Annotated in this window: 63 protein-coding genes, 1 tRNA gene, 1 pseudogene and 1 riboswitch (1 of these 66 running past the window's edge); of the genes and pseudogenes, 42 read left to right on the plus strand and 23 right to left on the minus strand. The window is 36.2% G+C overall.

Annotation, left to right across the window (positions count from 1 at the left end; translation table 11 throughout):
• Nucleotides 1–530 (plus strand): LPXTG cell wall anchor domain-containing protein (locus FD16_RS05150; protein WP_056938532.1); only part of this gene is annotated, 530 nt, incomplete at its 5' end.
• A gap of 186 nt (nucleotides 531–716) precedes the next feature.
• On the opposite strand, the gene FD16_RS05155 is transcribed toward FD16_RS05150, so the two are convergent.
• Nucleotides 717–1157, minus strand: coding sequence for a zinc ribbon domain-containing protein (locus FD16_RS05155; protein ID WP_010621761.1), 441 nt, complete (start codon nucleotides 1155–1157; stop codon nucleotides 717–719).
• A 219-nt stretch (nucleotides 1158–1376) separates the two neighbouring features.
• Nucleotides 1377–1616, minus strand: coding sequence for a PC4/YdbC family ssDNA-binding protein (locus FD16_RS05160; protein ID WP_010621762.1), 240 nt, complete (start codon nucleotides 1614–1616; stop codon nucleotides 1377–1379).
• A gap of 189 nt (nucleotides 1617–1805) precedes the next feature.
• On the opposite strand from FD16_RS05160, the gene FD16_RS05165 reads away from it, so the two are divergent.
• Nucleotides 1806–2447 carry a hypothetical protein gene (locus FD16_RS05165; protein WP_010621763.1) on the plus strand — a complete coding sequence of 214 codons (642 nt, stop codon included), beginning with the start codon at nucleotides 1806–1808 and terminating at the stop codon, nucleotides 2445–2447.
• 23 nt (nucleotides 2448–2470) lie between these two features.
• Here the strand turns inward: FD16_RS05165 and FD16_RS05170 are convergent, their stop codons facing one another.
• From FD16_RS05170 to FD16_RS05180, 3 genes are all read right to left on the minus strand, one after another.
• Nucleotides 2471–3127, minus strand: coding sequence for a histidine phosphatase family protein (locus FD16_RS05170; protein WP_010621764.1), 657 nt, complete (start codon nucleotides 3125–3127; stop codon nucleotides 2471–2473).
• A gap of 196 nt (nucleotides 3128–3323) precedes the next feature.
• The gene (locus FD16_RS05175; protein WP_010621765.1) at nucleotides 3324–3713 is read right to left on the minus strand and encodes a hypothetical protein; all 390 of its coding nucleotides are present in this window, start codon (nucleotides 3711–3713) and stop codon (nucleotides 3324–3326) included.
• A 237-nt stretch (nucleotides 3714–3950) separates the two neighbouring features.
• Nucleotides 3951–4157, minus strand: a complete 207-nt coding sequence (locus FD16_RS05180) for a hypothetical protein (protein WP_010621766.1) — start codon at nucleotides 4155–4157, stop codon at nucleotides 3951–3953.
• A gap of 450 nt (nucleotides 4158–4607) precedes the next feature.
• On the opposite strand from FD16_RS05180, the gene FD16_RS05185 reads away from it, so the two are divergent.
• From FD16_RS05185 to FD16_RS05200, 4 genes are all read left to right on the plus strand, one after another.
• A complete protein-coding gene (locus tag FD16_RS05185; protein WP_029508335.1) occupies nucleotides 4608–6746 on the plus strand; it encodes an LTA synthase family protein in 2139 nt (712 codons plus the stop codon).
• Between the two features lie 300 nt (nucleotides 6747–7046).
• Nucleotides 7047–7562: an acyl-CoA thioesterase gene (locus FD16_RS05190; RefSeq protein WP_010621768.1), complete on the plus strand. Its 516-nt coding sequence runs from the start codon at nucleotides 7047–7049 to the stop codon at nucleotides 7560–7562.
• Nucleotides 7563–7810: 248 nt separating this feature from the next.
• Nucleotides 7811–8473, plus strand: coding sequence for an EAL domain-containing protein (locus FD16_RS05195; protein ID WP_010621769.1), 663 nt, complete (start codon nucleotides 7811–7813; stop codon nucleotides 8471–8473).
• A gap of 117 nt (nucleotides 8474–8590) precedes the next feature.
• Nucleotides 8591–8848: a hypothetical protein gene (locus FD16_RS05200; protein ID WP_010621770.1), complete on the plus strand. Its 258-nt coding sequence runs from the start codon at nucleotides 8591–8593 to the stop codon at nucleotides 8846–8848.
• 155 nt (nucleotides 8849–9003) lie between these two features.
• Here FD16_RS05200 and FD16_RS05205 read toward each other — a convergent pair whose 3' ends face one another.
• Complete coding sequence (locus FD16_RS05205) at nucleotides 9004–9381, minus strand: hypothetical protein (protein WP_010621771.1); 378 nt, start codon at nucleotides 9379–9381, stop codon at nucleotides 9004–9006.
• A 444-nt stretch (nucleotides 9382–9825) separates the two neighbouring features.
• On the opposite strand from FD16_RS05205, the gene FD16_RS13020 reads away from it, so the two are divergent.
• Entirely contained in the window at nucleotides 9826–9972 is a 147-nt protein-coding gene (locus FD16_RS13020) for a hypothetical protein (protein WP_164478690.1), read from the plus strand.
• An 88-nt stretch (nucleotides 9973–10060) separates the two neighbouring features.
• Nucleotides 10061–10621, plus strand: coding sequence for a hypothetical protein (locus FD16_RS05210; protein WP_010621772.1), 561 nt, complete (start codon nucleotides 10061–10063; stop codon nucleotides 10619–10621).
• Nucleotides 10622–10688: 67 nt separating this feature from the next.
• Here FD16_RS05210 and FD16_RS05215 read toward each other — a convergent pair whose 3' ends face one another.
• Nucleotides 10689–11276, minus strand: a complete 588-nt coding sequence (locus FD16_RS05215; protein ID WP_010621773.1) for a hypothetical protein — start codon at nucleotides 11274–11276, stop codon at nucleotides 10689–10691.
• 179 nt (nucleotides 11277–11455) lie between these two features.
• On the opposite strand from FD16_RS05215, the gene FD16_RS05220 reads away from it, so the two are divergent.
• Nucleotides 11456–12217, plus strand: a complete 762-nt coding sequence (locus FD16_RS05220; RefSeq protein ID WP_010621774.1) for a hypothetical protein — start codon at nucleotides 11456–11458, stop codon at nucleotides 12215–12217.
• Nucleotides 12218–12338: 121 nt separating this feature from the next.
• On the opposite strand, the gene FD16_RS05225 is transcribed toward FD16_RS05220, so the two are convergent.
• The 3 genes from FD16_RS05225 to FD16_RS05235 all read right to left on the minus strand — a co-directional run bounded on the left by FD16_RS05225 (nucleotide 12339) and on the right by FD16_RS05235 (nucleotide 14070).
• The gene (locus FD16_RS05225) at nucleotides 12339–12536 is read right to left on the minus strand and encodes a hypothetical protein (RefSeq protein WP_010621775.1); all 198 of its coding nucleotides are present in this window, start codon (nucleotides 12534–12536) and stop codon (nucleotides 12339–12341) included.
• Nucleotides 12537–12706: 170 nt separating this feature from the next.
• Nucleotides 12707–13105 carry a hypothetical protein gene (locus tag FD16_RS05230; protein WP_010621776.1) on the minus strand — a complete coding sequence of 133 codons (399 nt, stop codon included), beginning with the start codon at nucleotides 13103–13105 and terminating at the stop codon, nucleotides 12707–12709.
• A 206-nt stretch (nucleotides 13106–13311) separates the two neighbouring features.
• Entirely contained in the window at nucleotides 13312–14070 is a 759-nt protein-coding gene (locus FD16_RS05235) for an NADP-dependent (R)-specific alcohol dehydrogenase (RefSeq protein WP_010621777.1), read from the minus strand.
• Nucleotides 14071–14313: 243 nt separating this feature from the next.
• On the opposite strand from FD16_RS05235, the gene FD16_RS05240 reads away from it, so the two are divergent.
• Nucleotides 14314–15018: a GTP pyrophosphokinase gene (locus FD16_RS05240; protein ID WP_010621778.1), complete on the plus strand. Its 705-nt coding sequence runs from the start codon at nucleotides 14314–14316 to the stop codon at nucleotides 15016–15018.
• 2 nt (nucleotides 15019–15020) lie between these two features.
• On the opposite strand, the gene FD16_RS05245 is transcribed toward FD16_RS05240, so the two are convergent.
• Both FD16_RS05245 and FD16_RS05250 read right to left on the minus strand, forming a co-directional pair.
• Complete coding sequence (locus tag FD16_RS05245) at nucleotides 15021–15611, minus strand: hypothetical protein (protein ID WP_010621779.1); 591 nt, start codon at nucleotides 15609–15611, stop codon at nucleotides 15021–15023.
• A gap of 596 nt (nucleotides 15612–16207) precedes the next feature.
• The gene (locus tag FD16_RS05250) at nucleotides 16208–16771 is read right to left on the minus strand and encodes a hypothetical protein (RefSeq protein ID WP_056938533.1); all 564 of its coding nucleotides are present in this window, start codon (nucleotides 16769–16771) and stop codon (nucleotides 16208–16210) included.
• Between the two features lie 301 nt (nucleotides 16772–17072).
• On the opposite strand from FD16_RS05250, the gene FD16_RS05255 reads away from it, so the two are divergent.
• Together FD16_RS05255 and FD16_RS05260 are read left to right on the plus strand one after the other, a co-directional pair.
• A complete protein-coding gene (locus tag FD16_RS05255; protein ID WP_010621782.1) occupies nucleotides 17073–18224 on the plus strand; it encodes a MalY/PatB family protein in 1152 nt (383 codons plus the stop codon).
• A gap of 301 nt (nucleotides 18225–18525) precedes the next feature.
• Nucleotides 18526–19977, plus strand: coding sequence for an oligosaccharide flippase family protein (locus tag FD16_RS05260; RefSeq protein WP_010621783.1), 1452 nt, complete (start codon nucleotides 18526–18528; stop codon nucleotides 19975–19977).
• Between the two features lie 47 nt (nucleotides 19978–20024).
• Here the strand turns inward: FD16_RS05260 and FD16_RS05265 are convergent, their stop codons facing one another.
• On the minus strand, nucleotides 20025–20645 hold the full coding sequence (locus FD16_RS05265) for a TetR/AcrR family transcriptional regulator (protein WP_010621784.1): 621 nt from the start codon (nucleotides 20643–20645) through the stop codon (nucleotides 20025–20027).
• A 144-nt stretch (nucleotides 20646–20789) separates the two neighbouring features.
• On the opposite strand from FD16_RS05265, the gene FD16_RS05270 reads away from it, so the two are divergent.
• The gene (locus FD16_RS05270; protein ID WP_010621785.1) at nucleotides 20790–21848 is read left to right on the plus strand and encodes an amidohydrolase family protein; all 1059 of its coding nucleotides are present in this window, start codon (nucleotides 20790–20792) and stop codon (nucleotides 21846–21848) included.
• A 133-nt stretch (nucleotides 21849–21981) separates the two neighbouring features.
• The gene (locus tag FD16_RS13345; RefSeq protein WP_353425015.1) at nucleotides 21982–22035 is read left to right on the plus strand and encodes a hypothetical protein; all 54 of its coding nucleotides are present in this window, start codon (nucleotides 21982–21984) and stop codon (nucleotides 22033–22035) included.
• 286 nt (nucleotides 22036–22321) lie between these two features.
• On the opposite strand, the gene FD16_RS05275 is transcribed toward FD16_RS13345, so the two are convergent.
• Nucleotides 22322–22873 carry a hypothetical protein gene (locus tag FD16_RS05275; protein ID WP_010621786.1) on the minus strand — a complete coding sequence of 184 codons (552 nt, stop codon included), beginning with the start codon at nucleotides 22871–22873 and terminating at the stop codon, nucleotides 22322–22324.
• Between the two features lie 83 nt (nucleotides 22874–22956).
• Here FD16_RS05275 and FD16_RS05280 point away from each other — a divergent pair, with 83 nt between their 5' ends.
• From FD16_RS05280 to FD16_RS05305, 6 genes are all read left to right on the plus strand, one after another.
• Nucleotides 22957–23490, plus strand: coding sequence for a YbhB/YbcL family Raf kinase inhibitor-like protein (locus tag FD16_RS05280; RefSeq protein WP_010621787.1), 534 nt, complete (start codon nucleotides 22957–22959; stop codon nucleotides 23488–23490).
• A gap of 2 nt (nucleotides 23491–23492) precedes the next feature.
• Nucleotides 23493–24227: a sulfite exporter TauE/SafE family protein gene (locus tag FD16_RS05285; RefSeq protein WP_056938534.1), complete on the plus strand. Its 735-nt coding sequence runs from the start codon at nucleotides 23493–23495 to the stop codon at nucleotides 24225–24227.
• A gap of 46 nt (nucleotides 24228–24273) precedes the next feature.
• Nucleotides 24274–24762, plus strand: coding sequence for a GNAT family N-acetyltransferase (locus tag FD16_RS05290; RefSeq protein ID WP_010621790.1), 489 nt, complete (start codon nucleotides 24274–24276; stop codon nucleotides 24760–24762).
• Between the two features lie 57 nt (nucleotides 24763–24819).
• Nucleotides 24820–25110: a hypothetical protein gene (locus tag FD16_RS05295; protein ID WP_010621791.1), complete on the plus strand. Its 291-nt coding sequence runs from the start codon at nucleotides 24820–24822 to the stop codon at nucleotides 25108–25110.
• Between the two features lie 194 nt (nucleotides 25111–25304).
• Nucleotides 25305–25631, plus strand: a complete 327-nt coding sequence (locus FD16_RS05300) for an ArsR/SmtB family transcription factor (protein ID WP_010621792.1) — start codon at nucleotides 25305–25307, stop codon at nucleotides 25629–25631.
• A 21-nt stretch (nucleotides 25632–25652) separates the two neighbouring features.
• Nucleotides 25653–26015 carry a DUF1304 domain-containing protein gene (locus FD16_RS05305; protein WP_010621793.1) on the plus strand — a complete coding sequence of 121 codons (363 nt, stop codon included), beginning with the start codon at nucleotides 25653–25655 and terminating at the stop codon, nucleotides 26013–26015.
• Between the two features lie 181 nt (nucleotides 26016–26196).
• Here the strand turns inward: FD16_RS05305 and FD16_RS05310 are convergent, their stop codons facing one another.
• Nucleotides 26197–27093 (minus strand): helix-turn-helix domain-containing protein, encoded by an 897-nt coding sequence (locus FD16_RS05310; protein ID WP_010621794.1) that lies wholly within the window; start codon nucleotides 27091–27093, stop codon nucleotides 26197–26199.
• Between the two features lie 255 nt (nucleotides 27094–27348).
• Between FD16_RS05310 and FD16_RS13125 the strand changes: the two are divergent.
• The 9 genes and pseudogenes from FD16_RS13125 to FD16_RS05350 all read left to right on the plus strand — a co-directional run.
• Nucleotides 27349–28241 (plus strand): annotated as a pseudogene (locus tag FD16_RS13125) (DUF5107 domain-containing protein); the annotation flags it as partial.
• 111 nt (nucleotides 28242–28352) lie between these two features.
• Nucleotides 28353–30563: a tetratricopeptide repeat protein gene (locus tag FD16_RS13295; RefSeq protein ID WP_338048825.1), complete on the plus strand. Its 2211-nt coding sequence runs from the start codon at nucleotides 28353–28355 to the stop codon at nucleotides 30561–30563.
• 73 nt (nucleotides 30564–30636) lie between these two features.
• Nucleotides 30637–31086, plus strand: a complete 450-nt coding sequence (locus FD16_RS05320; RefSeq protein ID WP_010621795.1) for an NUDIX hydrolase — start codon at nucleotides 30637–30639, stop codon at nucleotides 31084–31086.
• 1 nt (nucleotide 31087) lies between these two features.
• Nucleotides 31088–32104, plus strand: a complete 1017-nt coding sequence (locus FD16_RS05325) for an aldose epimerase family protein (RefSeq protein ID WP_010621796.1) — start codon at nucleotides 31088–31090, stop codon at nucleotides 32102–32104.
• Between the two features lie 236 nt (nucleotides 32105–32340).
• On the plus strand, nucleotides 32341–33666 hold the full coding sequence (locus FD16_RS05330; protein WP_010621797.1) for a sugar porter family MFS transporter: 1326 nt from the start codon (nucleotides 32341–32343) through the stop codon (nucleotides 33664–33666).
• A gap of 80 nt (nucleotides 33667–33746) precedes the next feature.
• Nucleotides 33747–34679, plus strand: a complete 933-nt coding sequence (locus FD16_RS05335; protein WP_010621798.1) for a LacI family DNA-binding transcriptional regulator — start codon at nucleotides 33747–33749, stop codon at nucleotides 34677–34679.
• Nucleotides 34680–34740: 61 nt separating this feature from the next.
• A tRNA-Arg gene (locus FD16_RS05340) sits at nucleotides 34741–34812 on the plus strand.
• Between the two features lie 170 nt (nucleotides 34813–34982).
• Nucleotides 34983–35213: a hypothetical protein gene (locus tag FD16_RS05345; protein ID WP_010621799.1), complete on the plus strand. Its 231-nt coding sequence runs from the start codon at nucleotides 34983–34985 to the stop codon at nucleotides 35211–35213.
• 398 nt (nucleotides 35214–35611) lie between these two features.
• Entirely contained in the window at nucleotides 35612–35878 is a 267-nt protein-coding gene (locus tag FD16_RS05350) for a hypothetical protein (protein ID WP_010621800.1), read from the plus strand.
• 91 nt (nucleotides 35879–35969) lie between these two features.
• Here the strand turns inward: FD16_RS05350 and FD16_RS05355 are convergent, their stop codons facing one another.
• The 6 genes from FD16_RS05355 to FD16_RS05385 form a co-directional block, all read right to left on the minus strand.
• Nucleotides 35970–36863, minus strand: a complete 894-nt coding sequence (locus FD16_RS05355; protein WP_010621801.1) for a polysaccharide deacetylase family protein — start codon at nucleotides 36861–36863, stop codon at nucleotides 35970–35972.
• Between the two features lie 289 nt (nucleotides 36864–37152).
• Entirely contained in the window at nucleotides 37153–38364 is a 1212-nt protein-coding gene (locus FD16_RS05365; RefSeq protein WP_010621803.1) for a glycosyltransferase, read from the minus strand.
• 16 nt (nucleotides 38365–38380) lie between these two features.
• Nucleotides 38381–39526: a family 20 glycosylhydrolase gene (locus FD16_RS05370; RefSeq protein ID WP_010621804.1), complete on the minus strand. Its 1146-nt coding sequence runs from the start codon at nucleotides 39524–39526 to the stop codon at nucleotides 38381–38383.
• Nucleotides 39527–39879: 353 nt separating this feature from the next.
• Nucleotides 39880–41007, minus strand: a complete 1128-nt coding sequence (locus FD16_RS05375) for a GGDEF domain-containing protein (RefSeq protein WP_010621805.1) — start codon at nucleotides 41005–41007, stop codon at nucleotides 39880–39882.
• Between the two features lie 24 nt (nucleotides 41008–41031).
• Nucleotides 41032–41694: an EAL domain-containing protein gene (locus FD16_RS05380; protein ID WP_010621806.1), complete on the minus strand. Its 663-nt coding sequence runs from the start codon at nucleotides 41692–41694 to the stop codon at nucleotides 41032–41034.
• A 310-nt stretch (nucleotides 41695–42004) separates the two neighbouring features.
• Nucleotides 42005–42238 (minus strand): DUF454 family protein, encoded by a 234-nt coding sequence (locus FD16_RS05385; protein WP_010621807.1) that lies wholly within the window; start codon nucleotides 42236–42238, stop codon nucleotides 42005–42007.
• Between the two features lie 329 nt (nucleotides 42239–42567).
• Nucleotides 42568–42700, plus strand: a riboswitch (FMN riboswitch).
• Between the two features lie 121 nt (nucleotides 42701–42821).
• On the opposite strand from FD16_RS05385, the gene ribD reads away from it, so the two are divergent.
• From ribD to FD16_RS05425, 8 genes are all read left to right on the plus strand, one after another.
• Complete coding sequence (gene ribD, locus FD16_RS05390) at nucleotides 42822–43880, plus strand: bifunctional diaminohydroxyphosphoribosylaminopyrimidine deaminase/5-amino-6-(5-phosphoribosylamino)uracil reductase RibD (RefSeq protein ID WP_010621808.1); 1059 nt, start codon at nucleotides 42822–42824, stop codon at nucleotides 43878–43880.
• Nucleotides 43881–43882: 2 nt separating this feature from the next.
• Nucleotides 43883–44482 (plus strand): riboflavin synthase, encoded by a 600-nt coding sequence (locus tag FD16_RS05395; RefSeq protein WP_010621809.1) that lies wholly within the window; start codon nucleotides 43883–43885, stop codon nucleotides 44480–44482.
• Nucleotides 44479–45696: a bifunctional 3,4-dihydroxy-2-butanone-4-phosphate synthase/GTP cyclohydrolase II gene (locus FD16_RS05400; RefSeq protein ID WP_010621810.1), complete on the plus strand. Its 1218-nt coding sequence runs from the start codon at nucleotides 44479–44481 to the stop codon at nucleotides 45694–45696. Before FD16_RS05395 ends, FD16_RS05400 begins: the two co-directional genes overlap by 4 nt.
• The gene (ribH, locus tag FD16_RS05405; protein WP_010621811.1) at nucleotides 45697–46173 is read left to right on the plus strand and encodes a 6,7-dimethyl-8-ribityllumazine synthase; all 477 of its coding nucleotides are present in this window, start codon (nucleotides 45697–45699) and stop codon (nucleotides 46171–46173) included.
• Nucleotides 46174–46336: 163 nt separating this feature from the next.
• Nucleotides 46337–47422 carry a hypothetical protein gene (locus FD16_RS05410; protein ID WP_010621812.1) on the plus strand — a complete coding sequence of 362 codons (1086 nt, stop codon included), beginning with the start codon at nucleotides 46337–46339 and terminating at the stop codon, nucleotides 47420–47422.
• A gap of 198 nt (nucleotides 47423–47620) precedes the next feature.
• Nucleotides 47621–48859 carry an MFS transporter gene (locus tag FD16_RS05415; RefSeq protein ID WP_010621813.1) on the plus strand — a complete coding sequence of 413 codons (1239 nt, stop codon included), beginning with the start codon at nucleotides 47621–47623 and terminating at the stop codon, nucleotides 48857–48859.
• A gap of 642 nt (nucleotides 48860–49501) precedes the next feature.
• Complete coding sequence (locus FD16_RS05420; protein ID WP_010621814.1) at nucleotides 49502–50875, plus strand: FAD-dependent oxidoreductase; 1374 nt, start codon at nucleotides 49502–49504, stop codon at nucleotides 50873–50875.
• 71 nt (nucleotides 50876–50946) lie between these two features.
• Complete coding sequence (locus FD16_RS05425; protein ID WP_010621815.1) at nucleotides 50947–51180, plus strand: cytochrome b5 domain-containing protein; 234 nt, start codon at nucleotides 50947–50949, stop codon at nucleotides 51178–51180.
• A 168-nt stretch (nucleotides 51181–51348) separates the two neighbouring features.
• On the opposite strand, the gene FD16_RS05430 is transcribed toward FD16_RS05425, so the two are convergent.
• Both FD16_RS05430 and FD16_RS05435 read right to left on the minus strand, forming a co-directional pair.
• Entirely contained in the window at nucleotides 51349–51831 is a 483-nt protein-coding gene (locus FD16_RS05430; protein WP_010621816.1) for a helix-turn-helix domain-containing protein, read from the minus strand.
• Nucleotides 51832–51874: 43 nt separating this feature from the next.
• Complete coding sequence (locus FD16_RS05435) at nucleotides 51875–52510, minus strand: FMN-dependent NADH-azoreductase (RefSeq protein ID WP_010621817.1); 636 nt, start codon at nucleotides 52508–52510, stop codon at nucleotides 51875–51877.
• Nucleotides 52511–52756: 246 nt separating this feature from the next.
• Between FD16_RS05435 and FD16_RS05440 the strand changes: the two genes are divergently transcribed.
• The 5 genes from FD16_RS05440 to dltB all read left to right on the plus strand — a co-directional run.
• A complete protein-coding gene (locus tag FD16_RS05440) occupies nucleotides 52757–53440 on the plus strand; it encodes a response regulator transcription factor (RefSeq protein WP_010621818.1) in 684 nt (227 codons plus the stop codon).
• A 1-nt stretch (nucleotide 53441) separates the two neighbouring features.
• Nucleotides 53442–54842, plus strand: a complete 1401-nt coding sequence (locus FD16_RS05445) for a HAMP domain-containing sensor histidine kinase (RefSeq protein ID WP_056938535.1) — start codon at nucleotides 53442–53444, stop codon at nucleotides 54840–54842.
• Between the two features lie 164 nt (nucleotides 54843–55006).
• Nucleotides 55007–55141, plus strand: coding sequence for a teichoic acid D-Ala incorporation-associated protein DltX (locus FD16_RS05450; RefSeq protein WP_010621821.1), 135 nt, complete (start codon nucleotides 55007–55009; stop codon nucleotides 55139–55141).
• A 24-nt stretch (nucleotides 55142–55165) separates the two neighbouring features.
• Nucleotides 55166–56686 (plus strand): D-alanine--poly(phosphoribitol) ligase subunit DltA, encoded by a 1521-nt coding sequence (gene dltA, locus FD16_RS05455; protein WP_010621822.1) that lies wholly within the window; start codon nucleotides 55166–55168, stop codon nucleotides 56684–56686.
• A protein-coding gene (gene dltB / locus FD16_RS05460) for a D-alanyl-lipoteichoic acid biosynthesis protein DltB (RefSeq protein WP_010621823.1) crosses the window boundary here: on the plus strand, nucleotides 56679–57671 show its 5' portion. 219 nt of this gene lie beyond the right edge of the window; the window shows 993 of its 1212 coding nt (coding positions 1–993); it begins with the start codon at nucleotides 56679–56681; the stop codon falls past the right edge of the window. Before dltA ends, dltB begins: the two co-directional genes overlap by 8 nt.

The raw sequence follows: 57671 nt of genomic DNA on the forward strand, positions 1-57671 counted from the left end.
ATCCAAGTACCGGCACGGATGGTGAAAGTGTGACTGGTGATGGCACCTTGAGTTACACGAAGGCTGCCAGTGCCAATCCAATCAGTGCTTCTGATTTGAGTAAGGCCGATTCACCAGCTGCAATCAGTGTTGAACCAGATGATTACTATGAGACCACAACAACTGATGATCCAGACGTTGGAATTACCACGACCACCACAAATGTTGAATCTAAGAAAGATAATCCAGTTTCATTAGAAAATGATAGTGGTCAAGGCAATGCAGTACCAAATTCTGATACGGATGGAACGGTAGAGTCAACTCAACAAGCTAGTGTTACTACAGGCATTAAAGTAGGTATGACGCCATCGGGAGTTACAACTCATGATAAGGCTAACGCTGGTAGTGATAGTAATTCTACGAAATCCGGTAAGTTACCACAAACATCAGATGCTAAAGAAACCACTGGTATATTAGGTATCTTGGGAGCTACACTTGGCCTTATCAGTCTTGCAGGTATTCGTCGTCGCCGTGAAGAGGACGATAAATAAATCGTTAAAATAATATAATTCTAAAGGAGGTTAATCCGTAATAATTCAAATTAAATAAGCTAAAAAGGCGAGAAACTTCATGTTTCTTGCCTTTTTAGGTATCAACCATTTTATATTTATAGTAACCAAAAAGCCTCAATCATGTGTGATTGAGGCTTTTTTAACTATTCTTTTGTAAAAATAAATCTAATAACGATTAAGACCATCCATAAATCCAGATCTGAATCCTGTCATTCCTAGATAGAAGAAGATGACGGCAACAACAATGAGAATAATTCCTGCTGCTTTATGATTTCGTTGAATAGTAAATGCACCGAGAATAACGGATGCTACGGCAGTTATTGGGAAGAACAAAGAAACGACACAAGTAATCCATCCCCAAATCATAAATTGCGTTATTTTACCAGCGGCCGGCCGTTGAACCGGTTGGTTGCCATACTGTGAATATGATGGCTGACTACTATTGAATTGTTGATTGCCATTTTGTGACTGCATATTATTCTGGTTGGGATTGTTCTGTCCCTGTGAAGCGTCAGCTGATTGCTTCGCCCCACAATTTGGACAAAATTCCGAGTTTAATGGAATCTTTGCTCCGCATTTATAACAAAACTTTGTTTTCTCTTCCATGATTAGTTGCTCCTCCACGTAATAACCAGCTTTGTACTCAGAATCCCCAGAGACTAACAGCTTGTTATTTTCAATAAAATTATTTTAAACATAGTGGATGTTCTAAAACTTCAGTTCACTATGTTTTGTAGTTTGTCTGATACTTAATGATACATCATTTGTAATTTATAGATACGACAACGAAGAAAAATTTATTGGCAAAGTTAATTAAAACATTCCTCAATCCAAATAGTCATCCAGCAGGTCCCTTAATTTACGAGCTTCCTCAATTGTCATGGAGACGCCTTTAGCCATTTTATGGTCACCATTTTTGTCATCGTACCATTTGCGTAAATCAATTCGATCTTCGTCAATTTTTGCATAGTGAATATTGTTCAGTTCAATCGGGCTTTTCTCTGAATTACGGATGACGCCAATTTTTTCGATAATTTCATAATCTGTACCTTCAACAAATGCCATATTATTTACTCCCTTTATGATCTATTTTGATACTTATTATAACGTAAATAGCATGATCAGTGATAATACGCACCTAAATTAGAAAATATTCCAATTTTGTATGTGTAAATAAACAATTTCCACAAATTATTAATAAATTCAAATTTATCTGATATGCTGAAATAAAAATAACTATGAAGAGGAATCAACATGTCGACTTTCAATGATTTGCGGATTGCTTACTTAAATTCAAATAACAATCATAACGAACTTAGCCAAGCTGAACTAAATCACTATGAACAACTGATCTTTAAAAGTAGGGTTGAAAATGAACAAGACGCTCACGCTTTTTCACGATCGCAACTTCAAGAAATCTATTTAACTGGTGCCAAGGCAGGCTTATATGCAGCGTATACGACTTATGCTTCAAGTACTAAAAAAGAACGCGAGCAATTAAATTACAATGTGATTATTTCTCTTGCAGATCGCTGGGCCACAATTACAACAGGAGTTATGATCGATGCTCTTAGTAATGTTAAATCGAAAGAGTTCACTCAGATGAACGAGCAGATTGAAGTTATTATTGAAAATGCAGGGAACCTTAGAAAGTTGTTGATGATTGACCTGATGTGTGTCTATTTTTCCGGCTGGCAAGTTGGGTTTGACGTCTCCTTAGAAATGTTAAAGGCGGCCGATTTGAATGAGGTCGATGAAGCTATCCAAATGACTAAAAAGGTTAAACAAAGAGCTGAAATTGAAGCATTTTCTCAGTTTAAATACACATTAGACCACGATGATGCTATGTTAATTGTGTATCGAGATATTAATGCTGGTTTACAATCAAAAAAATAGAATCCCGAACGGATTCTATTTTTTTAATCTAATTTGTCATAGTACAAAATTTCTGGTTTTTTATCATCGGACAAGATAAGCTTGCTAATACTGCCATTTCTAGTTGGAATGCCTGTATCTAACTGTGGTGCATACCGTGAGATGATTGAGCGAATAGTGTTGCCATGCGAGACGACTACAATATTATCGCCATCGTTAGAATTTTCGATTAGCTTGTCAAAGCCACGGTCAAGCCTGGTCCAAAACATTTGGTTATCTTCGGCGTCACCATACAAATCAGCTTTATGAATTAAGTCGCGGGCCTTTTCCAAACCGAAATGACTCATTATGCCTGATTCAGTGGTTGTTTGTACTTGTTCACCGACAAATTGCCACATCTGACTGAGATCATTTCCTTCAAAGTATCCGTGACACTGTTCACGAAGTTCGGGAAACTGGTATGAAATCAAATGAATGTTGTCAGGATTTTGTTTTAATAATAATCGTAGGGTCTCAATAGCACGTCCAGAATCGCTGCTAAAGCCAGCCGAAAATTTGACGTCAGCAAGCCGTTTGCCGGCACTAATTGCATCGTTAATTCCTTTGTCTGTTAGGGGTGAATCAATCCATCCTTGGACTTTATTGTAACGGTTTAACATCGTTTGACCATGACGCACAAAATATGCAGTAATCGTTTTCATTGCTATCCCTCCATTTTTTTTCTGTCTTCATTGTATCATTTTAGCTGGTATTATATCTTGCAACAGCTTTTTTAGTTTACTTTGAATAAAATAAATACGGATCCATGAAAAGTGGCCGACTGGTAAGAATTTTTTGTAATAAAAAAAGACCAAATTTTAACCTTTGATCTACAAATTTAATATTTTTTATATCAATCTAAACACTATAACTGGTAAATCTGACAGGGGCCCCCAGGTTATGCCAATCAGGATGTAGGCGTTGCAGTTCAGCGATTTGATTAGTTGCCTCTTCTGAAATGTGGAATGTTTGGCTGATGTCTTCATGATTTGCACCAGCGACAATTAGGCGAGCAGATTGGTCCGTTGTTAGTGGCTGATTCCAGCCATTAACGCTCCATAACTCCTGTCCAATAATGTTCCAAATGATAATATTGACCTTTGAAAACATTATATAGCTGTTATTGCTGGCATTTTGGGCAAATTCGTTAGTATTATCACCGTATTCGTTAGCAATTTGTTCACTTCGATTTAAAAACTGTGTAACCTGATTAATATCCGTGAGATCAATGTTAATATCTGGCTTCATTATTATCACCTCTTGAATGGGATTATATCAGCTAATCAGTAATTGAAGCGGCTTTTTATTCTGTGTTACAACAAACTTAATGGATTGTATGGAATTATTATGTAAGTATTAACCTTTTATCTGAAATTGATCCAAAAACTATGAGTTGTGACTTTTTCTAGATACGATCACGAATTTTACTTTTGGTATTGATACGGTTCAAACTGTCAAAATATGTTCGCTAATTACATTTGTTATCTAATGTGCTTTTGGATCAGAGTCTTGGTCATCCACAAGCCCCTTAAGTACAATTAAATCATTTTGATCATGGACTGATATAAGGGGCTCAACGCCCAAATCAGTGACTGTATACTCGCGTTGCTTTGATTTAACGTAAACATCAATCGCTAGTTCACTTTCACCATCAAAGTGTTCTAAAAGACTAATTAGGTTCCTAACTTCCATCCTATCGTCTCCTTTGTTGCTAAAATATTGCTTTAGGGTTATATACATCTATATGTATTAACATATAATACGTTTTCACTTCAAGTATACACTGATTAAACAATATTAAATGCTATTTTTTTAAATTGTCGTTGAATCTTTTGACTTAATTTGTTCAATTCACATCCAACTGTTATTAGTTAGAGTACTTTTTAGAGAAAACAAAATACGTGGTCACATTTAATATTTTTAGCTAATTGATTAATCTAGAAAGTAAGCTTTAATACGATACTTTTTGTAACGAAAATATGACTATTTAAAGTAAATACAGATGATTACTCTAAAATAATTCACATTTTAGACCTAACATGTAATATGGAATTGTATTGATCTTTACGTTTGGATGCGGTTATACTGCAATAAACGGTATTATGAATTATATTTTACTAGAAACTGTGAGGATTGTTCCACATGCATAAATTAAATGCGATGAAGAACACGAGAATGGGCTTTTTTACAATTCTGGTGGTCTTATTTTGGTTAAAAACGATGCTTGCCTACTTTGTGGATTTTAATTTAGGGGTGGAGGGAATATTTCAATATTTCATCCTTTTAATAAATCCGTTGGCGACAACAATTTTTTTATTTGGGATTGCTTTTTATTTTAAACGATCACGATTCTTTTACCCAATTTTGATGGGTCTCTATATTGCAAATACGGTTTTATTGTATTTAAACATTGTTTATTATCGTGAATTTACGGATTTTATGACCATCACTGCAATGACTGGCTACTCGAAAGTTAATCAAGGTTTGAGTGCCAGTTCGTGGTCATTGACTAATTTTCATGATGTATTTTATTGGATTGACATCGTCATTATCCTGTTACTGATGCTGTTTAGGAAAATTAAGTTTGATCCAAGGGGGATGAATCATCGTCCGGCCTTTGCACTTAGTTCACTGGCGATTGTGCTGTTTGGTGTTAATCTGTCCCTGGCAGAAATGGATCGGCCACAATTGTTGACACGGACATTTGATCGTACCTATGTTGTTAAGTATCTTGGTATTGATGCGTTCACTGCATACGATGCAGTGACCACAGAACAGACGAGCCATGTCCGAAAGTCCGCGACAAAGTCGGAATTAAAAGCCGTCAAGAAATTTACGGATGCGCATTACGCTAAACCAAATAAGAGTATGTATGGCATTGCCAAAGGGCGTAACGTCTTTATCATTCACTTGGAGAGTTTCCAGCAGTTTTTGATTGATAAAAAGATTAACGGTAAGGAAGTTACACCGTTCTTAAATTCAATTTATCACGGCAGTAATACCTACTCATTTGATAATTTCTTTAATCAAGTTGGGCAGGGTAAGACTAGCGATGCCGAAAACATGCTTGAGACTAGTACTTATGGACTAGCACAGGGATCGTTATTTACTTCAATTGGTAGTGATAATACGTTCCAAGCAGCGCCGGCAATTTTAAAGCAACGAGCAGGCTATACAAGTGCAGTATTCCACGGGAACGTTGCTAGTTTCTGGAATCGAAATAATGTATACAAAAACATGGGATACCAGTACTTCTTTGATGCCAGTTATTATGATACTTCTGGTGATAAATCAACTGGATATGGATTGAAGGACAAACTGTTGTTCAAGGATTCAGTTAAGTATTTGGAACAGTTGCAGCAGCCGTTTTATGCTAAATATATTACTGTTACTAACCATCTGCCGTATACGCTTGATTCAGAAGATCAGGATCCTAACTTTAAGACGGTTGATACTGGAGATAGTACCGTTGATAATTACTTTGTAACTGCACACTATCTTGATCAATCATTAAAAGAGTTCTTTACGTATCTTAAGAAGGCTGGATTATATAAAAACTCAATCTTCGTCATTTATGGTGACCATTATGGGATTTCTGATTCTGAGAATCCTAAATTGGCACCGGTATTGGGTAAAAGTGCAAGTAGCTGGGATAGTTTTGATAATGCTCAATTACAACGTGTACCATTAATGTTCTTAATTCCTGATTCTGGAGGCCATGGGCGAATCATTCATACCTATGGCGGTGAAATTGATGTGCTACCAACCTTGATGCATTTATTAGGGGTCAGCTCGAAACGATATATTCAGTTTGGTACCGACTTATTCTCAAGCCAACATGATACAACGGTTGCGTTCAGAAATAAGGACTTTGTCACACCAAAATATACCAGCATTTCTGGAGTCATTTATAACAACAGTAATGGTAAAAAAGCTAAGTTAACCAAGGCCCAAAAGAAGAGTCTGGAGAAGGATCAAGATAAGGTTGATAAGGAATTAGATTTGTCCGATTCATTGAATGAAAAGAACTTATTACGCTTCTACCATCCTAAGGGCTTCAAGAAAGTTAAAGCCTCTGATTACAACTATTCAGATGGTCTGGATAAAGAAATCAAGATTGAGGATCAATTAAAGGGTAAATCAACTAGTTTGTATTCCAAAAACGGTGACAAGAGTACAGTTGATGAGTATGTTACTGACGCTCCTGAAGTTAGTCATGCAAAGACTGATTCTAACCGAATCAAGATTACGAATGAGGATGGCAACTCAGCAAGCAATTAAAAATAGTTAATTTATGGTCCTCAAGGCGTTGTTAGAAGATACAATGCAAAGTTATAATTAAGACTGTATTCAACTACTCCTGAGTACAGAAATATCCATATTTTTTGTAGTGTGTGAGTCCCTCGTTACTGCTGACGAGGGACTCTTTTATTATAGATTGTCAAAGCTTTTAGATTTGGTGGTAAATATTGAAGTTTTAGTTGAGATCGATGTAAAATTTTAAAATAAATAAAGGAAGTTTCGTTAAATATTCGAAACTTCTTTTTATGATAAGAACTATTATATAAACGGGGTGGACTAATGGACAATAATAATGTAATAACGTGTGGGCAAACGTTAACAGTTGTGGCTCACAGAATCATGCCTGAAGACTTGAATGAGCATGGAACCTTATTTGGTGGAGGAACATTAAGCTTGGTTGACCGCGAAGCATCATTAGCAGCATTACGAGTGTCTAAAGCGCCAATTGTCACTGCTAAAATTGATCATATCAACTTCATTAGGCCGATGGATCTGAGCGTCTCGTTGAATTTAGAATCCTATGTTTCCGGATTCGGGCACCGTTCAATTGAAGTATTCACAAAAATCATTGGTGAAGATTTAAGGACAGGTAAAAGATTTTTGGCGTTCACATGTTTTGTGACATTTGTGGTGGAGAATCCCACTGGGAAAATAGGATTTGATCATCTGATACCTGAAAATGACGAACAAAATTCAATTTGTGATGGCTATCAAAAACGCGTTATTAGACGAAAACAAGATCGTCAGGATTTAAATAATTTATCAAACCATATCAATATAAATCGTGCGTATTAAGTGTTTGAATATAGGCTGCAGATTGAGATACAGCCAATTCTTTTGTCGTTAAAATAACACAGCACTTATTGTGATATTTGTTTTGTAACTATTTATAATACAATTATGTTACAGAGTAATCGCTTGATCAGAGTTATAGACATAGTAGGGGTAAAATATAATTATTAATACTGAAATACGTAATAATGTATAAATGCTATTATAAATAAACATCAAATTAGTGATATTTAAATTGTGAGGTAACCATTGTGTATAAATTCTTTGTGCAACAATTAGTGGACAAGTTTCAGCATTCACTGGTTGGTTATGAACTACTAATGCGTAGGCGTGATGGTGATCAGTGGGTATTACCCGTGGATTTTGCAACTATACCAGTAGAGGATGTTGTTAATGCACTTCTAGAAGCGTCTGAGCTTCTTAAAGGTAAAGTACCCATCATTGCCTTAAATCTAAATCGTGACCAACTACTTAATATTGATTTACTGAATGCAATTGTCGATTGTAAGGATAAAATTGTACCGCTGAAGTTAGTGATTGAGATTACTGAGGAAGAGAGCTCTCAAAAAATAGATGACGAATTAATATTGGACAGGGTGAAATTCTTTTGGAATAACGACATTCAAATCGCATTGGATGATGTTAGTAACGGAGAAAATCATTTTGATGGAATTGTTAATTTGATTCCATTTGCTTCCGAGATAAAATTTGCGTTACAAAATGATCACTTAGATTTTAGTGCGCCGGAAGTCCAAAGATTGATTAGTAATTGGCAAGATATTGCCAATCAACACCATATCAGATTTGTGTTAGAAGGAATCGAAACGTCTACAGATGATGTGACCGCTGACAGATTAGGGATTGCTTATCGTCAGGGATATTACTATGGTAAGCCTTATTTGGTGGATTCATAGATTGCGACCGCATATTTTTTCTAGTATCAGATAAAATTGAGAGTATACTGGGTTTATAAATATTTGCGAGATGGTAACTAGATTTTTAATGATCTAATTTTAGGATGGTTGATGTTAATGAACAATAATTCATTTAGTAAGCATGCCAATCAGTCAGTGAACTTTGAATTCACGACTCGTTTAAAACCACAAGTAAGATATATAAGAACGCGTCGATTGAACAAACGAAGATCAGGCGTTTCGTATGATGAATACAGTCATCGTTGGAAGGCAAAATTAAGGTTTCAAGGTTACTTAGTATATAATCAGAGTTTCTATACGCGTGCAGATGCAGAACGTGCGCGACGAGAGATGATTGCTAAATTTTTTAGTTAATTAGGATAAATCGGAACGTTCAGCAAACGGTTAAAGCCCACAAAACCAAAATCCAAATTTGAGGATTTCAGTTTTGTGGGCTTTATGTTACGGGTGCAAAACTGATTTACTATCATAAAAAATCAGGAAATTGCCCTGGTTGAAGAATTATATTATTAGCCAAATAAACGCGACAATTTTTCAGATGTTTTAAGCTTTCTTTCAAAAGAAAAATAACGACCATTATCATTAGTTAATGTAATTGAACTAACGGATGAATTCTTCATAATGCATTGTGCGATTTCATTCAGAAAGATTAGTTGATCATTAATTGTGGGTTTTGCTGTATCAATATTCCAAGTATCATCAACTGATTTTCCTTCAACGGTAACTTCGTTAAATGGATCACTGGTGGTCATCGCATCATTTTTAAGTAACTCAACCACGTCGACAAGTTCCTGGTGGTTTCTTACTTGGTAACAAATATCTGTGTGTTCAATATTTTCAATAACTTGCTTAATTTGAGATAGTGAGGCTGGACGGATTTCTGACATGCTGATCTTCCTTTGTAATATTATTATTTATGTAAAAATATTGGGACATTGCCGTTGCAGCCAATAGTTCCCTGGATTGCACAGAACAATTATCTGACCGCAATCCTAATTGATAAAACTTCTGTGACTTCTTTCATATCATGGATGGTGATTGTTATATTCTCGCGGTAGTTACGTAATGAAAGGATTAAAAACGTAACTAATGAATACATTATACCGTAATAATATGTATATATGGTGTTAAAAATTATCTTTTTCTTAAAAAATATAATAAATCAATAGATAATATTGACATTTTTACATAAATTTCACTGAAATCCTTTCTAAGGACGATAAATCGGTCGTTGTTATTTACTTGTCGGCTCCATGCATACTAAAATATACATATAGATGGTGTATTTCTTTCTGTATATATCTGGTAATGGTTGGTTAGGAGTGGGAAAAATGACAAAAAGAAAATTTACGACAACGATGGATCCTGAATTGATTAAACAGTTGAAATTAGCTGCTGTTGAAGAAGACGTGAGCGTTGCTAATATATTGGACCGATTAATCAAAAAATTTTTAGATGAGCATCCTAATGCTGAGTGATTGTTAGTTATATAAGTCAATTTTGTTGCGTTATGAATGGTGATCCGATAGACTTGTGGCAATCATAATCAGGAGGGGACTGATTGGAATGATTCGTGAAATAAAAAGGACACCTGTTGAGTTACAAGAGGTGATGCAACACATTTTTCCGGATAATTTACCTAATGAATTGGCACAAGAACAGGAGCTAGATTTGTTTGCTAAATTTGTTAGTGATTATCATATTGTTCAAGCTGATGATAGCCAAAGCGTTAAAAAGCACCTGTTGTTAGACCAGGTCATGCAACAAATTCTTGATTTCTATCATTTTACCCGTGCAAATTCACTTGATCGTTCCCGTGTTTTTAAAGATCAAAATGGAGTGTCATGGCTATTTGTATCACCCAACGTTGTTTCAAGAGTGACTGGTTATGCTGAAAATGTAAAAGATAACTATGATGATTCTAATTCTTCGTATCTTGGCAAACATCAGTTACCAGTCACACCGAGTGATGACAGCGATAGGAACTTTTCATTAGATACTATTATTTTAGGATTGGATAGTTTTAGATTTCCTGGGCGATCGTTTGATATAATGTTTAGGTTAGATCAATTAGAGTTTTTAATTGAAAATGTCTCAGATCAGGGATTTTTAACTGAATTTAAGTGATACTAATCGATAGCTAGTACTAAAAATATGGCTGAAGGATACACTCCTTTCAGCCATATTTTTGAGTTTATTCAATTTTAAATATATGTTTTAGCAATTTCATTCTTCTTAAACCACTATGCCAAATTAACGACCAGAAATCATCGTTCAGATCTAACGAATTCATTTCAATATCGTGTAACTTTTCTGGAGAGAAATTAATGTTTTTATCCTCCATATATTCTTCGGTTACGTGCGACATCATTTGAATGAAGCCATATTCGTAGCCATTTGCATATGCTTCAAGGATTGGAGTATATCCCATTGGTAAATGCTGTTCATCACCAAGTTTAGCGTTAAATTCTTCTTGACTGACTCTCTCATCATATTTGATTGATGTGGTCATGTCGTTAATAAATTGTTCGTAGAAAAGAGACTTATAATCTTCGTAGTCTTGAGATACGTAGTAATTAATGGATGATTGTAACTGAATAGTCACTTCGTATTCATCGATTTTATCTGGTCCTGTCATTCTGATGAATGCTGTATAGACATCAGTTTCAGAATCAATTAGACCAAGCATGAAGTGGTTCATTAACATAATAGGCCATTCGGTATAGTTTTTCAGCGGAAATGAAGCATCGATCGCACTGTTAAGGGAGTCTATTTTTCGCATACGTTACTCCAATTTAATTAATTTATATAATTATAGCTTAAATTGTTAATTTTGATAATACTAATACAGTATTTACATAAAAAGTGTATATTTATGGTTTTATTTTCAAAAAATGAGATAATGGTATATACAATATACCGAGAGGAAGTAATCAAATCACCGATTTCAAACCAAAGTGGATGCTACTGAGCTTTAATGATCGGTATGCAATTAACGTTTCCCAAATATTGATGACGCATTTAGCGCAGCACGGAATTGAAAATGCAGATCATAAACTAACGATCGATTACGACCAATTAATGCAGGATGTTATTAATAACACAACATTTGTCATTTTTAACTGGACAGATGCAGTTAAAAACGAGTTGGTAAATTTTGCTTTTACAAATAAAGTTGATAATCCAGCTAACATCGTTGGTACTGGCAATTTTGTATATACCAAACGCCTTAGTGATGGGTCTATTGATGCGTCTGCTGGAGAAGATTGGGCAAATCAGATTAAAGAAAATGATTCACTGCGACGCCAAAACCATATTATTACCATGGACAGTAGTGCTGATGAAATAATGAGATCCTTGATATTTGCGCCTGATCAAGATATGCAGCAAAGAATTGATGTTAATAGCATCTCCACGTGGATTAAGTATATCCAAGAACAGATTTATCGAGAATTTGCCCACCATAGTGCATCGATTGCTGCTAATTTTGATAATGAATCTAAATTTGGATTGGCAATGAGCGCATACTCGCAGTTACCGGCTGAACAACAACAGGATAATTTAATGAATTTAAAGCAAAAAATCGCTGAAAATCGATTTAATGATTTAACCGACATTCAACGATATATTTTTGACACTCAGAGTTTTAATAATGTGATTTTACAGGGGCCTGGAAAGGGATTGTATGCTTATCCAGCCGGGGACATATTTCCACCAAAGTAAAAAAAAAATTGATTTGATGAAATGGACAATATAATCCGCAACACATTGTTAAACCGAATAACAAATGTGGCCAAAATTGACATCGTCCGACGTTTTTTGTCAGAAACGCCAAAGCAGTATTTTAGATTAGATCACACGTAATGCTATCCAACACATAACGATCCTGGTTTGCAGCCTCATTATCACCTGGAGTTTTACCGAACTGTTCTTCACAGTAACTGATTACGCGAAGCTTTTTGTTGCTGGCGTAAATTGCTGAATCTTCGGTTGCAGTTTTATCTATTAACACGTAGATTTGTTTTGATTTAATCTTTTGCATCTTAAATTACCTCTTTTAGTATAATTAGTTAACTATTGTAAGTTATTTTAGCACTAATAGTTTTAACGTAAATGAGTGTTTTTATTTTTGAATGATAAATAATAAAAATGAAACAATAAAAAAGCTGGTATTAAAGGATTTTTCCTTAATATCAGCTTTTTAAAATTTTACTAGTCTGTAGCTACGGTATCAGTTTCTTTAACCAAGGGTGTTGTTTCATGGATCAACCAATCAGTAATTTCCATCAACTGATTGACATCCATGTCACCTTTTTTATTTTCGAGCGTTAGGAGTGAAGAATCCATTTCACCGAGCGCTAGTGTGTAATAGTGACTTTTATCTCGCAAGGCCATAATGCGATTGTATCCATGGCTAATATTACATTCAAAGATATCTTTAATTGTTGATTCATGTTTCCAGTAGCGCAGTTCTTCAGCAAATTTCGTCAATGTTTGAATAGACTTTCGGGCTGCATGCTTTCGCTTAGCCGGATCTTTAATTTGAGCTAATCGAGCAGGGTTGATATGTGGTTCGAGCGTCTTAACAGTAGCCGGGATAATTAAATTCATCAAAATAACCTCTTCATATTAATAATTGTAAGTATTTGTATTCGGTTACATTATAAAACAAAGTTACTGGATTTAATGTTATATTTCAGTTAGATTTTTAGCTTGATTTTTAATTATTTATTCATTTTCGTGAATTTAAAACAAAATGGTGGTCAATATTATAGGCCGCCATCTTTGTAGAATATAAAAATTATTTTTCACTTAGCTTATTGTGCAGTGTAACCACCATCAACAACAAATTCAGAACCAGTAGCAAACTTGGATTCATCAGAAGCTAAATAAACGCAGATATATGCAATATCATCTGGTTCACCCAAATGGCCCATCGGCGTTTTGGTACGATCTGCCATCGCATCTTCGGCCCCTGGAATGTTTTCAACTAATGGGGTCTTGATATATCCTGGATGAACTGTGTTTACACGTACTCCGTAATCCTTCAAAGCACAATCGAGTGCGGCGGATTTGGACATAATCCTAACAGCACCTTTTGATGCATTGTAAGCACCAAGGTTTGGATCACCAATAAATCCTTCAATCGATGACATATTGATAATAGATGCACCAAGATTTTTGTTCTTCATGCGCTGGATCGCTAGACGAGTACCGAAAAATACGCCATCTAGGTTAATTGACATTAATTTACGCCATGTTTCTGTGGAGGTTTCTTCAATCGATCCTGTTAAGCCAACACCTGCGTTATTAACTAGTGTTGAAACAGGACCAAATATTTTTTCAGTTTCATCAAATAATTTTACCCAGCCATCTTCATCGGCTGAATCATGTTGAATAAACCGAATTTCATCAGGACCACCAATTTTCTTGGCAGCTTCTTCACCTACATCTGCATGACGCCCAGTGATGACAACCTTTGCTCCCTCTTTAACAAAACGATTTGCGATACCAAAACCAATGCCGAGACTCCCACCAGTGACAATTGCAACTTTTCCGTCTAAACGATGACTCATGAAATCGACCTCCTATAATCTTAGTATACTTGGATCATAACATAGCCCTGTCTAACCGCCAAATGAAACGCTTACATAAAATTTTGAAAATAATGTCAAACAGTTTGAAATCAGTTATTAAATTGCAATTTATGACAGATCAATGAAGAATGTCCTGGCATCTTGATATGAATTAGTGACACAATTTAGTTAAAACGTGTGGTATAACATAGGCATCATACTAATGACGGGTGAATAATAATAATGATAATTAACCAGGAAAATTTACTACAAGCAGATGAAATAAAGGATCAATTAAAAAAAGAGGTCGTTGATGAAAGCCGAATTAAAATTGGTAGTTTGGTTTTCAGCAACTTCCTCAAGTATTATCAATTATGTAGATCAGCAGTTAATGAAGTTAGTACAAGATTGGATAATTTAAATACTGACTTCCAATTACGATATGAACATAATCCAATTAATCGAATTGATGAACGAATTAAAAATATTCATAGTTTAATGCATAAAGTGGCACGAAAAGGGATACCCAAAGATTTAGATATGATTAACCGACGAATTCATGACATTGCTGGTGTTCGTGTTATTGTTAATTATATTGATGATGTTTACCTTGTTCGTGATGCTTTATTAGCTCAAAGTGACATCAAATTAATTAGGACAAGAGACTACATTAAACATCCTAAGGATAACGGATACCGGAGTTTGCATTTAGTGGTATCAGTGCCAGTTTTTCAAACTGATGGTAAAAAGATAGCTTTAGTGGAGGTTCAAATTAGAACGATGGGGATGGATATGTGGGCCAGTTTGGATGAAAAAATGCATTACCAGGCGGTTAAAAATTCGCAGGCAGGAGTTCATGCGCCAGAATTAGAAAAATATGCTGGAGAACTTAATAGTATTGAAAGGGATATGCAGACAATTTTTACCGAACTGGGGGAGACAGATTGAATTTAGCTTATGTCAAATAAATGTTTTAATACGGCAATTCTTTTTACGCCATCATGCCAAATCTTACCCCAATATCGATCATCAAATTCGAATGAATTCATTTCGATTTTCTGAATCTTGGTATTTGAAAAATGAACATCATTTGTGACCATATATTGTTTAGTGATATGCTCCATCATCTGTGTGAACCCAAAATTATAGCCGGTTGCGTACGCCTCAATAATCGGCGTATATCCCATGGGTAAGGGTGCACCAGGAGTTCTTGCCACAATATGATAGGTATTTTTTGTAATTCTTTGGTCGTATTGAATGCTTTCTGACATTTCTTGAATAAATTGATCGTGAAATAATTTTTGGTAGTTGACAGTGTCTTTCTTGATAAATGAATCTGTAACTATGCGACACTCAACAATTTGTTTCTGAGTCAATTTAGATGTGTGAAATTGAAGTCGCAAAAATGACTGATATAGTTTAAGTTCACTATTTGTTATTCCTGTATTTAACTGTATTACCAGTTTTTCGGGCCAGTGGTGATATTCTTCCACTGGAAAACATGTATCAATAGCGGCATTTAGGGTGTTGGTAATTGGCATAATAGCGCCTCCACGTCTATTTATTAATAATAGTGTACCGCTTTAATCAATGATTACGAAATAGCTTGAGGGCCATTATTTTATTAAACATTCTTTTGTTTGGAAAAAAATAAGTGGAAAAATTTGGCAAGGTATTGCACAATCGTATTAGTGTATTTACAATATTAATTGTATTCAAATTTTTGGATATCTTATTAGTGTTTAAGGCTGACTCCGACTCCTCCTAAGATGTTGAAGAAGCCATACTAACTATCACAATTGCGACAGCTACTGGTCATCCCCCAGTAACTGTTGCTTTTTTTGTGGGCACTTTCAACCAACATATTGCCGAATTATATTATATAAAGTAAAATAAAAAAGTACCCAGAATTGGATATTTTGGATACTTTACTCCTGGTTTATGATGATTCCTCCCAAAATCAACTAGACCAGTTCCTCTATCCAGCACACTAACGTTATATCCCCAATATAACGTTAGTGTGTTATTTTTTTTGATTATAAATACATATATTTGGATTAATTATAGAAAATAACGGCATAAAAAAGCCCGATCATGATATATCAATGATCGAGTGAAAATTAAGATCACGGTGTTTTTAAAACACACCGAGTAAATTTTTTAAAACTGCAATTTGCGCAAAGCCGTCTTTCCACACATGGTTCCATTGCTGATCAGTATAGTCAAAGGCAGCAGCCTGAATTTCTTTTAACTTATTATCAGAAAATTGTGTGCGGTTAAAATCCATGTATTCATTTGACACATGCTTAACCATTTGGGTGAAGCCAAACTGATAACCGGTGGAAAAAGCTTCAAGGACAGGACCGTATCCCATTGGCTTGTTGCCAACACCATCAGTCTCTGCTTGATCGGTGTTGATGGCATGTTTCATATCATCAATAAATTGATCGTAGAATAAATCGTTGTAATTTTCGATATCCTTATCGATATATTTATATGCGACGTCTCTGGCTTGTTGAATTTGTGTTTTTGATAAGAAATCCGAGCCAGTTAATACCTGCATGAAAGCACGGTAAACTCTTACCTCAGCATCAGTGATACCAAGGTTGAGCTGGTATTCCAATTTTTTGGGCCATTGATCGAATTGATCTGTTGGGAAGAAAAGATCAACTGCGGAGTTCAAAGAATTAATTGTTTGCATGACATTTGCCCTCCAGTTCCATTTATTATGTCTCTATTATAACCTTAAATACGTAATCAGATGATTAGAATATTGAAATTTTTCACTTTTTTTAACTTTTTTCCGTATCTACTATCAACCTATGGGTACATGTAGCGCGGTTTTTGTGATAAGTAGTTTGTTTTATATCTCAACTAACGTACAATAGTGGCCTAGCTTAATAAATATATGGCATTAACTAATTGAATAATTGTTAACATGTCCAAAATAATTCCGACAATGTTAAAATAACGACATATTTAATATTGAGGAGTGACACTAGATGAATTTTGATCAGATTTCTAATCTAATTGGTAATGAAAATGTACCAAAGTGGGCAATCACAGCTCAACCAGGTCATGAAGATGTCACCACACTGACAATTGCCGACATGGACTTCGAAACTCCGGATTTTATTCTTAATAATTTGGTTCCGGCATCCAGAGTGCTAGGTTATGAAGAACCAAGTGATCAATACTATGACAGTATTATTAATTGGCAAAAACAGTATCATCATGTTTCAGTTAATAAGAATGAAATTATTCCTTTGACTGGCGTGTTGACTGGAATTTCATTTGCGTTGCAAAAGGTAACTAGCCCAAATGATGCGGTTTTAGTCTTTGACCCAGTGTATGGCCCGTTTTCAATGGCCGTTAACAACCTGAATCGTGAATTGATTGAATTTGATTTAACAATTAGTGGTGACGGTCAATACGAAATTGATTTCGATAAGTTAAAAGATACATTAAGCAAACAGAAAATTAGAGCAATGATCATTTGTAATCCGCAAAACCCTAGTGGGCACGTGTGGACTCGAGCTGATTTACTAAAATTATCAGAATTGGCTCAACAAAATAATATTTTTATGATTGCCGATGAAATTCATCAAGACTTGGTGTTTGAACCAGAAAGATACACATCGTTGTTTGAAATACCAGGAGTAGAAGGATATGCGATTGTCATATCTGCACCAACTAAAACATTTAATATGCCAGGTGTTCAAAGTGCGTACATGTTTGTTAAGGATGCTTTCTTACGCGACCAAATCAAGTCTTTAATGGACGATCAATTTATCAGTGGGATTTCAACAACTGGAGTACTCGCAACCACCGTCGCATTGACTCAGGGAAAAAGTTGGCACGATGAACTAATGAAATACCTTAAAGAAAACCGCGATACAATTTTTGAGCTTTTTGATGGTACCAAAATTAAGCCGATGCTGCCACAGGCAACTTATCTGATGTGGCTTGATTTCAGTGCGATCGGTATTAGTGATTTAGAAATTGATCGCAAGCTTATTAATGATGCTAAGGTTCAGCTAAACATGGGCTCACAGTATGGTCAGGATGGAACAGGTTGGTTTAGACTTAATTTTGCAACCTCCAGGGATCAACTAGTTAAGGCTGTCCGACAAATTATTGAGGTATTTGGGTAACAAATAAATACATTTAATGTGTGAGCGATTGAATCAGAAAACATAGTTGTCTATCAAGACAAATAATTTAGTTTTTCAATTTATCTATTTCAAACGTGCAATAAACTACTAATCTTGGTCAAAAAAACGCCAAAGCTAAAATTCCTTATTTGGATTTTAGCTTTGGCGTTTTAATTCGCACACTCTTTTATTTTTGACAAAAGCAAGAACAGTTTCGTAATTTTTTCTTAACACAGTAGTTAGCTACATAAAGAGGTGTAACATGTGATCATTAGTATTCATCAAAGAAAAATAGAATCTGGTGATTGTTATAAAAGCTGTCAAAAATTATTTGTTTAATGCCTGGTATCAAGTATTTGTATTGATCGTCCCATTGGCGACGACACCCTACATTTCTCGAGTGCTTGGCTCAACTGGCGTCGGGATAAATTCTTACACCAACTCGATTATGCAATTTTTTGTGATTATCGCAAGTATTGGTATTAACCTGTACGGTAATCGAGAAATTGCGTACGTGCGAGATAACCCGAGAAAAATGAGCCAATTGTTTTGGGAGATCGAAACCTTAAGATTAGTGGCTGTTGGAATTGCAGCGGTCATTTTTGTAGGTTTCATGGTAGTTGATCACGAGTACCAGTCCTATATGTGGCTTCAATCTTTATTTATCATTGCAGTGATGTTTGATATTTCGTGGTTATTCTTGGGAATTGAAGACTTTAGAAAGACTATCTTGAAAAATACCGTGGTTAAATTGGTCTCCGTGATTTTGATTTTCACGTTAGTAAAATCAATTTCAGATTTACACACGTACATTTTAATTCTTAGTGGATCAACATTAGCCGGTAATATGACGCTGTGGCCATATTTAAAGGGACAAATTCATAGAGTACCATTGAGTTCATTACGTTTAAAACGTCATCTAAGACCGGCAATTATTTTATTTATTCCACAGATTGCAACTCAGATATACTTGGTCCTTAATAAGACGATGCTCGGTCAAATGGTTGGCGTCAGTGCCACTGGGTACTTCGATAATTCCGATAAGGTTATTAAAGTAATTCTCGCCATTGTGACAGCCTCTGGAACTGTGATGTTACCACGGGTTGCGAAGACTTTTTCAACAGGCAACATGAATAAAGTTAACGCCTATTTATATGAAACATTTAATCTTGCGACTGCCTTAGCGGTGCCAATGTTTTTAGGATTGGCAGCAGTTGCGTCTGGATTTTCAACGTGGTTCTTTGGTAGTAATTTTAATGGAATTGCGGTGTATATTGTGGCGGAATCACCGGTGATTTTGATGATTGCGTGGAGTAATGTCGTCGGTACGCAGTATCTTTTGCCAACGAATCATAACCGTGACTATACGATGTCAGTTGTCTTGGGTGCCATTGTTAATTTAATTGCTAATATTTGGTTAATCAGAAACTACCAGGTTCTTGGAGCGTGCTTATCGACCGTTCTTTCAGAAGCGACGGTTACTGGATATCAAATATTCAGAATTCGCAATATTGTGAATCTAAGACGACTTTTTTCAGGTACTTGGCAGTATCTTGTTTCCGGGATGGTCATGTATGTAGTTGTAAAGTATTTAACCGTGAAAGTATCGTTTTCGATCGTGTCGTTTTTATTTGAAATTTTTGCGGGTATTGTAGTTTATCTGTTAGGTCTCATTATTACCAGGGCAAGGGTTTTAAGCTTTGTCAAACGAGTAGCTATTCGATTAATCTCAAGAACAAGTTGGGTGAGATAAAAAACCAGTCCTTTTTACTGAAATTACAAATAAAAAGGACTGGTATTTTAGATTGATCTATCTGATGCCAACAAGTCAAATGGTGACCAGAAAAGGGATTTCATTACTATTTGGCAAATTATTTCTGGCGGTTGGGGATTATCCCCATTAAGCCAGACTAGACAAATGTCAATCAGGCCAAAAACGATAAGTTCATCGGCAAATTTTGGTGGGATATTGGTCGTTAAATTTGCAAAGGCGCGAACTTCGCTGATAGTTCCTGTTAGATGTTTTTTGATTAGACTGCGCAATTTTGTGAGGAACGCGGGATCCCCATTGTCGCTTGTCAAGGCTCTAAATAACGTAAAATTTGTGTTAATTAAAGTTACGGACTGTTTCACGACTGGCAGAACTTCATTTGTTTCTCGCAAATGTTCCATGGCTGCGACTGGTGATGGCATGTTCTTGGTTAAAACCTGATCAAATTGACTGATCAGGTTTAATTCTACTTTAGCTAGCAAATCTGGTTTGTCGACGTAGTGGAGGTAGAAAGTACCGCGGTTAATTTGAGCTTCATGGCAAATGTCTGCAACACTAATCTTCTCTAGCCTTTTTGACTCGATTAATACAATTAGTGCATCAGTAATTTTAGCCTTTGTTTTAACAACTTTTGATTCTTGGTTGGACATTTATGTCCTCCTCAATTTAGTAAATGAACACAATTAGTTATTTTGCTGATTGCTTTGTGTGGTAACTGATTTTATTATATGAGTGAAAGTAATGCAAATCAACAAAGTGTTGATTGATAAAATCTAATTAAAAGGTGAATGATCATGAATAATATTATTGATGTACATACCCATTTTTTACCTAAAAGTTATGTTGATGCACTAAAAAAGAATGTGGTTGGCGATCCTGATGGCTGGCCAACGCCTAGTTGGAATGAACAAACTACATTGGGATTTATGAAAAAGAATAAGATAGGATATTCCTTACTATCGTTGTCATCACCGCATATTAATTTTGGCGATAAGGAGGAAACAGTTTATCTAGCACAAAATACCAACGATTATGGTCGCAAGTTAAATCAGCAATATTCTTCTCAGTTAGGATATTTAGCATCGTTACCGCTACCGTATGAGAATGAATCGGTCGATGAAATTAATCGATCACTATCAAATGGTGCGAAGGGGTTTGCGGTTCCCTCAAATTCACGTGGAATTTACTTTGGCACGCCACTGTTTGAAAAAGTATATGAACGTTTAAATCAAGAGCATGCGGTTGTTTTGATGCATCCTAATCAAACACCAGTCAAGCCAATGAATGTTAATGTGGGGATGCCAACGCCATTAATGGGCTTTCTGATGGATACAACAATGACGTTCATGAATTTGTTGCAGCATCATTTTTTCGACAAGTATCCAGATATCAGGTTAATTATTCCGCACGGTGGTGCATTTATGCCGATTTTAGCCGATCGTGACGCACCTTATACGAAAGAGACGTATAAGTCAGATATGTTTGCGGCGATGGAGCATGTTTACTTTGATACTGCTGGTGCTGTTTTTCCGCGTCAATTACCAATGTTGTTAACCTTGGCTGATCCGACCCACATCTTATATGGTAGTGATATTCCATATACCAACCTATCGTTGGCAAACCAATTATTGAATATGTTTACTGAAGCCGGAGGAGTTAAAGCGAAGTTTAAATTTCAGGCCGTTAATACTGCTAGTAAGTTGGGACATTTTATTGATAAAAAACCCAAATTAGCCAAATATAAAACACTAATTGATGAATCTCAAAATATGCTGACAGGAGCTGATATTTTAACCCCCAGACTTCGAGACATGATCTTGCATGATAATGCAGTTAAATTATTTGATCTTTAACTTCCTTACTTTTACATTACACAATATAATCTAAGTAAGAAAAAAGTACGGAAATGATGTATATGAATGAAAAATATGTTAAGGCTACAATTACATCAAAAATCAAATTAATATTCCTAAAAGTGTTCGAGAAATATTAGAAATTGGGGAACATGACAAAGTACAGTTCATTTTGAAACCTGAATAAAAAGTAGAAATGGTTAAAGGTAGTTCCAGCAGTCTATGGGATACAGTTGCTGAACAGGAAAAAGAATATGGAAGTGTTAATACGGATGCAATTGATTGGGGGCCAAGATATTGGTGATGAGGTGATAGACTGATGGTTCATCTACACACCGGTAATATAGTATATGTAAATATTGATCCAGCAAAGTGAACGTGTCTCAAATACTATCAAACAATTGTTCTGATCAGATGATACAAGAATAAAATGTCGTTTTACCAAATATTAAATTATTTGGTAAGACGACATTTTATTTATTCAACAAATTTTGAATCATTACCTCAAAGCTCTCATCGGAATCAATAATTGGGTTATGAAACCAACCAGCACCAACATGAATGATGTCGCCAACAATTAGGTTTCTGACAGTTCTCTTGATTACAAGGGTTGTTTGCGGATCGTCGGAAACATTGGTAAAAATTTTTTCATAAAGTGCATCAAGTTCTAGTGTTGCAGCATGAGCATCATCCGAATTACGCTGATTTTCTGAAAAAGAGAGTAAATAGCGTAATAGGTTAACGTTTTTCAAACCATATTTTCGACAGTACTTAGCAAACGCCATGATGATCTGGTTAGCAGGAACGCCAAATAATTCAGATTGAACGTTTTCAACCAATTGGTGAGTTGAGTAGGCAAAAATGGCGTTATCTAAAGCGGTGGGATTTTTAAAGTAAGGATAAATGGCCTGTGATTTACTACCGAGAGATTTTCCTATCGATGTGAACGTCGCCGATTGGCCAGAGTTAATTAAATTAACAGCCTGTTTGACGATTTTTTCCTTAGATAAAATTCGTTGCGTCAATTATCTTCAACACCTTTCAGTTGTATTTTACAGTATGTAATGTATAATTACAAATTGTAAATAAAAATAAAGGATTTCAGTAGATGGATATTATCACAAATTTTCATAATAATATTATACCCGATAAATACGGTAGCAATGAAACATATCGACATCGGTCTAATTATTTATCATTTCCATTTCAGGTTCATGGCTTACCGCATGACAGCAAATTTTTGGCAGTGACACTAATCGATTACGATACAGTGCCTTTTATCGGCTTTGCTTGGATTCACTGGGTAATGGTGAACGTACCCGTTGAAGGTGCAAACATCGTAATACCTGAAAATATTAGTGCATCTGATCAATTTCCCCAGGGGCTGAATAGTTTACATTCAATACTGAACTATCTTCGTGATCCGCTCTGGCGATTCAGAAAAGATCGAGGTTGGTATGAACAACATTACGCTGGCCCACGACCGAGAAACGGAATTCATCGGTATCGGCTTACCGTATACGCATTGAGTGGTCCAACTAGTCTTCAGGAAAAATTTAATTTAGGAGATTTAATGGGTGAGTTGGATGATCTACTAATTGACCAAGCTTCGATAAATTTGAAATATGAAAGGAAGTTTTAGTAATGACAATTGTTAGTTTAATTGTAATCGGATTTGTTGTTGGTATGTTCACTATTTCAATGGGTGGTGGAGGAGCCGCAATTTATCTTGGGGTACTGACTGCCCTATTTCATGTCTCGCCAGCAGTGGCAGCCTCGACATCGTTGATGACCGCATTTCCATCTTTAGTAGTTGGTTCACTGTCATACTTTCACTCTAAAAAAATTAATTTTAAAATAGCTAATCAAATGTTAATTGCGGCATTACCAGCGGTTGTGGTTGGTTCATTTTTAGCACCCCATATTCCAAATAACTTCTATAAATGGTTAATTGGCTTGATCCTAATTATTTTAGGCATTCAAATCTTTGTTCAACGTAATAAAAAGGAAACTAATCAACCCAACCGTTTAAAGGCATCAGGTTTTGGCGTTTTGAGTGGGTTGATGGTCGGTATCGCCGGACTTAGTGGAGGCGGACCAATCGTCGCCGGGTTACTATTGATGGGACTGGATATGTTTGACGCTGCGGCAACCTCTTCATACGTGCTAGTTGGCATGACACTTGTCGGGATTATTTTTCATTTGGGTAGTGGTCAAGTTGATTGGTCAATTGGCTGGGGATTGATGGTTGGAGCACTGATTGGAGCACTATTGGCACCAAGACTGATGGACCGATTGAGCCATAGCAAAAATAATAAGTGGTTGAAGCCGTTTATGGGTGTGCTATTGATGTTAATGGGCATTAAAACTATAATTTAACATTATCTAGTTACATTTAATCCAATAGATACGTGGTGGAGCAAACATGATTAAAATTGAACCATTTGAAAACACGCCAAAGCATACTGCTCAATTAGTCGATCTGATTAATTACTGTCAAAACATAGAAGCAGGTTTAAACATTAAAATGGCCGAACAAGATGATATTTTCCAAATTAAAGATTACTACCAAAGACGGGGTGGTCAATTTTGGTTGGCAACTGATGATGAACAGGTTGTGGGATCCATTGCACTACTTCCAATTGATAATCATTATGCGGTTTTAAAAAAGTTTTTTACATACCCAGATTATCGGGGCAATCCACATCGATTAGGGGTTCAATTGTTTGAACTGCTAATTCAATTTGCTAAAAATCAAAATTTTCGAGAAATTGTATTAGATACTCCTGAAAATGAACACCGCTCTCATTTTTTCTATGAAAAACACGGATTTAAACTAATTTCACGGGAAAAACTACCCGTATCATATCAGTTTCCGGATCGTGATTCGAGGATCTACTTAAAACAACTTTAGCAAGTTAACACTGAGATTGTTATAATATGAATACTAATTTAAATGGAGTGGATTGCTGTGGCTAAAATGACGGTAGAAGAAGTAAAAGCAAAGTTAGCGGACCTAAAAGAAAGAATTACAACTACAAAACAAGATTCCGAGGAATTTAACCAAGCAGTTGTTGAACTTCACGACTTGGATAAGGTTCTTAACATCGATGAAATGGATGTGATCGTTAAGAATTTGGGTCGTCAATTGACCGATGATGAGTATGCGGCATTAATTGTGGCATCTGCTAATCAGGAAGATGTGTTTGATCTATTTCCAGGAATTGAGCGACCGGCAGACTTAAATAGTTTGAAAAAATAAAATAAAGCTAGTCTTGAATATGCGAAAGCATTTCTCACAGACTAGCTTTATTTAAATTAAGTAGAAACTAATTTATCCGATGATAATTTTCAAATTACAGTTAAGTGAATCGCACAATGAAATGTGCTACATTATAGATGAATAATATCGATAATATCAAAAGTTGATGTAAGTTTTAAAGTGGGGGAAGCGTGATGGAAGTCAATAATGCGATTTTGGAAGAGGCTGTTAAAATTTACAAAGTTCTAAGCAACGTTAACCGCATTAAAATATTATATTTTTTGGAAAATCATGAGGCAGATGTTACCACAATTGTTGATAACTTGGAACTGGATCAACCGTTAGTTTCGCATCAGTTGTCAATCTTGTTCAAGTATCAACTCGTAACAAAAAACAAACGTGGCCAACATGTCTATTATTGTTTAGACGATCCTCATATCTTAGAAATGGTAAATGCCATGCTTGGGCACGTGGCACACGAAATTAAGGGTGAGCCACATCAATATCCGCATGTTGAATAATAGGTGCTAGGGGGAGTATAGATGAATTTATTTGCAACAATTATGATGATTATTTTAGGGGTATTGCATATTGCAATCATGTGCCTCGAAATGTTTAGTAAGCCTGAAACACAGGCTAATAGTTTTGATATGCCATTGGAATTTGTCAAGCAACCAGAGGCCCAGACAGCTTTAAAAAATCAGGGGATCTACAATGGGGTCTTAGGTATTGTGATTTTATTGTCTCTTGTCATGGTAAATGGTGCTGCTTCAATCGCTGTGTCCGAACTGTTAGCGGGATTTGTTTTAGTTGTTGGAATATATGGTGGCTTAACGGCAACAAGAAAGATATTCTTGATTCAGGCATTACCAGGTTTGATTGCGTTATTGTCACTAATTTTATAATCCGACAATAAAGTGAGAATACGGCGTTTTGCTCCCAGAACAAAAGACTCACAAGACTAAAATTCAGAATTTTAATCTTGTGAGTCTTTTGTGTCGTGAGTAGCTGTTTATTGAACGTTCAGGTTAGATAAACTGAAACATTAAAGATCATCAGGAATATTGTCCTAACCTTTACATAGAATCATTTGTCAATTTCATCATTATTGGGTTGGTTTCTGAAGTTGCGTGGGGCCACGTGAAAGTTTTTTTTAAACACGCGTGAAAAGTAATAACTGTCCGTGTAACCTAAACGGGCAGCAATTTGTTGAATTGGTACATTTGTGTATTGAAGATAGTGGCTGGCTCGAGCCATTTTGGTTGTCGTGATGAACTGATTGACACTAGTTCCAACGGTCGCATGAAAGGAACGGCTTAGGTAGCTTGTGGAAATATCGAGTTGATCTGCAAGTTCGGGCAGCTTGATTGGTTCACTGATATGTTTATAAATGTAATTAATCGCTGAATCAACGTAGCTACTGCCAGTTGTATTATCTTCTTCATCAGATGAATCAATGACGGAAAGACTAGCTAACGCAGCGCCAACCATCTGCGATACATAAATTACTCTGGCATATGAAAAGCCAGGAATGAAAGTTTGAATCATTGTCCAGAATTTTCCCATTAGATCCTTGGCATTTGCTTCGGGCAACTCGTCTATATAAAAGGCAGACTCACGAAGCACACACATGAAATCAGTGGCAATTTTGCCACGAAAGTGAACCCAATAAATATCCCAAGGGTCTCCTTGAGATGCATAGTAAACATGTTTGATACCAGGAGGCAAAATAATTAGAGAATTTTGGTGCATTGCGTATTTGTGTCCATTTACTTCTACGGTACCTGATCCGTTTGTACAGAAAATAATAATCCAGCTTGGTGCACCATTAATTCGCGAGACGTAGTGATCTTCTGCGTTGGGGAAAAAGCCTAAATCCGTGACGTATAAATTCGTTACAATTGGGGATGAAGCGTATTCTTTTAGTGTGTCTTCTGGCAAAACAAATAGGTATTCGTTGTCAAAATCCTCCAAGCGTCTCATGGTTGTTTCTCCTCCAATGTTAAGTGTCCGACTGATTGAAACTATTGTAATCCAATATTATTCAATAAGCTAGTAGCGAATAATCCATCTTTAGGAAAAGAATTTGCATTTAAAGTAAGCGCTTACTATATTAATGTTATAGTAGTAATTAGGAAAGGAACGATAGTGATGAGTAATGAAGAATCAGACGTTTTGCTTAAAGAAACTACAATTACACTACCGACGTATCTAACAAGTAAGCCGGAAAAAAATCCGATGTTTCTTGAAAAAAGAGTTTATCAGGGGAGTAGCGGTAAAGTTTATCCATTTCCGGTCACTGAAAAAATATCCGAGAAAAAGGTAGATCGTGAATATAAGGCCGTGATTCTTGAAAATAAATATGTACAGATCACATTCCTGCCAGAATTAGGCGGTCGCATATATCGTGCCCTGGATAAGACGAATAATTATGATTTTGTATACTACAATCATGTTATTAAACCAGCACTGGTGGGCCTCACAGGATCGTGGATTTCAGGAGGAATTGAATTTAACTGGCCACAACATCACCGACCTGACACTTTCTTACCAATTGAGTATGAACTAAAGGAAAATAGTGATGGATCAAAAACTCTGTTGGTGAGTGATATTGATCGAATGTACGGTACTAAAGTGTTGGTTGGTTTTACGATGTTTCCTGACAAAGCTTATCTGAAGATGGATGAACATTTCAGCAATCCGACTGATTTACCACAAACATTTTGTGGTGGGCTAATCCAGCGGTGCCCGTTAACGATAATACTCAGTCAATTTTTCCACCTGATGTAAATGCTGTGTTTGACCATGGTAAACGAGCCGTTTCAACTTTTCCGATTGCCACCGGCGAATACTACAAGGTCGATTACTCAGCAGGTGTCGATATTTCACGATATAAGAATGTACCGGTACCAACTTCATACATGGCCGCTCATTCAAATTATGACTTCCTCGGTAATTATGACCATCAAAAGCAGGCTGGCTTACTGCATGTCGCTGATCATCATACGTCACCTGGAAAGAAGCAATGGACGTGGGGCAACGGTGATTTTGGTAAATCATGGGACAATCAGCTCACGGATAGTGACGGGCCATATATTGAATTAATGGTTGGCACGTTCACGGATAATCAACCTGATTTCACATGGTTAAAACCCCACGAGGAGAAGTCATCAACAGAATATTTCATGCCATACAAAAATGTTGGTGCGGTTAAGAATGCAACTATCAACGCTGCGGTTAACATGGAGCAGTCTGATAATGGCGTGAAGATAAGAGCATATGTCACTTCCAATTTCCCTGATGCACATGTTTTGGTTTATCAGAACGATGAGTTATTTGCGGATGAAACGGTATCACTTAGCCCTGAGCAAACATTTGAACATGAGTATCAGATAGCAAACTTTGGTAGCAATTTGAAGGTGGTTATTAAGGATCAACAAGGTGTTACGCTTGTCGAATATCAACCAGATAAAGACGATATCAAGCCAATTCCTGATGCTGCTAGCGCAATTCCGGCACCGACAGAGGTTAAAACAAATGATGAATTGTATTTTGCAGGGCAACATTTGGAACAGTACAGGCATGCAACGTATCGCCCGGATGATTATTACCTTGAGGGCCTCAAACGTGATGCTGGTGATGATCGTATCAATGACGCCTATGGATTGCTGCTCTACCGACGAGGGTTATTTGCTGAAAGTCAACAATACTTTGAAAAAGCTGTTGCAAGGGAAACGCAGCATAATACAAATCCTTTCTACGGTGCAGCACATTACCATTTAGGATTAAGCCTACTGATGCAAGGAAAAACGGTTGCAGCTTATGATCATTTTTACAAAGCAACTTGGTCATACGAAACTCAGTCAGTTGGATATTTAGCATTAGCTGAAATCGATAGTCAAAATAATCATTTAGATAAGGCAATTAATTTGTTAGACAAAGCCCTAGTCACTAACTATCATGATATGACTATTCGGACGCTAAAGATCAATTTGTTGCGGCGCTTGAATCGGTTAGCAGATGCAACGAAACTAGTTGAAGAAAGCCAAAAGATTGATCCATTAGATATTGGCATTCGTTATGAAAAATGTCAGTTAGATAACACTGTAGCCAATCAAAATGATTTAAGCATTGCACTAAATGGTAAATTAAATAACCATTTGGATTTAGCGGAATTGTATATCAAGAGCGGTGAATTTGGAGAAGCCGTGGATATTATTAAAATGTATACCGCAGACGATCCGCTGAAGGATTACTATGAATCATATTTATTAGCTAAAATGGGTCAGAAGGATTCAGCCGATCAATTTGCTAACGCAGGGGCGGCAGCATCACCCGATTATGTCTTTCCTAACCGACTATTTGATGTTGTTGTGCTAAATTACATCATTGATGATTATCCAACCGACGGCTTAGCCAACTATTACTTGGGTAATTTGTACTATGACCGTAAAGTTTATGATCGTGCCACTAAGCTATGGGAAGAATGTACGCAATTAAATTCTGACTATGCAATGGCACACCGTAATTTATCGATTGCATATTACAATCGTCAACACGAACCACAAAGAGCGTTGGAACAACTAAGTAAAGCTGTTCAACTTGATTCAAATAATAGTCGTCTAATTTTTGAAATAGATACGCTGTATGAGAAGCTGAACAAGCCACTTGCGGAACGTCTTAAATTCCTGCAAGATCATTTCGATCTTGTTTCTCAACGGGATGATAGTTATATTTCACTCGTCACATTGCTGAATGAAACTGGTGGGTATCAACAAGCTTATGATTTGATTATGGATCATACCTTCCATCCTTGGGAAGGCGGCGAAGGAAAGGTCAGCACGCAGTACGAATATGCATTGGTTGAACTTTCCAAGCAAGATATTAAGGCAGCTAATTTCTCTGATGCAATTGATAAATTAACAACGGCGTTAACTTATCCTCGGAGTATTGGCGAAGGTAAATTACCAATTGCTGTTGATAATATTATTGATTACTATCTAGGGTTAGCATACCGTGGCTCTGGTGATGAGCAGACCGCCATTAAACACTTCAAGAAGGCAACAGAGGGCTTGAATGAACCGACAGATATGATGTATTACAACGATCAACCTGCTGATACAATCTTTTATCAGGGTCTCGCTTTAGAACAACTGGATCGTGCGGATCTAGCAAAGGGTCGTTATTACAAACTGATCAGCTTTGGTGAACATCATCTATTTGACAAATTTAAGATGGATTACTTTGCGGTGTCATTACCAGATGCATTGTTATTTGACGAAGACTACCAAGATCGTAATTCCGTGCACTGTTACTATCTGATGGCTCTAGGCCACTTAGGATTGGGTCATTTAGATAAGGCAAAGGAACTGTTTGATAAAGCCTTGAGTTTAACAAATCATCATCAGGGTGTATTACGTCACCAAAATTTTGAAAAACCAGAAGTAAAATAAGGCTATGAGAGAGTGTGTTGCTTAGCTTAAGCTAAGGATCTGCTCTCTTTTTGCCTTTGAGGGGGCATTGGTTATGGCAAGTTATATTTCTTCGCTTAGATCCTTAGTTGGACATAGACCATTAATTTTTAATTCAGCATCTGGTGGTTTGTTAAATGACAAGAATGAGGTTTTGCTTCAAGAGCGAACAGATACGGGTGATTGGGGCTTTCCGGGTGGCTACCTTGAATATGGCGAGTCATATAAACAAGCAGTTGTCCGAGAATTCAAAGAAGACTCAGGATTAAGCGTTGTTCCAGTTAAATTATTAAAGCTTTCAGATTCATTTGAATACGAGTATCCAAATGGTGATCAAGTTCAACCGATTAATTGTTTTTATCTTGTGAAATATGTTGGAGGAAAATTGCTGGATCATCGTACTAATGAAACTAGTAATTTAAAGTATTTTTCGTTGAATTCTCCACCACATTTTTTTAACGAACAGCATGAAGAAATGTTTAATGTTTTGAAAGGAAGTCTTTGATATGAACATTCAAGTTAACAAGTACGCATACAAAGATGAACATGATTATTGTGAAATTGAACTGAGCAATGATAACGGGATGAAGGTTGATTTACTAAATTACGGTGCAACTCTGGAAAAAGTGCTAGTACCGACAAGTAACGGCCTACGAAATGTCATTATGTCACTTGATCAACCGGCGGATTACTCTAAGGAACGCAATTTTTTGGGTGGCACCATTGGTAGAATTGTTGGTCGAGTGAGGGACGGACTATGGCAGTCCGGTCCGAAAATCGTTCATTTGCCACAAAATGATGGTAAGAATCATATTCATGGTGGTACTGGTTTAGATACCGAAGTCTACAGTTTTAAAACAGTGATTCGCAATGACTCAGTGCAGGCTATATTTAGTTTGTTCGATGCAGATCAGTCAAATGCATATCCTGGTAATTTATTAATGACTGTCAAGTACACACTGGATAATGATAATCGCATTCTCTACGAAATTAATGCCATAGCGGACGACGTAACAATTTTCAATCCGACTAACCATGTTTATTTTCGACTTGATGGTCAAAATCGTTCTGTGGCTGATACGAAATTGAAACTCGACAGTGACTATTACTTGCCTTTGGACAAAGAAAGCCTGCCCTTCACGGGAAGATACTCGGTTAATGAGACACCGTTTGATTTTCGCCAAGCAAAAAAAATTGGGGCGGCACTAAGGTCTACTGATCCACAAATACTTGCAGAAAAAGGCTTGAATCATCCGTTTATGCTAAATGGCAATGAAATGGCTGCCCAACTTACAGCAAGTGATAATTTAGTAACAATGAAAATGGCCACCAAGTCTCCCTGCATTGTCGTGTATACCGGCAATCACTTTAATAACACAGGCATCACATCTAACATTGGTCAGTATGACGGTGTGACGTTGGAAGCTCAGTTTCCACCAGTAACTGGTCACGATTTGTCGGCGATTACCTTATTACCAAACGAAAAGTTCAATACTTGGACTTCCTGGCAGTTCGTATTCTAAATAACTTTCAATGATAATCTAATCATTCTAATTATAAAATCGGTTTATATAAATTCGCAATTGTCCATCTTTAGAGTGGGTTATTACATTTTTATGAATCCGCTTTCATAATAGAATTGTAGATGAGGTTGATCAACATATGATTTACATCTCGATAAATGATGTGTCAAATATTGAATGGAGGAACGGAAAATGGATAACAAGAAACGACTTACTCCGTACGTTATCTTAATTTCTTGTGCGGCAGCGCTAGGGGACTGTTATTTGGTTACGACACAGCCGTTATTTCTGGTGCCATTGGCTTTTTACAAATTAAATTTGCTTTGGACAGTGTGGCAGTTGGTTGGGTGACATCATGTATTTTAATTGGATGCGCTATTGGTGTCTCAATTGCTGGTGTGCTCAGTGATTTATTTGGACGTAAGAAAATACTATTACTGTCTGCTGTGATTTTTGCCTGCTCATCTTTGGGCGCAGCTTTAGCTGGTAGTTATATTACATTAGTTGTTTGGAGAATGCTTGCGGGGATCGGAATTGGGCTGACATCTCTTATCACGCCATTATACATTGCTGAAATGGCTCCTTCCGAAGTTCGTGGCAAACTCGTGTCAGTTAACCAACTAGCGATCACGATTGGGATCTTTGTTGTGTATTTTATTAATGCAGCGATCGCATCTGGGTCCGCACAATCATGGAATGTGAACGTTGGTTGGCGTTGGATGATGGGTGTCGGTGTTGTCCCATCTGTATTGTTTGTACTGGCATTAATTCCAGCCGGGGAAAGTCCACGGTGGTTGCACCAACATGGAAAGCCAGAAGCCGCACTTGCCATTTTAAAGAAGGTTGAAGCAAACGATGAAGATGCGCAAGCTCAGTTAAATGAGATTAAAAAATCCGAAGAGGTTGTGGATGATACCCACTTCAAGGATTTGTTCAATAAGACTTGGCTGCCGGTTGTTTTGATTGGTGTTTGTTTGGCTCTGTTCCAGCAATTCTCAGGTAGTAACGCGATTATGTATTATGCACCAGAAATCTTTAAGGGTGCAGGGTTTGGACAAAGTGGTGCCTTTTGGTCAACAGTTTCAATTGGTGTGATCAACATGGTCATTACGATCGCCGCATTAGGATTAGTTGATCGAATTGGTCGTAAAAAGCTTCTTGGCTGGGGATCATTTGCAATGTCAATGTGCTTGTTAGTCGTAGCAATATGCTTCTTTGTTCATGCATCTGCAGCTTTGACACTAACATTTATTTTGCTGGCCATTGCATCATATGCCATTTCTCTTGCACCGGTCACATGGATTATTATTTCAGAAATCTTTCCTTCAAGAATTCGTGGTCGTGCAATGTCGATTTGTACCGTTGTTCTTTGGTTAAGTGATTTTACGTTGAGTTATACTTTCCCAATTTTGACTCAAAGTATTGGTGAAGGATGGACGTTTATGTTGTATGTCGCAGTAACGTTAATTTCAGCCGTCTTTGTTTGGAAATTGTTGCCAGAAACAAAAGGCAAGTCACTTGAAGAAATCGAACTTTATTGGCAACAACGTGCAAAACAGTAAGCTTAGTTTTTATGTTTTCGATACGAGTTCGGTAAATAGGACTCGTATTTTTATTTAATTAATTTAGGGTGGTGTTGGTGATGGTCACTAAATTGAGCGATGTAGCAAAGGCTGCAGGTGTTTCGGTTGCCACAGTATCTCGTGTGCTGAACGATGATCCAACACTATCTGTAAATAACAGAACCAGAAATAAGGTAGAAAATTGGGCGTCTAAATTAAGCTATCACAAAAAGCACACGAGATACTGCATTGCGACGGTCAATGCAAAATATGACAATTTAAGCAGTTATAACATGTCAATCGCTAAAGAAATTAATGATCTATGTGTTGATAAACATGTTAATAATTTTGAAGTTAGTCTTGATAATATTTTGCATCTCAAAAATTATATCGGCATCGATGCTGTCATTATTATTGGCGGTTCGCTAATGTTAAATGCTACTGAAATTACACGTAAATTTTCAAATGTTGTATTTGTTAATTTAAATGGAACGCCTTCGAATATTGGTAGTGTTGAAATTAACTTGGATAGTGTTGTGGAAATGATGGTTAGGGGGATGCAAGATAGAAAAATTCAACAACGGATTACCATGATTTCAACAGATTCGGATGGAGCAATGGAGACACAATTTATCAATTATCTAAACCAAGATAGTGTATGTTTTGACAGTGATGTCATTCATACAAACATGGATTATCATAATTTGCCAAACTTTAAAAATCTTAGTCTTAATCGCAAATTAACAGGATTATTCGTTCCTAACAGTGTTATGGCATTGAAAGTTATGCGTGAAATTACAAAATGTCACTTAAATAATAGCTTTTGCGTATTTAGTATCAACGTTTCGCCACTTGAACAAATGGCGTATCAGAGTCTGCACTCTATTTGGGTGGATCCAACAGAGCTTGGTAGGTTAGCCTTTGAAAATGTATATGACCGTTTGACAGGCAATTCAAAGTATTTTAGGAAAATATTGATTTCTCCAAGATTATCGACAAAAAATAATAATTAATTCGAACATTTACTGATAATACTGCTACACTGTAGGTAAGAAAAGCGTTTTTTCTAGAACAGCGTCCTTAGTGTAATGGATAGCACATGAGATTTCGGTCCTCATGATCCGAGTTCGACTCTCGGGGGACGCATATAATGTTTGCTAAATGATTTTTAGTAATTAGTAGTAATGATATAAAAATCCCCCTTTATATCCGAATATTTTATTTTGCAGCATCCACAAAGACTTGTATAATAAAAATGTAGTAAACGCTTAATCGTTGATTCGGTGGTTGGTCAAGAAGGATACAGGTGAATAGAAATGGCAAACACAGATGCGAAGATTAATAATGAGACGTTCAATAAAATTACCAATTTTACTCAGTATACGGCAGACGAAATGGTCTCTGGAAAGTTTGGAACTGATTGGGGTAACCTGGAGTTGGACCTGCTAACCGATATTCAATTAGCGTCCGTTAAGCGTCAACTAGAAACTATTCAAAGCCACGCAAAGATTGCTCTGGATCGTCTTAACAGTTACGAAGAAAAATAATTCATTAGAGGGTTCTCAAATGAGGACTCTTTTTTAATATGTATTTAGTTATCGGTTATTTCATGCCAGAATCAATACGACACCGATAATCACGATACTGCTCGCCCAAAATAAAATAATCAGAAATGTATCTTTAAGAGATTGCCTTACTTTAACCTTTCTTTTCCTGTTCACCATTTATCACCTCTTATTTGCTATAACTGATTTTATCGGTGATATATGAACATATTAAGAATGTATTAAGTAAGAATTTAGTATTTAAAGCAGTTAAAGTGTGTCAAAAATTTCTTTAGATAAACTAAAAGAAATAATCATTATTAGTTCAATTCAACTTCCATTTCTGAAGACATTCGTTTTGTATGATTAATGCATGGTTAATTAAAGGAGTGTGAAGCCATATGTTACTAGACTCAGATAAGAAAATCAAAAATATTATGAACGCACAGATTGTTAAAGTGTTCTATCCATTCGTTATCGCTAGAAGCGAATACGGCAGCTTAATTAAAATCAGACTATCAAAAGAAGAATTAACGGATCCACTATTCTGGGAGTCAATTCGAAATGTATCTCAAGAAAGATTATGGGTGCCAGTTGGCAAGAACTATCATCAATTACTTGATAACGACTGGTTATTGGACGAAGCAGAAGAAACAGAGTTCGCATAAAAAAATTTTGTTTGCACAATTAGATGTCTTAAAATAATAATAAAAATAGGTCATCAAATGCTTGTTGAAAGCGTCTGATGACCTATTATTTTCATTTGGTAGATAGCCACTTTGAAACACTGGGCCAACTGTTGTGGTTGATTATTACTCGAGGAGTTAATGATAAGTTCTCTCTTGAGGTAACAATGCCATTATTAAGTGTGTATATGACTTTTAAAATTGGTTGATCAGTTAGAAACTTTTCTACCTGCGGATCTCCGCTTCCGTATGGGTAAGTAAAAATGGGAGTTTTTGAACCAGATTCCTTTTTCATAACTAACTCACTAGTTTTAAAATCTTTTTTGAATCTTGAAAAGTTTTTTGGAATATTAAAGACGGCAGTTCCATTTGGCGTTAAATAATGCATATTGTTGGTATGAACTCCCAGCTCAAGGAGATTTCCTGCCTGCTTTTTCATTTTTATGATTTGTGGCCAAGTTGCTAACTGTTCACCCTCACGATAACGGCCAGTGTTACCTGTGATAATGGAAGCTGTGAATGGATAATGGTGTTTTTCTAAAACTGGGGCAGCATTTTCAGCCAGAGTTCTATCGACATCATCAAATGTAATCACCACATATTTTCCACGAACCTCACGATGTTTTTGAAGCATTGATGCCATCTGAGTTGTTGAGATTACTTTTATGTGATGCTTTTGAAGAAAGTTCATTTGATTTTTGAAAGTTGATAAATTGACGTTATAAACATGTAGTTGGTTGTTTGGACTAAGTTTTTCGACAGTTTTGACGGTTGAGTTGTTATTCAAAACTCTGTGATAGCAGAAAACAATAATACCATTTTTTGTTTGCTCGTCTTTTTTTGATAGGGCATAACTTTCACGATTACCAAGTTCAAATTTCACTTGTTTGTGAACTTCAAATGACAGAGCGGATAGTAGAAAAACTATAAAAATACCTAGAATCCATTTACGTGTTGTTTTCGTCATGATTCTTGACCTCACGTTTTAGTTTATTGATTTTGATTGTTCCGTATAGTGAAACTATGATGGCAATTACGATAATTACAGTTCCTAGTGTTTTATAAATTGAAAGAGAAAGATTAAAAAGTAGGTAGTTAGTTACTAATCCATCGGAATAAATATTGAAAAGAAAACAAATGTTGATAGCGATAATATAGATTGTGATTGCCCAAAGAAAAAGTAGAAAAACTGCACGTTTTGTACGGTTAAAAAGAGACGACTTTTTTCGTATTACTAATTTATTTTTATCCATAAATTACACACCTCGGTCCGGACTACTCCAAGTTCCTTTTCTCGACGGATCGATGAAGAATGATGCCAAGGCACTCGTACAACTTACTAAGTTAACAACCCAGTAGAAGACGATATAAAGAGGCAGGAGAAGGAGATCTCGTACGTCAACATATCCCTGACGTTTGGAACTAAAAAAGCCAATTATAAACTGAGTAATACTTAAAATTACTAAAACAAACAGAATACCACCATCTAGAATAAGTGAGTGAGTAAAGATAACAATGAAAAAGTACATTAGTACTGCAAAAACGCAGCAGATCGCCCAAGCATTACTTAATACCATGTCTAGGAGAAGCCATTGTTCGGCCAGACGGCCATTAATAAACATGTCACGTCTGTTAATGAGGACCTCGAGACCACCTCTAGCCCAACGGCGTCGTTGACGAATTAAGTCGCGAACTTTTTCCGGCACTAGAATCCATGAAACAGCTTGAGGACAATAAACAACATTCCATTTCTTGCTATACAGTTTCCATGTCATATCAATATCTTCGGTCAGCGCTTCGACTGTCCAGTTATTCACGTCTGTAATGGCAGATTTTCTGTACGCAACTATCACGCCCGAAACTGTTGTAATGTGACCAGTAATAAACGCTTGTCCACGTTTTATAATGTCGATAATGCCAATATATTCTAATAGTTCCAATCGTCCCAACAGAGTGGTTCGATTTCGAACAACTGGGCGCCCAGCAACCGCGCCAACTTTTTTGTTTTGAAAGTATGGCATAATGTTATTTAGTGCGTTTTCGTCAATGTAGGAGTCAGAATCGAGACAAAGCAAGAATTCTCCAGATGCATAAGGTAAACCTTGATTAAGTGCATTGGCCTTGCCACCATTCACAACTATTGGTACAACTTTAACTTTAAGGCGTGAGTTATACATGCTTTGAAATGACTTCATTATTGATAGTGTCTTATCGGTACTACCATCATCTATGAGTATTAATTCAATATTTTTATATTTTAAATTAAAAACTGATTCTACGACTTCATGCAAAGTTTTCTCTTCATTGTGTGCTGGAATTAAAACAGAAACTAGAGGAAAAGTGTTCAAATTGTTTTTACCCAAGACTTTTTCTTGATGTTGCATGATAGAAAAAAAGATTGATCCACAGATCCAAACAATGGAGACAATCAACGGATATAAAATAACAAAATCGCTAATTATAAACATATTAATTTGTTCCTTTCTAATTATTTTTTTGTGTGAACTCGTTACAGATTTTGAAAAAGGTATTAATGAACTTAGTTGATGAATTCAAAACCTGCTTTTGGGGGAATGTATGTGACGGATCACCCCAAATTGAAACTGAGCTTCCTTCAATATTGGTTATATTTTTAATATGACTGGTATTGTCGTTATTCCACATTTTTGGATTCCAATTTGATTTCATGTCACTACTCATATATTTGATGTTTTTTGTTTTTAAATTTGTTTTATTTAGTATGAAATAAAGATAGTAGTCGTTGTAATTTAAAACCTTGTATCCTGATTTGAGTAAGGTTGGCAGTGATGCACGGCTCTTACGTCTTTGGTTTGCGGCTTTTCCAGTCTCGTCACCAGTCCAGTTCCAGTACGTAATGTGAATATTTTTATTAATTTGATTAACTTCAGAATTTAAAAAGCCATCATTCCACGCTTCAGGAATCATATTCATTTTAGAAATTGCTTTGCTCGTTGTATTTAGGTAGTAAACATAGGCAGAGTTTGGTTTATTGCTGTTTGAAAATTCGTCACCACCGAGGTGAAATCTGGCGTTATTTTGATTAATGAACGGTTTAGCAACCATTTGATCCAGGTGGATAACGAAATTAGCTCCGGTACTGTTCAATTTGATTTCCCGTCCATAATATGAATTGTTGTAAGAAATGTTAGTCACAGTTTTATTCATATTTTCGGCCTGCATGTCTTTTATTAATCCGCCAACGTGCGCAGGTGTGTCAACTTCGGGAATAATTGTGACATTCTTTTTTTTCGCATAATTCACTAAATTATTCATTTGGTTTAGTGAATAAAACTTTTGTTTTGTTTTCTTATTTTCCCAGGTTCCATCATGAAATTGTGCTCGAGACTTTGTCTGGCCCACCAGACTGTTTTCTATGCCAAAATCGTTTGAATCTGTTAGATGTAATTGTAAAAATTGACCATTATCTTGATGAATGATATCGATAAACTGTCTTAACGTTGCTGTACTGTAATGTTGGCGGGCAACATCAAGTGTGACACCGTTGAAATTTACGGATTGCGTTGATGCCTTTGCGATGGTATTGATACAGATACAAGTTAATAAAAAAATGATTACGACAGATAATAATTTAGTCTTTTTGTGTCCCATCAAAGTATACTCACCTCTTCAAAAAAATAGATGTTTTGTAATTAGAGACACCTAATTTGGATTAGTAATTATTTATATATTCTGATAAATAATACTTCATCAATTTTTAATAACAAGTAAATCAAATAAAAGACATTCTTTTTTAATAAAATAATCATTTCCTTAATAAAATTTCGATATACGTTGATATATATTATAAATAACCATTATCTGTAATAATTAATGTAGTGATGGGCAAATTGTTTATTAAAAGACAATCAAATTTTTGTACATTACATTGGTTAATTGAATACAGTAAAAAAGCGCTAAACCAAATAAGTTAAGCACTTTGTTTTTACATCTTTAGTTGAAATTTAATTGTTAGCCTGAATAACCTGACCTTCTGAAGTGATTCGGTCACGGCCACTATTTTTGCTATCATAGAGGTAGCTATCCGCGCGCTTGTATGTGTCATCTAATATTGCATCTGCCGGTTGCATTGCAGACATGCCCATTGAAATTGTGACGTTAATTTTATACTTATCGTATTCAAAAATTTTGGTTCGAACGTCTTGCCAGCATTGTTTGATAATAGGTGCAACTTGTTTTGGATTCATATTTGGGAAAATAATGTTAAATTCTTCTCCACCTGTACGATAAAGGTATTTATCTGCATCATAGGGTTTTAGCGTATCACGCAAGGTAGTGGCAACACCAACTAATACTTCGTTCCCAGCTAAGTGACCATATGTATCATTAATGCTCTTAAAATGATCAACATCCAGCGTTACCAGTGTAAATTCACTATCTTCATTTTTACAATTTTTGAAAAGTTCTGTGACATCGTGCGTGTATAAAGCGTAACTTCTTGCATTAGTTAAAGTGTCAAAACTGGCCACTTTTGCTGTTTCTCGTGCATGCATTACACCTTGACCAACCTTAATTAGGAGGATACCAATAATGGCACAATCAATGAAGTACATCAGCATTGCTTGAATCATGACTGACACGACCGTTTCAGAGGAAGTCAACCAAAAAACGATGCAGGTGTAAATACAGAACATTAAGCGGGGCAAAAAATTAAATGAGAGTTTATCCTTCAAGTGCCAGTTAAGTGACATGGCAACAAATAGGACGACAATGGCAATTAACGACGAAGTTGATATCGCCGGTATATTGACTAGCCACCACAGGACAATGCAAAAAACTCTGGCTAGGTACTCCCAAAGAATCATACCAACATTTAGTAATGGCAAAGTGACAGCTAGCAGGCCAGTTGTAATGTTGAGCAAAAATAATTGAGGGTAGACGGATTCCATTATTCTGGATAAGGCGATCATTAATAGGATTGTTACGATCATACCCCATCGAGCAGCTTGGACTTTGATGTTTGAATATCTATCAATACTTGGATGAGCGACTTGCCAAATTACTAAGTAAACAGCCTCAAAACCAATTATAACTATGAAAGTAAAAATACTTTGAACGATCCACTGTGACATAAAATTCCTCCAGGAATTCCTTGATTACTTCATTATTGCTGGTTTACCTGTGTAATATCCTTGTACAACGTAGCAGGGATATTCCTTACCAATTACTTCCATGTCATGGGCAGTTTCCAGTCCTTCGATTGCAAGCATTTTATTGTTTTCGTTCGATAGATCGTACCAATAGTCAAGTTGAGAAGTTACTTTATTAATATCATCAAATGGTCGAAATCCCTGAAATGCAAATTTATATTCATCGATGAACGGATTCAGATAATTGACTAATTCTGGGCTATTTTCTCCGGTTCCCACATCATCAATGCAAACAAGCAGGCCTCGATCGTGGAACATTTTTGCACCATCATACAACTGATTCTCAGTGACTCCAGGTGTTATTCGTTCTGTTAATTCAGTATAAATATCGATATCAGTTTTCGATTGAACTCGACGCACCATATCAATATAATTCGGATTTATGAATTGATCTTGCTCCAGATTGAAAGATAAAAGTTCAATATTAGCTGGTAGATCAGCTATCGTGCTGTTGAGTAGCTTTTCCAGTTCTTCACTGGTTATTCTCGAAAAGTCTTCTGGTAATTGCCATAGACCGTCTTTAAATTCTCTTAAAAAAAGTTCATATCCAATAGGTCCTTGTCCCAGACGGTTTGAATGAAATTTGGGTTGTCCAAAAAATGTATGCATAGTTGGTATCATCTTCCTCGACTTAGTTTTTTGAAATAAAAGTCCTACACAGTTTAATTACGTGTATGGCTCGTAAATTACACATTCTTTTGTAATTTAGTGGGTTACTAAATCATTGCATAGCACAATGCATAACGATAATTCTATTTCATACGTACACACTACATATTAATGAGCTATAAAACAAGGGTAGGTAAAATTTTAATTCTCTCTATATTTTTGTGATTTCTGAAATTATACATAAGATCGAAACCACTGGATAAATAATTCTATCTAAAAAGCGCCCCCGTAAAGGTACGCCATTTCAATATTATTGATGAGTTATCCACTTTGCAAGTTTAGGATTATTATGTCTCAGCCAGTGCATTATCTTTGTATGGATTAGCCAATGTCGAAACTTGGGAGATAGTCTTTCCAGACAGATTAGGGTGATAACAATAAATGGAATACCAGGAACAAGGGGCAATAGCAAACCAGCAATACCCAGACCTAAACTAGCTATTGCTCCAATAGTCCATAAAATACGAATTAATATTGTTGGCACAACAAATCATCTCCCATAATTCTAATATAGCTATAACACGATATAGTTCCAACGTTAAAGCGCTTACTTAAACTATCGTTTTTAGTTTAATTTTTTCAAAAAAAGTTCTTAGGTCATTGATTATATGTAAATACGTATGTAAAATAATGTCAGTATTCAAAGAAGAATACTTTATCCATGTTCTCCTGGCTTGCTAGACTCCCCCAAGTGTCGAAAAGCCAATATTCTCAACCAAGCACGCTGATAATGAGTTGTTCTCATAGTCTGCGTGTTTATTATTTGTTGAATTATTAAATTGAGTATAGTAGCATGTAGTTTGAAAACTGAATAGATTTCTTCGGGGCAGGGTGTAATTCCCGACCGACGGTGACAACATAATGTTGAAGTCCGTGACCCGCGTTGAGCGGTGGATCCAGTGAGAGTCTGGAGCCGACAGTAAAGTCTGGATGGGAGAAGAAAAAATACGATATCATTTCGTACCATTGGTGTACTCTTTTTTTGAGTACGCAAATTCCGTATGAAATCTTATTTAGCTTATCAAATAATGGGCCCCGCATTTAATTGCGGGGTCTTTTTTAGTGAGGTGAGTAAGATTACACAAGATCAAAAGTATATGCAAATGGCCGTTAATTTAGCATTGTTGGGTAAATATGATACTTGGACTAATCCACTTGTAGGTGCTGTAATTGTCAAAAATAATCAGGTGATTGCAACAGGATATCATCATAAATTTGGTAAAGAACATGCCGAAATTAATGCATTAAGTCACCTAGACCAACTAAGTCAGGCAAAAGGCGCAACTATCTACGTGAGTTTGGAGCCTTGCAGTCACTACGGCAAAACACCACCGTGTGCAAGAAAGCTAGTAGAAGTTGGTATTAAGCGGGTAGTGGTTGGTCAACTGGATCCAAATCCATTGGTTGCAGGTAAAGGAATACAGATTTTAAAACAGGCTGGCATTGAAATTACAAATTTGAACTGTACTCAATATATAAATCAGACCTATAACTTTTTTTATAACAACCAGCGTCCATTTATCACATTGAAATATGCCATGAGTTTAGATGGCAAGCTTAACTTTCAACATGGACAAAGATCAATATTGACGGGTGAGACCGTCCACGATGATAGCCAGCGTCTTAGAATGGATAACCAAGCGATTTTGATTGGAGAACACACACTTGATGTTGATGATCCGTTATTAACTGTTCGTTTAAAGATAATGGAATTTCCACCGATTAAAATTTTGCTAGTTAATGATGTGAATCAAATTAATATGGGATTGAGAATATTTTCAACAGCTGGCTCAATCTGGATTCTTAGTAAAACTATTAGCAAGAAAAAGATGCCTAAGAATGTGAGAGTGTTTGCAGATGATAGCTGGCACGTCGAACAAATAATTGAATTAATGCATGATGAAGGGATTCAGTCACTACTGGTAGAAGGTGGCAGTGAGGTCCAGGCACGATTTATGTGCAGTGGCATTGTTGATCAGATTGTTAGTTATGTAAGTGGTCAGGTATTTGGTGGCACTGCGTTACCAGTTGCCAAAGGTGCTGGTATGAATAAACCGCTGAAGATGAACATTCAACAGGTGGCTCAGCTAGGTCCGGACGTTAAAATTACGGCAAGGAGAAATTAATTATGTTTACAGGGATTATTAAAGGAATTGGAACAGTTACGGAAATTAAACGAATTAGTGATACCGCAAAATTGCAAATTTCGACAGACTTAACTGGTCAAATCAATAGTCAAATTGGCGACAGCATTTCTGTGGATGGTGTATGTTTGACGATTACTAAATTGGACAATCAGGGCTTTACTGTTGACGTTATGCCAGAAACGGTGCATCGAACAAATATCAGCAAATATGTCGTAAATAGAAAAGTCGATTTGGAACCTGCATTACTGGCTTCGGATCGGTTAGATGGACACTTTGTCCTTGGTCATGTTGATTGTACCAGTACCGTAATTAGCCGTCATCAAGATGAAAACGCGCTTGTTATATCTTTTAGTTTACCTGAAAAGTATAAAGATTATGTAGTTGAAAAAGGGTCGGTTAGTGTTGATGGTGTAAGCCTGACCGTCGTTGATGCAATCAATAACACCTTTTCAGTTAGTCTAATTCCACACACAATGGATCAAACTGTTCTTGGTGACTTAATGGTCAACGACGTTGTGAACATTGAGACGGATGTTTTAGGGAAGTACATCGTTAATAAGGCAAAGGAGAAACTTAAATGACAGTTGAACAGTTGAATTTAAAAATAGAACGTGCGATTGAGACATTACAGCGCGGTGAGTTAGTAATTGTGACAGATTCAGAAAGGCGTGAAGCTGAAGGTGACATGGTTGGATTGGCTCAATACGTCACTGGAGAGAAAGTAAATATGATGGTAAATAAAGCCCGTGGACTGCTGTGTGTACCGATGGCAGAAGAATATGCCAAACGTCTAGGACTAACACCGATGATTAGCAATGCAACCGATGCATTTGGCACGGCATTTACTGTCAGCACTGATGCAAAGAAAACCAGTACAGGTATTTCTGCTTTTGATCGGGCACTAACGATTAGACGACTAGCAGATATAAATAGTGGATGGGATGATTTTTATCATCCTGGTCACATATTTCCACTAATCGCTAAAAATCATGGTGTTCTTGAACGCGATGGTCATACTGAAGCCGCAGTTGATTTGGCAAAGATTGCTGGGGCTAGCCCAGTAGGATACATTTGTGAAATCTTGAAAAAAGATGGTCAGATGGCAAGACGGAAAGATTTAAAAGCTTTTGCTGAGGGAATGCAAATGCCTATGATCTCAATCGAAGAAATAAAAATGTATCGTTTTGTGCATGATCTGGATGTGGCGAAATCGATAACCAAGGTAAAATTACCAACTAAATATGGTAATTTTGACTTAGAGGCATTTGAAACCAATGATTCAAATGAGCCAACTTTATTAATTTCAAAAGGTGAGATTGAATGTTCACAGAATCTTTTGCTGAGAATTCATTCTGAATGTTTAACAGGGGATGTTCTAGGATCGATGCGGTGTGACTGCGGTGAGCAACTGGATACAGCTTTAAGGGAAATTGAGGCGAATGGTAGCGGCGCGGTTATTTATCTGAGACAAGAAGGTCGAGGAATCGGCCTAGCTAACAAGCTTAAAGCTTACAAGCTTCAAGAACAGGGATATGACACTGTGGAAGCAAATATTCATTTAGGCTTTGAACCAGACGAACGTCATTATGGTTTAGTAGCTGCAATTTTGCACAAAAAAGGAATTAAAACGGTTGAACTAATGACGAATAACCCTGACAAGATTAATCAGCTTGAGAACATGGGGATAAAAGTAAGTTCCAGAAGAGCAATAGAGATGTCGGCGCATGAAGAAGACTTGAACTATTTGAAAACTAAAAAACGTAAACTAAATCATATCTTGAAAGAGGTAAATTAAATGAACGAGTATTCAGGGACAATCATGGGAAATAACAAAAAAATTGGTATTGTGGTGTCAGACTTTAATGAACTAGTTACCAGTAAATTATTGAACGGAGCAATTAATGAATTAAAAAAGTTTGGTGTTAGTATTGCTAGTATTTCGGTTGTTCATGTGCCAGGTGCACTGGAATTACCACGAGCGGCAAGAATACTGGAGCAGACAAGTCAGTTTGACGGATTGTTAGCACTAGGTTCTGTTATTAGGGGTGAAACATCTCATTATGATTATGTTTGTTCAGAAACTGCGCGAGGCCTAACGCAATTGTCATTGAATGGAAGCATTCCAGTAATGTTTGGTGTACTTACTACTGATAACTTAGAGCAAGCAATCAACCGCTCAGGAGGTAAGGGAGGCAACAAGGGAAGTGAATGTGCTCAAGGAGTTTTACAAATGATCGGATTTGATGAATGGGTAAAAGAAGCTAATATTTAATTAGATAAAGTTGAAATGTTTGAAGAAGGCGGAAATCATGAATTGGTTTCTTGCCTTTTTTAAGTGTATTTATAAATTAGTCGACTCAAATAAGATAGTTACGTTGTTTATTTTATGTAAATTGAATTAGAATTAACATTAAATAAACAATGAGAGGTTTTACATGAAGTCGGCACAAGATCACATCGATATTGGCGATTATATGAAACTAGCTGCCTGTACTGCAGTGATGCTTCAACCAATATTACAATATGCACTAAATGCGGGAGTATCAAGTCACGCACAAATGGCGATTGGATTTGTATATGACTTGATTAAATTCACTGCTCCTGCCTTTATTTTCGGAATTTTGTATACTACAACTAGGCTAACAATTGATAATAACATCACGTATCGTCAGTATTTGAAACAACAATGGCATGCACTTTTTATTCCGACTATATGGTGGACTTCAATTTATTTGTTGATGATACCATCGGTACAACAAGTAGAGCATTACACTGACTGGAAATCGTTTCTATGGCAGTTTATCAATGGAAATGCGGCGCCTCATCTGTGGTATAACACAATGATGTTGCAATTTATTATGATCATGCCGATTTTCTGGGTGATTGGCCGATTTTGTCTGAGCAATGTTAGACGTGTAATTGCTGTTAGTTCGGTCGTAATCTTGCTATCTTGTGCATGGATATGGTTTTACGATTTTAATGTCCTTTATGGGCCTCATGCCAAGTCATGGTACTTATTAGATAGATTTTTTATTAGTTTTTTGATTTACGGAGTTTTTGGAGTGCTATCTTGGCAAAATAACGAAACTTTTTATCGGGTTATCCCAAAAATAAAATGGATTATAGTAATTGTGGCAATTTTGGCATTCGTTTGGACAGGCATTCAAATGGTTTATAGAGGACTACCGGTTAGTTTACCAAGTGCAGCATATTACCAGCCATCAATGATCATTTATGATTTAGCTATTATTGGTTTGATTTCCATTTTGGGAATATTTCAAATTACGAAGCATTCTTCATTTACGGTTTTTGTACATCGCTTTGCCGCGTTTGCATATAAAGCATTCTTGTCCAATGTGTTTTGGTCATACTTAATTTGGGAATTGTTTGGTCAAAAGTTAGCTAATAAGTCTCTATTTATCGGCATCTTTGTGGTTTATCTATTAACTTGGTTACTTAGTTTTGCTAGTGCTTTCATTATCAACACAGTTTGGACAATGATAAAAGTTAGAATAAGATGAAATATAAAATACCATAGCATCAGCATATTTCACTATACAAGGTTATTTGAAATAGTTTTTAAAACATGCTTTGTATTATACAAATATTACTGTTTAACAATTACTAACTTGCAGAGCTATCTTTTTTAATAGAAAAGAGATATTATTCTAGTTAGTTTATGTAAACAACTAATCTGGGATGCTTTGGGAGATTTAATAATGAATAGTGATTATGATAAAAGTGATTGGTTGACAAGAATTGGGATTCCACACACCTTAGTTTGGGGCTTTGTAGGTCTATTTTTATTTGTGACTGGAGCCACCATTGAACAGGGATGGTTTTCTTCAATGCTGTCTAATTTGGGATTTAGTAATGCTCACGTTGGTCTTATTTTTACCGTGTATGGTATTGTAGTTGCCGTTTTTGCATGGTTAACAGGGGCATGTACACAGATCTTTGGAATTCGACAACTGATGTGGTTTGGTTTTATCCTTTATTTTATAGGGAGCTTACCACTAGTTTTGATTGCAATTCCTCTAAAAAGTTACTGGTTAATTATGTTGACCTATACTATCAGAGGTGCTTCATACCCGCTTTTTGCGTATTCCTTTATGGTTTGGTTGAACTTTAAGGCGCCTCAAGAAGTTTTAGCACGTGCAATGTCCTGGTTTTGGATTTCATTTGGGCTTGGAATGACAGTGTTTGGGCCTTATTTTTCAGGTGCCTTAATGAAAATGATGGGGCAAACGAATTTATTTTATCTGGGATTCTTGCTAGTTATTTTAGGTACATTTTGTGCGTTAATTCTTAATCGGGATAGTGCAGACATTCCGAAGAGCGAGGAGCCACCATTATCCAGTCTATTGAATAGTTTTACGTTGATCTTCCGACGTCCAAGGCTTGGATTGGGTGTCATTATTAAGGCAATCAATGACATTGGCAAGTTTGGTTATGTGATTGTGATGCCTTTATATTTGATTCATTATGGTTACACAACGGCAGAATGGCTGTCTGTGTGGGCAATTGTTAATGTTGTCGGTCTATTTTTAAATTATGTGTTTGGATACATTGCTGATAAAATTGGCTGGCGCAAAACACTTGTGTATTTTGGTGGAACATTTTGTGGACTAGGAACGCTGGGTTTGTGGTTGGTACCACAGATGCTTGGCCACAACATACCTGCACTGTTCATTTCTCTAGTTCTTTATACGATGGGGTTAGGAGGTTTTGTTCCTCTTTCGGCAATAATTCCTAACTTGGTTCCTGAAAATAAAGGAGCAGCAATCTCTGCACTTAACCTTGGATCTGGATTAAGTAATTTTCTTGGGCCACTGATTGTTAGTATTTTTATATCTCCATTCGGAGCATCAGGTGCATTAATTGCATTAGCTGTGACGTACTTTATAGCTAGTCCGCTCTCATATTTTCTGAAGATGCCTTCAGAGATGAAAGATTGAATAGGTTATTCTTCATATATGTGAATTTTTAATGTTGCACTTGTGTTGTGTTACTCATATAATGTGGGTATACCTATGAATGGTATACACGTCCGCAATTGCAGCTATACAGCCAACTAGCTGTGATTGTTGGAGTACTACTCCTAAGACATTTTCTAATTGGTCCAGTCCATCGCACTCATTAGGAAATGTTTTTTTATTTTAAGGATTATTAAAGTTGGTTGTTTTGTGCATAATGAGCTGTTATAGTGATCCGCAAGCATTGAAACAGCGCAATGCTCACAACATACAAAAAACCTTTTTATACTATTTTTTTGACTATCAAATGTGCAGATAATCAAATACATGGCAGCACTCCAATAATGACTATTGGGGTGTTTTTTATTTAGTTTAATATTCCAAAATTATATATTTAAATGATGATTTTAACGTTCAATAGAAAAATTAGAAATTAATGTGATACACTTTAATCAGTTGATAAAGATAAATAAAAATCTTAATTAACTTAAAGACATATTTTAATTAGAAATCTATCATTCTTATTGACCGTAGTTTAGAATGATTCTAACATAGAATTAATTGAATGTTTGCGTTTGATACCATTAGCAGGGATTCAAAAAAATTAAATGGGGGTTATTTTTTATGGCAAAGACAAAAGTAATTGTAGTAGGCGCTTCACACGGTGGTCATCAATCAATTCTGGAGTTACTGCACAGATATGATAATCTCGATATTACAATGTTCGAAGCTGGTGATTTTGTTTCATTCATGTCTTGTGGAATGGAACTATTCCTTGAAAATAGCGTCACTAATGTTTCAGACGTTCGTAATTTTGAGCCAAAACTTTTTACTGACCAAGGCGTACATGTATTAAATAATCATGAGGTTACTAAGATCAATGCTGACGCTAAGACTGTAACGGTTAAGGACACAAAATCTGGTGATACCTCTGACTATTCATATGATAAATTGATTTTGAGTTCTGGTGTTACACCAAATTCAATTCCCGTTCCAGGTGCTGATTTAGACAATGTATTTTTAATGCGTGGGTACGATTGGGCTACATCTATCAAGGCTAAGCTTGAAGATCCATCTGTTAAGAACATTACTGTGATCGGTGCTGGTTATATTGGAATTGAAGCTGCAGAAGCTAGTCGCAAAGCAGGCAAGAACGTGACTTTGATCGATATGATTGATCGTCCACTCGGCCTGTACTTGGATGAAGACATGACTAATATTTTAACAAAGCATCTTGAAGATAATGGTGTTAAGTTAGTCATGAGTGCTCAAATTAAATCGTATGAAGGTACGAATGGTAAAGTAACTTCTGTTAAAACTGCTGATGGGGAATACGACAGTGATCTCGTTATCCAAGCAGCCGGAGTTAAGCCAAATACGAAGTGGTTACAAGGAACTGTTGACCTTGATGATCATGGATTTATTAAAAATGACGAATATTTGCGGACTAATTTACCGGATGTGTATGCGTTAGGTGATGCAACGTTAGCATATTCAGTTCCTGCTCAAGGAAGAATGCCAATTGCTTTAGCAACCGTTGCCCGTCGTGAAGCGCGTTATGTCACTGAACATATCTTTGAAAAGCAGCCATCAGTTCCATTTAAAGGAGTTGTTGGTTCCTCAGCACTAAGCGTGTTTGACTATCACTTTGCTGCTAGTGGTTTAAATACCACCACTGCAAAGCGTGCTGGCGTTAAAGTAGATACGACGTTCTATCAAGATACATTGCGTCCAAGTTATGTTCCAACTAATAAAAATAATCCTGATGTTTATGCTTCATTAGTATTTGATCCTCAGACGCATAAAATTCTTGGTGGCGCTGTATTATCAACTTATGACATTTCTGCACAGGGCAATGTGATTGCATTGGCGGTTCAGAATGGGTTAAGACTGGAAGACTTGGCCGAAGCTGATTTCTTCTTCCAACCAGGATTTGACCGTCAATGGAGTCTCTTGAACTTGACAGCACAGCATGCACTTGGTGATGCTCAATTTTAATTAGCCGTTAAATTGACTTATGTTTAGTAAGCGTACTATACTGGGTGCAACAAAATTATGAGGTGATTACTATGGCAGAACAGACATTTACTAAAGAAGAATTAAGTAAGTTCGATGGTCAAAATGGTAACAAAGCATACGTTGCAATTGACGGCACCGTCTATGACATGACGGATGTACCGGCATGGGCTAACGGTCAGCATCACGGTAATGTGGCCGGACAAGACTTATCAGATGTGATTTTGAAGTCACCACATGGTAAGAGCGTATTAGCTAAATTAACAGTAGTCGGTAAATTAGTATAGTTACGCAAAGTACGTATATATCGTAAGAATAATCAAAACAGACATTGATTAGCCATAATTTGGTAATCAATGTCTGTTTTTTGGTGTACATAAAACTTAAAACCCAATTGAAACAAAAGCTATTTCAGTGCAATTAATTTCAGTTTGAATCTACTTTTTGTTCATACACTACCAAAGATTTTCCTGAAAATCGTTCATATCAGTTAAAAATTGGTTTACCAGTTTGAGTTCATCGTTGCTATATTTTGAATCAATTTTGGTATGGAGCTCACTGTCAATCATTTGATGCATTTGATCATGAACATCAGCAATTTTTTTACCATTATCAAGTAGACGATAATATAGCTTCTTTTGGTCGTTTGATTTCTTGAATGTATCAACTAATTCATGGCCAGTTAAAGACTTGGCGGCACGTGTAATACCACCCCGGGTAACGTTTAGCTCCGTTGCTAATTCAATACCAGTTTTACTATGCTCTTTCAGTGCAGATAACGTGTGCAGGCTAACAATGGAAAGCGTACTAATAATTTTTTTCAGTTTAATATCATCAAGATGATCAGCAATCCAGGCTTGTTCACGATTGACTGATTCGTGATTAGAAATAAATCTATGAATTTGTTCTGAAATTGACTGTTCAATATGTTGATCCATGATTATCAATCCATTCTAAAATAATTGAACTAATTATACCTTATTAGAACTCCTGTGCCATTGACTTTGCTTGTTGAATTGCATTATTCAAAATTTTATCGCGTTGCTGTGGAAACTGATCGCAACCTTCAATAAAAATTTTGCTGATATTTTTAATGCCATATAAACTAAACATGTGGTCCATATATGAATCACCAAAATCAGCCTGAAATTCACCGCTTGCGTTGTTATCATGATAGATTCCACCAGCAGCCTGGATATGAAGTGCCTTTTTACCATTTAGTAATCCTTCAGGGCCATGGTCAGTGTATTTAAAAGTTTTTCGTGTGACGGCCGTGACATCTAAGTAATTTTTTAATTGATAGGGTAAGAAATGGTTATACATAGGATTTACAAATACATACTTGTCGGCTGAAACAAATTCATCGACCCAGGCAGTATGCTGTGCGAGTTGATTTTTTTCTGCTTCTGACATGGGTTTTGAGTACTTAACTTTAAGCCATGCATCAAAAGTGGTGTCGTCTAAAGGTGGAATCTGTTCTTCAAACAGATCTCGAATAACAATTTCGTCATTCGGGTGACTTTGGCGGTACGAGCTTATAAATTGTTCACCAACCTGTACTGAGAGTCCTTTTTCGTTAGTGTGTGGGTGTGCCATGATTACTAAAAGTTTTGCCATTTTTAAAATCTCCTTGATTTACTTTTTTGTTGATAGTCAACATTATATCTCAAAATTGTTGAGTGTCAACAAAAAATGTTATTATCTATGATCTATTAAAAATGTAAGTTATATTTTATCTAAAAAATGGTAAAAATTATCTAAAAAATGGTAAAAACGGTTTCGTTATTGTTGATTTAAAAGTTATAAATGCCGATAATCAGGTCTGGGATATGTTTCATAATGTTATCGATGGGAGTAGTCAAAATGTCGACAATTTTATTAGTTGAAGATGAGGATAGTTTAGTTTCTTACCTACAAACTGAGCTGAAGTTTGAAAATTACGAGGTACTAGTAGCCGGAGACGGTTTGGAAGCACTGGATATTTACCGTGATAATGCTGGCAATATTGATTTAATATTACTTGATTGGATGTTACCCAAATTAGACGGGCTACGCGTCATGAAAAAAATTAGGGAAACTGATGACATTCCAATTATCATGATGACCGCCAAGGATTACGTTGGCGATAAAGTAGCTGGTCTAGATAATGGTGCGGATGATTATATTACTAAACCATTTGAAATTGAGGAATTATTGGCGCGGATTAGAGTGATTATTCGGCATTTAGATACTAAACCTGTTGATAAGGAACGAATTTACCGAGTTAATGGGTTAGTACTTGATACGAAAGCTCGTTCCGTTAAACAAGAAGATCAATTAATTTCACTCACACAACGTGAATATAATTTACTATTAGTTTTAATGCAGCATGTTAATCAGGTATTGACGAGAGATGAATTATTGAACTTAATATGGGGCGTTGATTTTGAGGGTGATCCTAACATTGTTGATGTCTACGTTAGGTATGTTAGGGGAAAAATTGATACAAGTGATCAGTCAATTATTAAGACAATTCGTGGGATTGGTTATTCATTGAGGGATAGGTAAATTGACAAAAAATAAGCAACCAAGGGTTAAGACGAGTGCTTTCCAAATTACAAGAGCATACGCCATTGTATTAATAATGATCACGATGTTGATGAGTGTCTCAATTATTGCCGTGGTTGGGTCAACTTTGGTGGTTAACACCAAGAATAACAGTCAGCAATTGATGCAATCACTGAAAAAGTCAATTATTAATGACAATATTGATTGGGAATACTGGCGTGAAACAAGCGGCATTAATACCCATAACACATTTGTGCAAGTTACAGTTTCAAAAGGAAATAAAATTGAACATCAATATTTATCAAAACATACAGATCAATTTTTAGAGGAAAATTACCATAGTTGGCCAATTTTACATGATATTCAGTATCGTGCCGGACAGGGTGTTTATTATCATATTGTTGATTATGACCACTTTACTAACAGTAGAAAACAAACCATTAATCGAAAATATGAGATTTGGTTAAGTCTAAATCGTGTCTTGAGATTGTTTTTAACAATTATTGAAATCATCATTGCCGTTTGTTTGATAACATTTTTAATTGGACTTCGTTCGATTTCAAGGTTGGCAAATAAGCTGAATAAACCATTATCTGTATTAACAAAGGCTACCAGCAACATTATCAACACCGACGAATTATCACACCATGAAAAATTACCCGTGCCTGATAATCCAAAAGAGGTGCAAGATTTAACACGGGAATTCAATCATTTATTGAAAATATTGAATGAAACGGTGTTGCGTGACCGGCAGTTTGTCTCCGATGCATCTCATGAATTACGGACGCCATTAGCTGGCATTCGTGGTCACATTAATTTATTACGACGCCGAGGTGAAGAGCACCCAGAAATCATTCCTGAATCACTGAAGTTTATTGATGAGGAGTCACTGAGAATGCAGCACTTAGTGGAGAATCTCTTGGCACTTTCCAGGATGAATAATGCTGAACTAGAGTTTAAAGAATTTAATTTAACGGATTCAGTTACAGAAATTTATGAAATGTATCAAAATCAACTTAGTCAGAATCTGGAATTGAAAGCTGAATCTGGAATTATGCTGACTGCCAACCAGGATAGTGTTCGTCAAATTTTAATATCGTTGTTAAGTAATGCCAAAAAGTACTCACCACATGATTCCGTGGTGACGATCAGACTTTACAAGGATATTGATAATATTATGTTGGAAGTTGACGATCAAGGCTCGGGGATTTCTGATGACGACAAAAAACTAATTTTCAATCGTTTCTTCAGATCTGATGATTCAAGATCGCAAAAAATTGAAGGAACGGGTCTGGGATTAGCAATCACTCAACGTCTGGTTGAACTGAACAATGGTAAAATCAGTGTATTTGATAATCAACCTCGCGGTACGAAATTCATTGTGACGTTTAGAAAAAATTAATATCTTAGAATCTTTAATTTAATTCTAAGTAAACGTGTATGGCACGTAGATTAAACATTAATTATAGTGTGTAGCTGTAATTATGAATGTTTTGTCTACGTGTTTTTTTGTGACCATACGACAAAAATTTGATTAGTAATGGGGTGTTAGAAGTGAACAAATTGATGGCGTGGCTATCCCAACCAGTATCACAATTTGTACTTAAAACGATTTTTTATTTTGTAGCTTTATTAATTATCATTTATCTCTACGGTTATAGCGGTGTTAATAACAGTGGATTTATCTACAACGAATTTTAGTTATTAGCTAATGGAGGAACAGTTATGAATCTTGTAAAACAAATTGATGATATCTCAGTTAAAATGGGCAATCGCCTTGTGTACGACTACCTTGGTGATACCAATACTTACGATGATTTAAAAAAGAGATCAGATTCACTTGCGTTTCAAATTGATAATTTAGGTCTCAGTAAGACGACACCAATTATTGTGTATGGCGATCAGACGTTTAATACAATTGTTGCCTTTATTGCATGCGTGAAATCTGGCCACGCCTATATTCCTGTTGATGAGCACTCTTCTGAAGATCGGATTACGATGATTCAAGATGTTGCACACGCAGAGTTAATTATTGCACTCAATGATCTACCAGTTGAAGTTCCAAACGTTAAAGTAATTACCTCTGCTAAATTAAAGAGTATTTTTAACCATCCAATTGATTACGTGATGACTCATCCAGTTGATGGCGATGACAATTTTTATATTATTTTTACTTCTGGGACAACCGGTAAGCCTAAAGGCGTCCAGATCAGTCACGATAACCTGCAGAGTTTTCTAGATTGGATGGACAATAGTTTTGGTTTACCAGAACATGCAGTTGGTCTATCACAAACGGCATATTCATTTGATTTATCTGGAATGGATTTGTACCCAACCTTAACGTTGGGTGGTGAGCTTCAAGCGATTCCACGAGAGGTGACTGAGGATTTTCGTCAGTTATTTAATACCTTGGAAAATCTAACCACTAATTTCTGGGTTTCGACTCCTTCTTTTGTTGATATTTGCTTATTATCAAAGACTTTCAATCAAGAACATTACCCAGAACTTAATTACTTTTTCCTATGTGGTGAAGAACTAACACATAGCACTGCTGAAAGATTGAAAAAGAGGTTCCCTGATGCGCATATTTACAACACTTATGGGCCGACTGAGGCAACCGTTGCAGTGACAGCAATTGATATTACTGATGAAATTCTGGAAAAATATGACCGTTTACCAATTGGATATATCAAGTCTGATAGTCAGGCATGGATCGATGTAGATGGTGAACAAAAATTTGGTGAAAATGGTGAATTAATTCTTTGTGGACCCACAGTTTCCAAAGGCTATCTTAATGCACCGGAAAAAACTGAAAAATCTTTTTTTGTTAATAATGGTCAGCGCGCATATCGAACAGGTGATGTTGGCATGCAAGAACAGGATGGATTACTATTTTTCGCCGGTCGTAAGGATTTCCAAATTAAAATGCATGGATTTAGGATTGAACTTGAGGAAATTGCTCACTATCTGAATCAGCTCCCTCAAATTAATCAGGGGGTTGTTGTTCCAAAATATAATCACGATAGAAAAGTATCAGCATTAATTGCTTACGTGGTCAAACAGCCGCAACTCAGTGCAGATGATGATGATCTACATTTAACCAGTAAGTTAAAGGACGCCTTACAACATGAACTGATGCCGTATATGATTCCACAACAATTTGTTTATCGTGATAACTTACCACTTAACATCAACGGTAAAGTAGATATCAATACTCTAATCAAGGAGGTCAATGCCAATGGTTAACATTCAACCATACGGCACGCCGGAGTACTTTGCATTAATCATTCTATTCTTATTGCCAATTATTATTGGATTATTTAATGGCCGTCGGTTTGTAAATTACGAAACTTTGTTTTCACTCGTCTTTTTGGTATTAACGTTTGGAGGATCAAAGTGGCAACAGGGAGTCGCGTTGATTGGTTATGTAATCTTTGAAGTGATTACGGTTGGCGTCTATGCCCGGTATCGAGCGAAACAAAATAATACCGCACCGTTTGTTTGGGCGGTGATTATTGCAATTATTCCCTTAGTCATCGTAAAAGTTACACCAGCAATTGAAGGTGGCAAGCAGTCATTAATTGGCTTTTTAGGAATTAGCTATTTAACATTTAAGTCCGTGCAAATGATTATGGAAATGCGTGATGGATCCATTAAAGAGTTCCATCCTCTAGCATTTATCCGGTTTATTTTATTTTTCCCCACGATTTCCTCAGGACCAATTGATCGGTATCGTCGGTTTCATAAGGATTATGTTCAGATTCCGGACAAAGATAGATATTTAAAAATGGTCGACAAAGCCGTTTTTTATATTTTCCAAGGATTTCTCTACAAATTTGTTCTTGGCTACCTGTTTGGTAAGCTATTGTTGCCAATTGTGGCTCATCAAGCAATGCTTCAACGCAGTGCCTTTTTCCACACAGGTTTATCACTACCGCTCTTAGGATATATGTACACGTACAGTATGTATTTGTTCTTTGATTTTGCTGGATATAGTTTATTCGCGGTAGCAATCAGTTATCTAATGGGCATTGAGACGCCAATGAACTTTAATAAGCCATTTGCGTCACACAACATTAAAGATTTTTGGAATCGTTGGCACATGACTTTGTCATTCTGGTTCCGTGATTTTATCTTCATGAGGTTCACGTTTTTTATCATGAAACACAGATGGATCAAAAATAGAATCAGAGTATCACAGTTAGCATACTTGGTTAATTTTTTGGTCATG

The organism is Paucilactobacillus suebicus DSM 5007 = KCTC 3549 (assembly GCF_001434475.1).
In the GTDB taxonomy this organism is placed as follows: Bacteria; Bacillota; Bacilli; order Lactobacillales; family Lactobacillaceae; genus Paucilactobacillus; species Paucilactobacillus suebicus.

Coding starts and splice junctions, on each gene's coding strand:
- FD16_RS05240 (WP_010621778.1), top strand. CDS start 14,314: ATGATAATTAACCAGGAAAATTTACTACAAGCAGATGAAATAAAGGAT.
- ribH (WP_010621811.1), top strand. CDS start 45,697: ATGAACGAGTATTCAGGGACAATCATGGGAAATAACAAAAAAATTGGT.
- FD16_RS05200 (WP_010621770.1), top strand. CDS start 8,591: ATGAACAATAATTCATTTAGTAAGCATGCCAATCAGTCAGTGAACTTT.
- FD16_RS05285 (WP_056938534.1), top strand. CDS start 23,493: ATGACAATTGTTAGTTTAATTGTAATCGGATTTGTTGTTGGTATGTTC.
- FD16_RS05190 (WP_010621768.1), top strand. CDS start 7,047: ATGGACAATAATAATGTAATAACGTGTGGGCAAACGTTAACAGTTGTG.
- FD16_RS05430 (WP_010621816.1), bottom strand. CDS start 51,831: ATGGATCAACATATTGAACAGTCAATTTCAGAACAAATTCATAGATTT.
- FD16_RS05355 (WP_010621801.1), bottom strand. CDS start 36,863: ATGACGAAAACAACACGTAAATGGATTCTAGGTATTTTTATAGTTTTT.
- FD16_RS05175 (WP_010621765.1), bottom strand. CDS start 3,713: ATGAAGCCAGATATTAACATTGATCTCACGGATATTAATCAGGTTACA.
- FD16_RS05395 (WP_010621809.1), top strand. CDS start 43,883: ATGTTTACAGGGATTATTAAAGGAATTGGAACAGTTACGGAAATTAAA.
- FD16_RS05370 (WP_010621804.1), bottom strand. CDS start 39,526: ATGGGACACAAAAAGACTAAATTATTATCTGTCGTAATCATTTTTTTA.
- FD16_RS05450 (WP_010621821.1), top strand. CDS start 55,007: ATGGCGTGGCTATCCCAACCAGTATCACAATTTGTACTTAAAACGATT.
- FD16_RS05265 (WP_010621784.1), bottom strand. CDS start 20,645: ATGTCCAACCAAGAATCAAAAGTTGTTAAAACAAAGGCTAAAATTACT.
- FD16_RS13295 (WP_338048825.1), top strand. CDS start 28,353: ATGGAGCAGTCTGATAATGGCGTGAAGATAAGAGCATATGTCACTTCC.
- FD16_RS05375 (WP_010621805.1), bottom strand. CDS start 41,007: ATGTCACAGTGGATCGTTCAAAGTATTTTTACTTTCATAGTTATAATT.
- dltA (WP_010621822.1), top strand. CDS start 55,166: ATGAATCTTGTAAAACAAATTGATGATATCTCAGTTAAAATGGGCAAT.
- FD16_RS05215 (WP_010621773.1), bottom strand. CDS start 11,276: ATGCGAAAAATAGACTCCCTTAACAGTGCGATCGATGCTTCATTTCCG.
- FD16_RS05220 (WP_010621774.1), top strand. CDS start 11,456: ATGCTACTGAGCTTTAATGATCGGTATGCAATTAACGTTTCCCAAATA.
- FD16_RS05280 (WP_010621787.1), top strand. CDS start 22,957: ATGGATATTATCACAAATTTTCATAATAATATTATACCCGATAAATAC.
- FD16_RS05165 (WP_010621763.1), top strand. CDS start 1,806: ATGTCGACTTTCAATGATTTGCGGATTGCTTACTTAAATTCAAATAAC.
- FD16_RS05335 (WP_010621798.1), top strand. CDS start 33,747: ATGGTCACTAAATTGAGCGATGTAGCAAAGGCTGCAGGTGTTTCGGTT.
- FD16_RS05310 (WP_010621794.1), bottom strand. CDS start 27,093: ATGAGACGCTTGGAGGATTTTGACAACGAATACCTATTTGTTTTGCCA.
- FD16_RS05325 (WP_010621796.1), top strand. CDS start 31,088: ATGAACATTCAAGTTAACAAGTACGCATACAAAGATGAACATGATTAT.
- FD16_RS05400 (WP_010621810.1), top strand. CDS start 44,479: ATGACAGTTGAACAGTTGAATTTAAAAATAGAACGTGCGATTGAGACA.
- FD16_RS13020 (WP_164478690.1), top strand. CDS start 9,826: ATGACAAAAAGAAAATTTACGACAACGATGGATCCTGAATTGATTAAA.
- FD16_RS05230 (WP_010621776.1), bottom strand. CDS start 13,105: ATGAATTTAATTATCCCGGCTACTGTTAAGACGCTCGAACCACATATC.
- FD16_RS05420 (WP_010621814.1), top strand. CDS start 49,502: ATGGCAAAGACAAAAGTAATTGTAGTAGGCGCTTCACACGGTGGTCAT.
- FD16_RS05425 (WP_010621815.1), top strand. CDS start 50,947: ATGGCAGAACAGACATTTACTAAAGAAGAATTAAGTAAGTTCGATGGT.
- FD16_RS05205 (WP_010621771.1), bottom strand. CDS start 9,381: ATGTCAGAAATCCGTCCAGCCTCACTATCTCAAATTAAGCAAGTTATT.
- FD16_RS05225 (WP_010621775.1), bottom strand. CDS start 12,536: ATGCAAAAGATTAAATCAAAACAAATCTACGTGTTAATAGATAAAACT.
- FD16_RS05410 (WP_010621812.1), top strand. CDS start 46,337: ATGAAGTCGGCACAAGATCACATCGATATTGGCGATTATATGAAACTA.
- FD16_RS05270 (WP_010621785.1), top strand. CDS start 20,790: ATGAATAATATTATTGATGTACATACCCATTTTTTACCTAAAAGTTAT.
- FD16_RS05440 (WP_010621818.1), top strand. CDS start 52,757: ATGTCGACAATTTTATTAGTTGAAGATGAGGATAGTTTAGTTTCTTAC.
- FD16_RS05245 (WP_010621779.1), bottom strand. CDS start 15,611: ATGCCAATTACCAACACCCTAAATGCCGCTATTGATACATGTTTTCCA.
- FD16_RS05415 (WP_010621813.1), top strand. CDS start 47,621: ATGAATAGTGATTATGATAAAAGTGATTGGTTGACAAGAATTGGGATT.
- FD16_RS05300 (WP_010621792.1), top strand. CDS start 25,305: ATGGAAGTCAATAATGCGATTTTGGAAGAGGCTGTTAAAATTTACAAA.
- FD16_RS05345 (WP_010621799.1), top strand. CDS start 34,983: ATGGCAAACACAGATGCGAAGATTAATAATGAGACGTTCAATAAAATT.
- FD16_RS05155 (WP_010621761.1), bottom strand. CDS start 1,157: ATGGAAGAGAAAACAAAGTTTTGTTATAAATGCGGAGCAAAGATTCCA.
- FD16_RS05180 (WP_010621766.1), bottom strand. CDS start 4,157: ATGGAAGTTAGGAACCTAATTAGTCTTTTAGAACACTTTGATGGTGAA.
- FD16_RS05235 (WP_010621777.1), bottom strand. CDS start 14,070: ATGAGTCATCGTTTAGACGGAAAAGTTGCAATTGTCACTGGTGGGAGT.
- FD16_RS05305 (WP_010621793.1), top strand. CDS start 25,653: ATGAATTTATTTGCAACAATTATGATGATTATTTTAGGGGTATTGCAT.
- FD16_RS05365 (WP_010621803.1), bottom strand. CDS start 38,364: ATGTTTATAATTAGCGATTTTGTTATTTTATATCCGTTGATTGTCTCC.
- FD16_RS05250 (WP_056938533.1), bottom strand. CDS start 16,771: ATGCAAACAATTAATTCTTTGAACTCCGCAGTTGATCTTTTCTTCCCA.
- FD16_RS05160 (WP_010621762.1), bottom strand. CDS start 1,616: ATGGCATTTGTTGAAGGTACAGATTATGAAATTATCGAAAAAATTGGC.
- FD16_RS05350 (WP_010621800.1), top strand. CDS start 35,612: ATGTTACTAGACTCAGATAAGAAAATCAAAAATATTATGAACGCACAG.
- FD16_RS05435 (WP_010621817.1), bottom strand. CDS start 52,510: ATGGCAAAACTTTTAGTAATCATGGCACACCCACACACTAACGAAAAA.
- FD16_RS05320 (WP_010621795.1), top strand. CDS start 30,637: ATGGCAAGTTATATTTCTTCGCTTAGATCCTTAGTTGGACATAGACCA.
- FD16_RS05290 (WP_010621790.1), top strand. CDS start 24,274: ATGATTAAAATTGAACCATTTGAAAACACGCCAAAGCATACTGCTCAA.
- FD16_RS05185 (WP_029508335.1), top strand. CDS start 4,608: ATGCATAAATTAAATGCGATGAAGAACACGAGAATGGGCTTTTTTACA.
- FD16_RS05170 (WP_010621764.1), bottom strand. CDS start 3,127: ATGAAAACGATTACTGCATATTTTGTGCGTCATGGTCAAACGATGTTA.
- FD16_RS05255 (WP_010621782.1), top strand. CDS start 17,073: ATGAATTTTGATCAGATTTCTAATCTAATTGGTAATGAAAATGTACCA.
- FD16_RS05380 (WP_010621806.1), bottom strand. CDS start 41,694: ATGCATACATTTTTTGGACAACCCAAATTTCATTCAAACCGTCTGGGA.
- FD16_RS05210 (WP_010621772.1), top strand. CDS start 10,061: ATGATTCGTGAAATAAAAAGGACACCTGTTGAGTTACAAGAGGTGATG.